53 protein-coding genes, 1 tRNA gene and 1 pseudogene (2 of these 55 running past the window's edge) are annotated in these 57,671 nt (G+C 32.1%); 36 read left to right on the forward strand and 19 right to left on the reverse strand.

The window, feature by feature from the left end:
* The 7 genes from trxA to AQ1689_RS04395 form a co-directional block, all read left to right on the forward strand.
* Positions 1 to 106, forward strand: the final stretch of a protein-coding gene (gene trxA, locus AQ1689_RS04365) for a thioredoxin (protein WP_101914021.1). The gene continues 254 nt to the left of window position 1, outside the view; only the last 106 of its 360 coding nucleotides appear in the window; its start codon lies off the left edge, out of view; it ends in the stop codon at positions 104 to 106.
* Positions 107 to 409: 303 nt separating this feature from the next.
* Positions 410 to 1,381 (forward strand): ribonucleotide-diphosphate reductase subunit beta, encoded by a 972-nt coding sequence (locus AQ1689_RS04370; protein ID WP_101914022.1) that lies wholly within the window; start codon positions 410 to 412, stop codon positions 1,379 to 1,381.
* Positions 1,382 to 1,556: 175 nt separating this feature from the next.
* Entirely contained in the window at positions 1,557 to 3,959 is a 2,403-nt protein-coding gene (locus tag AQ1689_RS04375) for a ribonucleoside-diphosphate reductase subunit alpha (RefSeq protein ID WP_101955302.1), read from the forward strand.
* A 705-nt stretch (positions 3,960 to 4,664) separates the two neighbouring features.
* The gene (locus tag AQ1689_RS04380) at positions 4,665 to 5,330 is read left to right on the forward strand and encodes a succinate dehydrogenase cytochrome b subunit (RefSeq protein ID WP_101914024.1); all 666 of its coding nucleotides are present in this window, start codon (positions 4,665 to 4,667) and stop codon (positions 5,328 to 5,330) included.
* A gap of 12 nt (positions 5,331 to 5,342) precedes the next feature.
* Positions 5,343 to 7,355: a fumarate reductase/succinate dehydrogenase flavoprotein subunit gene (locus AQ1689_RS04385; RefSeq protein ID WP_101955303.1), complete on the forward strand. Its 2,013-nt coding sequence runs from the start codon at positions 5,343 to 5,345 to the stop codon at positions 7,353 to 7,355.
* Between the two features lie 9 nt (positions 7,356 to 7,364).
* Positions 7,365 to 8,111, forward strand: a complete 747-nt coding sequence (locus tag AQ1689_RS04390) for a succinate dehydrogenase/fumarate reductase iron-sulfur subunit (protein ID WP_101914026.1) — start codon at positions 7,365 to 7,367, stop codon at positions 8,109 to 8,111.
* 97 nt (positions 8,112 to 8,208) lie between these two features.
* Positions 8,209 to 9,183 carry a M28 family peptidase gene (locus AQ1689_RS04395; RefSeq protein ID WP_101955304.1) on the forward strand — a complete coding sequence of 325 codons (975 nt, stop codon included), beginning with the start codon at positions 8,209 to 8,211 and terminating at the stop codon, positions 9,181 to 9,183.
* Positions 9,184 to 9,268: 85 nt separating this feature from the next.
* On the opposite strand, the gene AQ1689_RS13280 is transcribed toward AQ1689_RS04395, so the two are convergent.
* The 3 genes from AQ1689_RS13280 to AQ1689_RS04410 are packed head-to-tail and all read right to left on the reverse strand — an operon-like array spanning position 9,269 to position 11,864.
* The gene (locus AQ1689_RS13280) at positions 9,269 to 10,636 is read right to left on the reverse strand and encodes an endonuclease (RefSeq protein ID WP_180947528.1); all 1,368 of its coding nucleotides are present in this window, start codon (positions 10,634 to 10,636) and stop codon (positions 9,269 to 9,271) included.
* 34 nt (positions 10,637 to 10,670) lie between these two features.
* Entirely contained in the window at positions 10,671 to 11,279 is a 609-nt protein-coding gene (locus AQ1689_RS04405; protein WP_101914029.1) for a BaiN/RdsA family NAD(P)/FAD-dependent oxidoreductase, read from the reverse strand.
* Positions 11,280 to 11,864 (reverse strand): MarC family protein, encoded by a 585-nt coding sequence (locus tag AQ1689_RS04410; RefSeq protein WP_101914030.1) that lies wholly within the window; start codon positions 11,862 to 11,864, stop codon positions 11,280 to 11,282.
* A 110-nt stretch (positions 11,865 to 11,974) separates the two neighbouring features.
* On the opposite strand from AQ1689_RS04410, the gene AQ1689_RS04415 reads away from it, so the two are divergent.
* Entirely contained in the window at positions 11,975 to 12,571 is a 597-nt protein-coding gene (locus tag AQ1689_RS04415; protein ID WP_101914031.1) for a DUF3109 family protein, read from the forward strand.
* A gap of 99 nt (positions 12,572 to 12,670) precedes the next feature.
* Here the strand turns inward: AQ1689_RS04415 and AQ1689_RS04420 are convergent, their stop codons facing one another.
* The 7 genes from AQ1689_RS04420 to folB all read right to left on the reverse strand — a co-directional run bounded on the left by AQ1689_RS04420 (position 12,671) and on the right by folB (position 19,300).
* Positions 12,671 to 14,545 (reverse strand): M1 family metallopeptidase, encoded by a 1,875-nt coding sequence (locus tag AQ1689_RS04420; protein ID WP_101955306.1) that lies wholly within the window; start codon positions 14,543 to 14,545, stop codon positions 12,671 to 12,673.
* Between the two features lies 1 nt (position 14,546).
* Positions 14,547 to 14,969, reverse strand: a complete 423-nt coding sequence (locus AQ1689_RS04425; protein WP_180947529.1) for a hypothetical protein — start codon at positions 14,967 to 14,969, stop codon at positions 14,547 to 14,549.
* A gap of 59 nt (positions 14,970 to 15,028) precedes the next feature.
* Entirely contained in the window at positions 15,029 to 16,669 is a 1,641-nt protein-coding gene (locus AQ1689_RS04430; RefSeq protein ID WP_101914034.1) for a S8 family serine peptidase, read from the reverse strand.
* 10 nt (positions 16,670 to 16,679) lie between these two features.
* Complete coding sequence (locus AQ1689_RS04435; RefSeq protein ID WP_101914035.1) at positions 16,680 to 17,534, reverse strand: MBL fold metallo-hydrolase; 855 nt, start codon at positions 17,532 to 17,534, stop codon at positions 16,680 to 16,682.
* 99 nt (positions 17,535 to 17,633) lie between these two features.
* Positions 17,634 to 18,602, reverse strand: a complete 969-nt coding sequence (locus tag AQ1689_RS04440; protein ID WP_145993729.1) for a hypothetical protein — start codon at positions 18,600 to 18,602, stop codon at positions 17,634 to 17,636.
* 146 nt (positions 18,603 to 18,748) lie between these two features.
* A tRNA-Cys gene (locus tag AQ1689_RS04445) sits at positions 18,749 to 18,822 on the reverse strand.
* Positions 18,823 to 18,937: 115 nt separating this feature from the next.
* A complete protein-coding gene (gene folB, locus AQ1689_RS04450; RefSeq protein ID WP_058886156.1) occupies positions 18,938 to 19,300 on the reverse strand; it encodes a dihydroneopterin aldolase in 363 nt (120 codons plus the stop codon).
* Between the two features lie 151 nt (positions 19,301 to 19,451).
* Between folB and AQ1689_RS04455 the strand changes: the two genes are divergently transcribed.
* From AQ1689_RS04455 to atpG, 25 genes and pseudogenes are all read left to right on the forward strand, one after another.
* Entirely contained in the window at positions 19,452 to 20,339 is an 888-nt protein-coding gene (locus AQ1689_RS04455; protein ID WP_101955308.1) for a RimK family alpha-L-glutamate ligase, read from the forward strand.
* Positions 20,320 to 21,285 carry a succinylglutamate desuccinylase/aspartoacylase family protein gene (locus tag AQ1689_RS04460; RefSeq protein WP_101955309.1) on the forward strand — a complete coding sequence of 322 codons (966 nt, stop codon included), beginning with the start codon at positions 20,320 to 20,322 and terminating at the stop codon, positions 21,283 to 21,285. The genes AQ1689_RS04455 and AQ1689_RS04460 overlap by 20 nt, the downstream gene beginning before the upstream one ends.
* A 122-nt stretch (positions 21,286 to 21,407) precedes the next feature.
* Positions 21,408 to 22,754, forward strand: coding sequence for a DEAD/DEAH box helicase (locus AQ1689_RS04465; RefSeq protein WP_101914041.1), 1,347 nt, complete (start codon positions 21,408 to 21,410; stop codon positions 22,752 to 22,754).
* A 334-nt stretch (positions 22,755 to 23,088) separates the two neighbouring features.
* Positions 23,089 to 24,381 (forward strand): aminopeptidase P family protein, encoded by a 1,293-nt coding sequence (locus tag AQ1689_RS04470; protein ID WP_101914042.1) that lies wholly within the window; start codon positions 23,089 to 23,091, stop codon positions 24,379 to 24,381.
* A 141-nt stretch (positions 24,382 to 24,522) separates the two neighbouring features.
* Complete coding sequence (locus tag AQ1689_RS04475; RefSeq protein WP_101914043.1) at positions 24,523 to 25,146, forward strand: DUF6973 domain-containing protein; 624 nt, start codon at positions 24,523 to 24,525, stop codon at positions 25,144 to 25,146.
* 313 nt (positions 25,147 to 25,459) lie between these two features.
* Positions 25,460 to 27,160, forward strand: coding sequence for a glutamine--tRNA ligase/YqeY domain fusion protein (locus AQ1689_RS04480; protein ID WP_101955310.1), 1,701 nt, complete (start codon positions 25,460 to 25,462; stop codon positions 27,158 to 27,160).
* 176 nt (positions 27,161 to 27,336) lie between these two features.
* On the forward strand, positions 27,337 to 27,903 hold the full coding sequence (locus AQ1689_RS04485; RefSeq protein WP_101914045.1) for a hypothetical protein: 567 nt from the start codon (positions 27,337 to 27,339) through the stop codon (positions 27,901 to 27,903).
* A 291-nt stretch (positions 27,904 to 28,194) separates the two neighbouring features.
* A pseudogene (locus AQ1689_RS13430) lies at positions 28,195 to 29,514 on the forward strand (PSP1 domain-containing protein); the annotation flags it as partial.
* Positions 29,515 to 29,896: 382 nt separating this feature from the next.
* The gene (locus tag AQ1689_RS04495) at positions 29,897 to 30,385 is read left to right on the forward strand and encodes a gliding motility lipoprotein GldH (RefSeq protein ID WP_058886149.1); all 489 of its coding nucleotides are present in this window, start codon (positions 29,897 to 29,899) and stop codon (positions 30,383 to 30,385) included.
* The gene (locus AQ1689_RS04500) at positions 30,385 to 32,670 is read left to right on the forward strand and encodes a transglycosylase domain-containing protein (protein WP_101955311.1); all 2,286 of its coding nucleotides are present in this window, start codon (positions 30,385 to 30,387) and stop codon (positions 32,668 to 32,670) included. The genes AQ1689_RS04495 and AQ1689_RS04500 overlap by 1 nt, the downstream gene beginning before the upstream one ends.
* Positions 32,671 to 32,740: 70 nt before the next feature.
* Positions 32,741 to 33,442: a CoA transferase subunit A gene (locus AQ1689_RS04505; RefSeq protein WP_101914047.1), complete on the forward strand. Its 702-nt coding sequence runs from the start codon at positions 32,741 to 32,743 to the stop codon at positions 33,440 to 33,442.
* Between the two features lie 4 nt (positions 33,443 to 33,446).
* On the forward strand, positions 33,447 to 34,103 hold the full coding sequence (locus tag AQ1689_RS04510; protein WP_101955312.1) for a 3-oxoacid CoA-transferase subunit B: 657 nt from the start codon (positions 33,447 to 33,449) through the stop codon (positions 34,101 to 34,103).
* A 228-nt stretch (positions 34,104 to 34,331) separates the two neighbouring features.
* Positions 34,332 to 35,093 (forward strand): exodeoxyribonuclease III, encoded by a 762-nt coding sequence (locus AQ1689_RS04520; RefSeq protein WP_101955314.1) that lies wholly within the window; start codon positions 34,332 to 34,334, stop codon positions 35,091 to 35,093.
* Between the two features lie 19 nt (positions 35,094 to 35,112).
* On the forward strand, positions 35,113 to 36,675 hold the full coding sequence (locus AQ1689_RS04525) for a lytic transglycosylase domain-containing protein (RefSeq protein WP_101955315.1): 1,563 nt from the start codon (positions 35,113 to 35,115) through the stop codon (positions 36,673 to 36,675).
* Positions 36,676 to 36,746: 71 nt separating this feature from the next.
* Positions 36,747 to 37,739 carry a DUF4837 family protein gene (locus AQ1689_RS04530; RefSeq protein ID WP_101914052.1) on the forward strand — a complete coding sequence of 331 codons (993 nt, stop codon included), beginning with the start codon at positions 36,747 to 36,749 and terminating at the stop codon, positions 37,737 to 37,739.
* Between the two features lie 556 nt (positions 37,740 to 38,295).
* On the forward strand, positions 38,296 to 40,536 hold the full coding sequence (gene porW, locus AQ1689_RS04535) for a type IX secretion system periplasmic lipoprotein PorW/SprE (protein ID WP_101955316.1): 2,241 nt from the start codon (positions 38,296 to 38,298) through the stop codon (positions 40,534 to 40,536).
* A gap of 12 nt (positions 40,537 to 40,548) precedes the next feature.
* Positions 40,549 to 40,950, forward strand: a complete 402-nt coding sequence (locus AQ1689_RS04540) for a bactofilin family protein (RefSeq protein WP_101914054.1) — start codon at positions 40,549 to 40,551, stop codon at positions 40,948 to 40,950.
* Positions 40,925 to 41,140, forward strand: coding sequence for an AtpZ/AtpI family protein (locus AQ1689_RS04545; RefSeq protein ID WP_101914055.1), 216 nt, complete (start codon positions 40,925 to 40,927; stop codon positions 41,138 to 41,140). The genes AQ1689_RS04540 and AQ1689_RS04545 overlap by 26 nt, the downstream gene beginning before the upstream one ends.
* Before the next feature lie 15 nt (positions 41,141 to 41,155).
* Positions 41,156 to 41,536 (forward strand): DUF6168 family protein, encoded by a 381-nt coding sequence (locus AQ1689_RS04550; RefSeq protein ID WP_145993605.1) that lies wholly within the window; start codon positions 41,156 to 41,158, stop codon positions 41,534 to 41,536.
* Positions 41,537 to 41,675: 139 nt separating this feature from the next.
* Entirely contained in the window at positions 41,676 to 42,869 is a 1,194-nt protein-coding gene (atpB, locus tag AQ1689_RS04555; RefSeq protein WP_101914057.1) for a F0F1 ATP synthase subunit A, read from the forward strand.
* A gap of 42 nt (positions 42,870 to 42,911) precedes the next feature.
* Complete coding sequence (gene atpE, locus AQ1689_RS04560; RefSeq protein ID WP_058886136.1) at positions 42,912 to 43,103, forward strand: ATP synthase F0 subunit C; 192 nt, start codon at positions 42,912 to 42,914, stop codon at positions 43,101 to 43,103.
* An 89-nt stretch (positions 43,104 to 43,192) separates the two neighbouring features.
* Complete coding sequence (locus AQ1689_RS04565; RefSeq protein WP_058886135.1) at positions 43,193 to 43,690, forward strand: F0F1 ATP synthase subunit B; 498 nt, start codon at positions 43,193 to 43,195, stop codon at positions 43,688 to 43,690.
* Positions 43,691 to 43,697: 7 nt separating this feature from the next.
* Positions 43,698 to 44,234, forward strand: coding sequence for an ATP synthase F1 subunit delta (gene atpH, locus AQ1689_RS04570; RefSeq protein WP_317047041.1), 537 nt, complete (start codon positions 43,698 to 43,700; stop codon positions 44,232 to 44,234).
* A gap of 43 nt (positions 44,235 to 44,277) precedes the next feature.
* A complete protein-coding gene (gene atpA, locus AQ1689_RS04575) occupies positions 44,278 to 45,858 on the forward strand; it encodes a F0F1 ATP synthase subunit alpha (protein ID WP_101914058.1) in 1,581 nt (526 codons plus the stop codon).
* A gap of 70 nt (positions 45,859 to 45,928) precedes the next feature.
* Positions 45,929 to 46,789 (forward strand): ATP synthase F1 subunit gamma, encoded by an 861-nt coding sequence (gene atpG, locus AQ1689_RS04580; RefSeq protein ID WP_101914204.1) that lies wholly within the window; start codon positions 45,929 to 45,931, stop codon positions 46,787 to 46,789.
* 90 nt (positions 46,790 to 46,879) lie between these two features.
* Here the strand turns inward: atpG and AQ1689_RS04585 are convergent, their stop codons facing one another.
* Positions 46,880 to 48,706: a 1-deoxy-D-xylulose-5-phosphate synthase gene (locus AQ1689_RS04585; RefSeq protein ID WP_101955317.1), complete on the reverse strand. Its 1,827-nt coding sequence runs from the start codon at positions 48,704 to 48,706 to the stop codon at positions 46,880 to 46,882.
* Between the two features lie 39 nt (positions 48,707 to 48,745).
* Here AQ1689_RS04585 and rsmI point away from each other — a divergent pair, with 39 nt between their 5' ends.
* Positions 48,746 to 49,417, forward strand: coding sequence for a 16S rRNA (cytidine(1402)-2'-O)-methyltransferase (rsmI, locus tag AQ1689_RS04590; protein WP_058886131.1), 672 nt, complete (start codon positions 48,746 to 48,748; stop codon positions 49,415 to 49,417).
* Here the strand turns inward: rsmI and AQ1689_RS04595 are convergent, their stop codons facing one another.
* From AQ1689_RS04595 to AQ1689_RS04610, 4 genes are read right to left on the reverse strand one after another with little or no spacing between them, the layout of a single operon-like run.
* Entirely contained in the window at positions 49,418 to 50,110 is a 693-nt protein-coding gene (locus tag AQ1689_RS04595) for a hypothetical protein (protein ID WP_101955318.1), read from the reverse strand. It abuts the gene before it with no gap.
* Positions 50,111 to 50,112: 2 nt separating this feature from the next.
* Positions 50,113 to 50,778, reverse strand: a complete 666-nt coding sequence (locus AQ1689_RS04600; RefSeq protein WP_101955319.1) for a hypothetical protein — start codon at positions 50,776 to 50,778, stop codon at positions 50,113 to 50,115.
* Positions 50,769 to 51,377 carry a hypothetical protein gene (locus tag AQ1689_RS04605; protein ID WP_101955320.1) on the reverse strand — a complete coding sequence of 203 codons (609 nt, stop codon included), beginning with the start codon at positions 51,375 to 51,377 and terminating at the stop codon, positions 50,769 to 50,771. Before AQ1689_RS04605 ends, AQ1689_RS04600 begins: the two co-directional genes overlap by 10 nt.
* A 12-nt stretch (positions 51,378 to 51,389) precedes the next feature.
* On the reverse strand, positions 51,390 to 51,728 hold the full coding sequence (locus tag AQ1689_RS04610) for a PadR family transcriptional regulator (RefSeq protein WP_101906758.1): 339 nt from the start codon (positions 51,726 to 51,728) through the stop codon (positions 51,390 to 51,392).
* Between the two features lie 152 nt (positions 51,729 to 51,880).
* Here AQ1689_RS04610 and AQ1689_RS04615 point away from each other — a divergent pair, with 152 nt between their 5' ends.
* The gene (locus tag AQ1689_RS04615; protein WP_101955321.1) at positions 51,881 to 52,930 is read left to right on the forward strand and encodes a ferredoxin--NADP reductase; all 1,050 of its coding nucleotides are present in this window, start codon (positions 51,881 to 51,883) and stop codon (positions 52,928 to 52,930) included.
* 21 nt (positions 52,931 to 52,951) lie between these two features.
* A complete protein-coding gene (locus AQ1689_RS04620; protein ID WP_101955322.1) occupies positions 52,952 to 53,641 on the forward strand; it encodes a LysE family translocator in 690 nt (229 codons plus the stop codon).
* Positions 53,642 to 53,650: 9 nt separating this feature from the next.
* Here the strand turns inward: AQ1689_RS04620 and mgtE are convergent, their stop codons facing one another.
* The 4 genes from mgtE to AQ1689_RS04640 form a co-directional block, all read right to left on the reverse strand.
* Positions 53,651 to 55,000, reverse strand: a complete 1,350-nt coding sequence (mgtE, locus tag AQ1689_RS04625; protein ID WP_101914066.1) for a magnesium transporter — start codon at positions 54,998 to 55,000, stop codon at positions 53,651 to 53,653.
* 67 nt (positions 55,001 to 55,067) lie between these two features.
* Complete coding sequence (gene rsmA, locus AQ1689_RS04630) at positions 55,068 to 55,877, reverse strand: 16S rRNA (adenine(1518)-N(6)/adenine(1519)-N(6))-dimethyltransferase RsmA (RefSeq protein WP_101955323.1); 810 nt, start codon at positions 55,875 to 55,877, stop codon at positions 55,068 to 55,070.
* Between the two features lie 81 nt (positions 55,878 to 55,958).
* Positions 55,959 to 56,288, reverse strand: coding sequence for a DUF4286 family protein (locus AQ1689_RS04635; protein WP_058886122.1), 330 nt, complete (start codon positions 56,286 to 56,288; stop codon positions 55,959 to 55,961).
* A gap of 16 nt (positions 56,289 to 56,304) precedes the next feature.
* Positions 56,305 to 57,671: the 3' portion of a tetratricopeptide repeat protein gene (locus AQ1689_RS04640; RefSeq protein WP_101955324.1), read on the reverse strand. It continues 421 nt past the right edge of the window; the window shows 1,367 of its 1,788 coding nt (coding positions 422–1,788); the start codon falls outside the window, past its right edge; its stop codon occupies positions 56,305 to 56,307.

Here is a 57,671-nt window from a genome sequence, read left to right on the forward strand (position 1 = left end):
AATGTTATTTTGTCCTATAGGTGAAGCGCCTCAAAGAGCCAATGGTGCATTGCCAAAAAAACAGCTTGAAGAAATTATAAAAGATGTTTTAAAAGTAGATAAATAAACTTAAACCTGTTTTTTATAAAAATTTAAAAGTACTGTTTTTACAGTGCTTTTTTTTGAAAATAAAATGAAAATAGTGAACTGCATGATAATCACTACTCAAGCTATTTTTAAGTTATTAGTATATTGATTTACAGTGTATTGTGGTTTTGATAGGAAAGCTGTAATTTTACTTTATATTTCAATTTGTTGAAAACTTCAAGGGATTTGTGAATAAGTAAAGCTTTCTAATTTTAGTAAAATTACAGATATTTGTAGCCCCCCAATACCGCAACAACAACAACCTAAATTAGCACACAAAACAATGACAGCAATTGAACCAATTTTACAAGAAAATAAAGATAGATTTGTGATTTTTCCAATTCAACATGATGATTTATGGGACTGGTATAAAAAACAACAAGCATCAATTTGGACTGCTGAAGAAATAGATTTATCGGTAGATGTTATTGATTGGGAAACCAAATTAACAGAAGATGAGCGTTATTTTATTAAACATATTTTAGCTTTTTTTGCAGCTTCTGACGGAATTGTAAATGAAAATTTAGCTGAAAATTTTGTAAATGAAGTACAGTATTCTGAAGCAAAATTTTTCTACGGTTTTCAAATAATGATGGAAAATGTACATTCAGAAACCTATTCATTATTAATTGATACCTATGTAAAAAATGAAGTAGAAAAAGATCAATTATTCAAGGCGATAGAAGTTTTCCCAGCAATTAAAAAGAAAGCAGATTGGGCATTAAAATGGATTGAGTCTGATTCATTCGCAGAGCGATTAATTGCTTTTGCAGCAGTAGAAGGAATTTTCTTTTCAGGATCGTTTTGTTCTATCTTTTGGTTAAAAAAACGTGGTTTATTACCAGGATTGGCTTTTTCAAATGAATTAATTTCAAGAGATGAAGGAATGCACTGTGATTTTGCCGTTCATTTACACAATCATCATATTGTAAATAAAGTACCTAAAGCACGTATTCGTGAAATTATTTTAGATGCTTTAACTATTGAAAGAGAGTTTATTACAGAGTCATTACCCGTAAGTTTAATTGGGATGAATGCCAAATTAATGACACAATATTTAGAATACGTAACAGACCGATTATTATTAGAGTTTGGCTGCGATAAAGAATACAATTCTACAAATCCATTTGATTTCATGGAAATGATTTCATTAGAAGGAAAAACAAATTTCTTTGAAAAAAGAGTTTCTGAATATCAAAAAGCAGGTGTTTCTGGTGGAGGTACAGGAGATATTAGTTTTGATGCTGAATTTTAAATAAAACAGCCATCTTATTTTAAGTATATTATAGGGAAAATCACCCGTATTTTTTCTATAATATACTGTTTTTAAAACAAAAAAATTACTTTAAAACAGATAGCTTTAAAAATAATCTTACTAATAGTGAGGTTTTTTAGTGATGCTGTTTATCAAAATAAAACCAATAATATATATGTATGTATTAAAGAGAGACGGACGGAAAGAACCTGTGATGTTCGATAAAATTACCGAAAGGGTTCGAAGAGAGTGTTATGGGTTAAATGAAATTGTAGATCCTGTAAAAGTAGCAATGCGTGTAATTGAAGGATTATATGATGGCGTATCTTCTTCAGAATTAGATAATTTAGCAGCAGAAACAGCCGCAACAATGACTACGGCTCATCCTGATTACACAAAATTAGCAGCAAGAATTGCCGTATCAAATTTACATAAAAGTACCAAAAAATCGTTCTCTGAAACGATGACGGATTTATATAAATATGTAAATCCTCGTACCGATAAAAAAGCACCTTTATTAGCGGATGATGTATATGATATCATCCAAAAAAATGCTGATAAATTAGACTCTACCATTATTTATAGTCGTGATTTTAATTATGATTACTTTGGTTTTAAAACCTTAGAACGTTCTTATTTATTAAAATTAAATGGAATGATTGCTGAGCGTCCACAACACATGTTAATGCGTGTTTCTATTGGTATTCATAAAGATGATATCGAAGAAGCAATTGCAACCTATGAGTTAATGAGTAAAAAATATTTTACCCATGCAACGCCTACATTATTTAATGCAGGAACGCCAAAACCACAAATGTCTTCTTGTTTTTTATTACAAATGCAAGATGATAGTATCGAAGGAATTTACGATACTTTAAAGCAAACTGCAAAAATTTCGCAATCGGCAGGAGGTATCGGATTATCGTTACATAATATCCGTGCTACAGGAAGTTATATTGCTGGAACTAACGGAACATCGAACGGTATTGTACCGATGTTAAAAGTGTTTAACGACACGGCACGTTATGTAGATCAAGGAGGAGGAAAACGTAAAGGTTCTTTCGCTATGTATTTAGAGCCTTGGCATGCTGATATTTTTGATTTTTTAGATCTAAAGAAAAATCATGGTAAAGAAGAAATGAGAGCACGTGATTTATTTTACGCTATGTGGATTTCTGATTTATTTATGCAACGTGTACAGCAAGATGCTGATTGGACATTAATGTGTCCGCAAGAATGCCCAAATTTATTTGACACTTATGGTGATGAATTTGAGCGTTTATATACAGGTTATGAAGCTGCCGGGAAAGGTAGAAAAACCATAAAAGCACGTGAATTATGGGAGAAAATCTTAGAATCACAAATTGAAACAGGTACACCGTACATGTTATACAAAGATGCTGCAAACCGTAAATCGAATCAAAAGAATTTAGGAACAATTCGTTCTTCAAACTTATGTACCGAAATTATGGAATATACTGCCCAAGATGAGGTAGCAGTATGTAATTTAGCATCTATAGCAATACCAATGTTTGTTGTTGAAGATAAAAACGGAAAGAAGTTTTTTGATCATGACGAATTATATAAAGTAACTAAAAAAGTAATTAGAAACTTAGATACGGTTATTGACAGAAATTATTATCCTGTTGTAGAGGCTAAAAATTCGAACGAGCGTCATCGCCCAGTTGGTTTAGGAATTCAAGGACTTGCGGATGCTTTTATCATGTTACGCATGCCTTTTACTTCGGATGAAGCTAAAAAGTTAAATAAAGAAATCTTTGAAACTTTGTATTTTGCAGCTGTAACTTCATCAATGGAAATTGCAAAAGCTAAAGAGCCATATTCTACTTTTAAAGGTTCGCCGATGTCAAAAGGAGAATTTCAACAAGATATGTGGGGTACAACAGAAGCTGATTTAAGCGGTCGTTGGGATTGGGAAAATTTACGTAAAGAAGTTGTAGAACACGGTGTTCGTAACTCTTTATTAGTAGCGCCAATGCCAACTGCATCTACTTCTCAAATTTTAGGAAATAACGAAGCTTTTGAACCATATACGTCTAATATCTATACGCGTAGAGTATTATCTGGTGAATTTATTGTTGTTAACAAACATTTATTAGAAGACTTAGTAGCGCTTAATTTATGGGATAATTCAATGAAGGAAGATATTATGCGTGCAAACGGATCTATCCAACATATTGCGACTATTCCACAAGATTTAAAAGATTTATATCGAACGGTTTGGGAAATGAGTATGAAAGATATTATTGATATGGCTCGTGATAGAGGCTATTTTATCGATCAATCTCAATCGTTAAATTTATTTATGAAAGATCCTGATTATGCAAAATTAACTTCGATGCATTTTTATGCTCACAAAGTTGGTTTAAAAACAGGAATGTACTATTTACGTACTAAATCGGCAGTAAATGCCAAGCAGTTTACGTTAAATATTGAAAAGAAAGTAGACGTTGTTGAAGAAGAAGACAAGCCAATGAGTGCTGAAGAATATAAAGCAATGATAGACGCTTCTAAAAATGGAGCTCCTGATGATGATTGCTTAATGTGTGGTTCTTAAAATTAAGAGAAATTATAAAATTAAAAGGATATTAAAGAGAAGTCGAAAGGCTTCTCTTTTAAAGAAGTAGTAAACAATATTATTTTATGTAGTACAAAAAGGTTAGAGCCTTTAGACCTTTAAATTAAAGGAGGCATTAACTTTATACCTTTTAAAATGGGTAAAAATAAAAAAAACACTTCCCAGTGGTGGGTAGTGTTTAAGAATGAGATAAAACTTATTGTTAAAACAATAATAAGTTTTATTAGGTTATATTATTTCTAGTTTAATGGATATAACTCAACTCTAACCAAAGAGGTTAGTTTCAAATTGTATAACTTTTTAATCAAGAAAAGTCTGTTGTTCGAGCAACAGGCTTTTTGCATTTATAAAGTTACTGCAAAATTAATACTTATTTTTAATATAATAAATATAAAAACCATAAAAAAAGAGAAGTCGAAAGGCATCTCCTTTTTTGTCAATAAAGGTGAAAATAGTCGTAAAAAAGCAATTATTTAGTTGTTTTTTAGTTGGTTTTTTGATATGAAAATAGCTTTTAAGAGTTGTTTTAATAGTGTTTTGATGCGGTTTTTTTTAATTTAAAATAGAAAGTTTAAAACGTTATTTAAACTAATTCTAAATGTTAAATAAAAGAATTCGTAAAGCTTGTAAAAGATGCTAATACCCCTTAAATTTGTTAGAATATTATTTAAATAAACAAACAAAATAATGGGATTATTAAAATCTTCTATTGGAAGAAAATTTGCCATGGCACTTTCGGCTTTCTTCTTGATGTTCTTCTTGTTACAACACTTTGTAATAAACATCACCTCAATTTTTCCTGACCAAGGAGCAACTTTTAACATGTTATCTCATTTTATGGGAACCAACCCGTTAATTCAGTATGTAATGCAGCCGGTCTTAATTTTTGGTGTTGTTTTTCATTTTGTAATGGGTTTCGTCTTAGAATTAAAAAACAACAGTGCAACTAAAGTAAGTTATGCCAAAGATAACGGAGCAGCAAATTCTACTTGGATGAGTAGAAACATGATTTGGTCTGGAGCGGCAATTTTAGCATTCGTAGTATTACACTTTATTGATTTTTGGTTTCCAGAAATTAATCATAAGTATATTGCTATGTTGCCAGAAGACCCAACTCGTTATTTCCACGAATTGCAAGAAAAATTTGTAAACCCACTTAGAGTTGGTGCTTACGTAATTGCTTTTGTATTTTTAGCATTACACTTATTACACGGATTTTCTTCAGCATTCCAATCGGTTGGAGCAAATAACAAATACACTAAAGGATTGAAAACATTTTGTAAAGTGTATGCAATTGGTATTCCTGTTGGATTTATCATCGTTGCTTTATTTCATCACTTCAATCATTAATACGAAACTAGTATGGCTTTAGATTCAAAAACTCCAAAGGGTCCAATTAAAGATAAATGGACAGATTATAAAAATAAGATTGATTTAGTAAACCCTGCAAACAAACGTAATATTGATGTTATTGTTGTTGGTACAGGATTAGCTGGTGGATCTGCTGCTGCAACCTTAGCCGAATTAGGCTATAATGTAAAAGCATTTGCTTATCAAGATTCTCCACGTAGAGCGCATTCAATTGCAGCACAAGGAGGAATTAATGCAGCAAAAAATTATCAAGGTGATGGTGATTCTTTTTACCGATTATTTTACGATACCGTAAAAGGTGGAGATTACCGTTCACGTGAAGCAAACGTATATCGTTTGGCAGAAGTTTCTGCAAATATTATTGACCAGTGTGTGGCACAAGGAGTTCCTTTTGCACGTGATTATGGTGGTTTGTTAGACAACCGTTCATTTGGTGGAGTTTTAGTTTCTAGAACTTTTTACGCTAAAGGACAAACAGGACAGCAATTATTATTAGGAGCATATTCGGCTATGAACCGTCAAATTGCTCGTGGTAAGATTGAAATGTTCAATCGTCATGAAATGTTAGACGTTGTTAAAGTTGATGGAAAAGCCCGTGGAATTATTGCCCGTGATTTAATTACAGGTAAAATTGAACGTCATTCAGCACACGCCGTAGTTGTTGCTACAGGAGGTTACGGAAATGTATATTTCTTATCAACAAATGCGATGGGTTCTAATGCTACTGCAGCTTGGAAAATCCATAAAAAAGGAGCATTTTTTGCAAATCCTTGTTATACACAAATTCACCCTACTTGTATTCCTCGTTCAGGTGATTATCAATCGAAATTAACGTTGATGTCAGAATCATTACGTAATGACGGTCGTATTTGGGTTCCTAAAAACATGGAAGATGTAATGGCAATTAGAGAAGGTCGTAAAAAACCAACTCAATTATCAGAAGAAGAAAGAGATTATTATTTAGAAAGAAGATACCCTGCCTTTGGTAACTTAGTACCTCGTGATGTTGCTTCAAGAGCAGCAAAAGAACGTTGTGATGCTGGTTACGGAGTAAATGCAACTGGTGAAGCAGTGTATTTAGATTTTAAATCGGCAATTGCTCGTTACGGAAAAGAACAAGCAAAATTACAGCATGTAACAAATCCTTCAGAAGCAAAAATATACGAATTAGGAAAAGCTATCATAGAAGCAAAGTATGGTAACTTATTCCAAATGTATGAGAAAATTGTTGATGAAAACCCGTACGAAACACCAATGATGATTTATCCTGCAACACACTATACAATGGGTGGTGTTTGGGTTGATTATAACTTAATGACAACTGTTGATGGGCTGTACTGTATTGGAGAAGCAAATTTCTCTGACCATGGTGCAAACCGTTTAGGAGCTTCTGCATTAATGCAAGGTTTAGCCGATGGTTATTTCGTATTACCGTATACTATTGGAGATTATTTATCGAAAGATATTCGTACAGGAAAAATTTCAACAGAAACACCAGAATTTGTAGCTGCTGAAAAAGAAGTTACCGAGCGTGTAAACTTTTTTATCAACAATAAAGGAACACATTCTGTAGATTATTACCACAAGAAGTTAGGAAAAATAATGTGGGAAAAATGTGGAATGGCTCGTAATGAAAAAGATTTAAAATCAGCAATGGTTGAAATTAAAGCATTGCGTGAAGATTTCTGGAAAAACGTAACAGTTCCTGGTGATGCAAACGAAATGAATCCTGAATTAGAGAAAGCTGGTCGTGTGGCTGATTTCCTTGAATTAGGAGAATTATTCGCCAAAGATGCTTTAGATAGAAAAGAATCATGTGGTGGTCACTTTAGAGAAGAATCTGCAGAAATTGATGGTCCTCAAAAAGGAGAAGCAAAACGTAATGATAAAGATTACGCTTATGTTGCTGCTTGGGAATACAAAGGAGAACCTTCTGCTGCAGTTTTACACAAAGAAGAATTAGAGTTTAACGATATTGAATTAAAACAACGTTCATACAAATAAGAAGATATTATGAATTTAACACTTAAAGTTTGGCGTCAAAAAAACGCAAGTGATAAGGGAAAGATGGTCGATTACCAAGTAACCGAGATTTCTGAGCATATGTCTTTCTTAGAAATGATGGACGTACTTAACGAACAAATAATCAATAAAGGTGATGAGCCTATTGCATTTGACCATGATTGTCGTGAAGGAATTTGCGGTATGTGTTCTATGTATATTAACGGTGAAGCTCATGGTCCTGACAGAGGAGTAACGACTTGTCAGTTACACATGCGTATGTTTAAAGATGGCGATACTATTACAATCGAGCCATTTAGAGCAGCGGCTTTTCCTGTAATTAAAGATTTAGTCGTTGATAGAATGGCTTTTGAGCGTATTCAACAAGCAGGTGGATATATTTCTGTAAATACTTCAGGAAATACCCAAGATGCGAATTCAATTCCTATTCCTAAAAAAGATGCTGATGACGCAATGGATGCAGCAACTTGTATTGGATGTGGTGCTTGTGTTGCAACTTGTAAAAATTCATCGGCAATGTTATTTGTTGGGGCTAAAGTAAGTCAATTTGCTTTATTACCACAAGGGCAGGTTGAAGCTACTGATCGTGTATTAAACATGGTAGCTCAAATGGATGCGGAAGGTTTTGGAAACTGTACAAATACTGGTGCTTGTGAGGTGGAATGTCCTAAAGGGATTTCATTAGAAAACATCGCACGTATGAATACCGAATTTATGAAAGCAAGTTTAAAAGGATAGATTCTTTTTAGATATAGATTGAAAATCCCGAGTTTATACTCGGGATTTTTTTGTTTAATTTTACCAATAATTTACGAACGAATTTATCTAAACAATTATGAAAACATCACATTTTTTAAGCATCGCTATTTTAGTGGTTGCGGTTACTTCTTGTAAATCAGAAATAGAAGAAAATACGCCAACAGTTCCTGTTGTAGTAACAACACCTCCAACAATTCCAACTACAGAAATTCCTACATACGGGTTTACATCCGAAGTAATTTTAAATGATATTAAGGTTTTATCTTCGGATGATTTTGAAGGTAGAAAAACAGGAACTCTAGGGGCTACAAAAGCTAAAAATTACATAAAAGAACGTTTTAAAAGTTTAAATGTAACCCCGCTTACTGAAAATTTTGAACAAGCTTTTTCTTTTACTAACGGAACAAAAACCTATAAAGGAATTAATGTTTTAGGGCTTATTAAAGGAACAGCAAACACCGATAAATACATCGTTTTGTCGGGGCATTACGATCATTTAGGTGTTATTAACGGTAAAATATTTAATGGTGCTGATGACAACGCTTCAGGGGTTGCAGCATTACTAGGATTTGCAGAATATTTCAAAAAAAATCCACCGAAACACAACGTTATACTAGCTGCTTTTGATGGTGAAGAACTTGGCTTAAAAGGGGCATATCATTATGTAAAAAACCCTGTAATTTCTTTAGATAAAATAGTATTGAACTTAAATTTCGATATGATTTCGAGAAGTGACACTAAAGAATTATATGCTGTAGGAACACGTTATACTCCTGTGTTAAAACAAACAATAACATCATTAAATAAAGTTGGAGAAGTTGAATTACTTATAGGGCATGAAGGTTTAGATAGCTTAGAAAATTGGACAAATTCAAGCGATCACGCAGCATTTTATAAAAAGGAAATTCCGTTTATATATTTTGGAGTTCCTGACCATAAAGATTATCATAAAGCTACAGATACTTATGATAAAATAAATCAACAATTTACTTTAGAGGCTATTCAAACAGTCATCAGTGTTTTTGCAAAATTAGATGCTAAAGAATTGTAAAATAATTTCTAAATAGCTTTATTTTTAAGCTAAAAAAAAGCCTATTGATTTTAAATCAATAGGCTTTTTTAAAATTTTCAGATACTTACTTCCAAGTATTGCTAGCACTAGCTCCACCCCAAGTTAGGGTAACTAAATATGGGTTGTCAATAAAAGGATTTCTATTTCCTTGTACTTTTGCAATAGTGTTATTTCGTTGTTTTTCGAAATCAGAAACAGGATCTTCTTTGTTCCATTTTAAGAATAATTCTTTCGAACCAACTTTATCAAAAGTTTCGCCATATCTAGCGTTTAGGTAAAAAACCATTCTGGCAACATCTCCTTTCCACTGATCACCAGGATACCAAGCATTATTATCTTTCTTAGCAACACCACTTCCGTCAATAAATGGAAGGTTTGATCTTCTAGTGTTTACTTTATCATCACACGATCTTAAATGGTGTAAATCGGTTCTTGATATCGCATGATTTGCAGAAGCAAGTTTTGATTGTGGATATATATGCTCTGTATTGTAGGTTTGTGTTTGATGAGCATTAGAACCAGAAGTATATTCTCTTCTGTCTCTACTTTCACCAGTGTACATTAATACTACATTGGCTGTGTTGTTTAAATCTTCATCCGCATTGTATAAATATTTATGTCTGTCGGTATATTTTAAGATGTTTGAATGCGATCTTTTTAATAAATCTTTCAGCGCTTCATAATTACTTTGCGTATCGTTTACAAAAGAAACACCGCTATAATAAGCTGCTAATTCCGCAGGAATATTAAAAGCAATTGCCTTTATAACATGTACCGTAATTGTTGCGGTAGCACACGAATTTGTAGGGTCGTTATCACAAATAGTGTAGGTAAAGGTATCTTTCCCTAAAAAGTCAGCTAAAGGAGTATAGCTAATTGTTCCATCGGCATTTAAAACGACTGTTGCATTTGAAGCCTCTGTATTTATTGATTCAATTTTAGCACCATCAATTAGCACATCGTTATCAAGGTAACTACTAATTATAAGCGCTGAATTAATTCCTGTATTATAAATATCATCGACAGCCTGGGGAGTTCCTTTGTCAGAAACGCTAATGCTTACAGTTGCTGTTTCACAAATATCAGGGGTATCTTTGCTACAAATTGTGTAGGTAAAAGTATCTGTTCCTGAAAAGTTTTTAGCAGGAGTATAGGTGTAAAGTTCACGTTCTCTTTCTATGCTTCCGTTGTTTGTTGTTTTTGCATCAAAAGTAACAGTAATACTACCTCTAGATGAATATTCATCATTCGATAAAAAACTTGGTAATTCAATAACGGTGTTTTCAATAGCTTTAAAAGCATCGTCTTTTGCTACTATTTTATCCGCCTGAACAGGTATTGGTTCTGGTTTTATAATATCTTCTGTGTTTCCGCCACAGTTTATAAGAAATAAGGTTGCAAACCCTAATAATAATACTCTTTTCATCATCATGTTAATCGTTGTTAATAATTGTTAATGGTTGTTGTTAAATAATTTTATCGTGTACTTTTGTGGGCGTATGATCATTCCAAACTGTTAAAATATCAGTAGCTACACTAGCGCCGCTACCAGCTGCAATTGCAAACTGACTGCGCCAACCCGCTAAGGTTCCGCAAACATATAATCCTTGTTTTATTAAATGATTAAAATTACGAAGCTGTATGCGATCTTTCATCACATTTGCCCTGATATGTCGTTCAACATACTGCTCTAAACCTGCTATTTCAAAAGGTTTTGAATAATTTAAAGCGATGACCACTTTTTTGCTGAGGTATTCTTGTTTATTTGTACTAATTTTATATCCGTTTTCATCATCTAAAACAGCCAATACCTTTTCGTTTTCAATTTGAATTACGTTAGGATATTGCGCTTTTAACTGCGCTTTTCCTTCAATTAAAATATCTTTACCTAATTTTCCTTCAGGCAATCCTAATACGTTATTAAATAAAGCATCTTGTAAATGAGATGCTTTTTGATGTAGTAAAATTCCTATTTTTTTATCTTTTGCGTAGGCTTTTTTATGTGCTGATCCTAAAACCAATGCACACTGCATACCCGAAACGCCTCCTCCAATAACTAATACGTCAAAAATCATTTATGCTAATAATACTTTAATGTTTTCGGCAAATAATCGAACAGCAATTGCTAATAAAATTACTCCAAAAACCTTTCTAATAATTTTAATTCCGTTGTTTCCTATAAATTTTTCAATTTTTGGAGATGTTTTCAATACAACATAGATAACCAATACGTTTAATAAAACAGCAATAATTATATTTGATATATGAAATTCGGCACGTAAAGATAAAAGAGTTGTTAAACTTCCTGGCCCTGCAATTAATGGAAATGCAAGCGGAAAAACAGTCGCTGTTAAAGTTTCTTCGTCTTCATCATCTTTATATAAGGTAATTCCTAAAATCATTTCTAAGGCGATAAAAAATAAAATAAATGCCCCTGCAACAGCAAAAGAATGTACATCAACACCAATTAAGCCCAATAATTGTTTACCAACAAATAAAAATAAAATCATTATAAAACCAGCAATAACGGATGCTTTTTCTGATTGTATATGCCCTACTTTTTTACGCAGGTCAATAATAATAGGGATATTTCCAATAATATCAATTACCGCAAACAGTACCATAAAGGCAGTTAAAATTTCTTTGAAGTTAAAATTCATAATATTTTGTTTTTCAGGCGCAAAATTATATAAAGTAATGTTACAATCTAGTATTTTTGCAGCTAAATTTTATGTGAAGTTATTGTTAACTTCCAACTTAAACTATTTTTATGTTCCAATTAGGAAAAACGCTGGTATCCGAAAGTATTATAGATACTGACTTTGTTTGTAATATTGCTTCGTGTAAAGGTGCTTGTTGTATTGATGGAGATGCTGGTGCGCCATTAGAAGATGAAGAAACCAAGATTTTAGAAGATATTTATCCTCAAATTAAACCATTTCTTCGCCAAGAAGGAATTGATGCAATTGAAAAACAAGGTACGTGGGTTACTGGTGATTTTGGCGAAGCAGAAACGCCTTTAATCAACGGTGCCGATTGTGCGTATGTTATTTTTGATGATAAAAATACTGCTTTATGTGCTATTGAAGAAGCGTATAACCAAGGAATTGTAACTTGGAAAAAACCTGTTTCTTGTCATTTATACCCTGTTCGAATTAAGCAATACAGTGAATTTTCGGCAGTAAATTATGATAAATGGGATATTTGTGATGACGCTTGTTCTTTAGGAAAAGAATTACAAGTGCCTGTTTATAAGTTTGTAAAACAAGCCTTAGTTAGAAAATTTGGGCAAAACTGGTATGACGAATTAGAAGAAGTAGCCGAAAAAAGAATAAAGGAGCAAGAGAGTAAAAGAGTAAAAGAATAATAGAAAAAGAGAATAAGAGTGTAATTGTTTTTTAATAAAAAACGACGCTATTTCAGCGTCGTTTTTAGTTTTTATTGATTTTAAAATACTTTTATGCGGTTATTTTACGCTAAAGCTGTCATTATCTACATTAATATCCGCCATTAATTTTGAAGGATTAATTTCTACTGATTTTACTATTTTAGACGCAGTAAAACTATAGGTTGGATGTGCAAAAGTCCAATCTTCAATAACGGTTGCTGTTGTTGGCTTTTCGCCACGCATCATACGTAAAGGAATGTTAAAAGATTCTTTTGATCCATCAGTATAAACAACCAAAACATCAATAGGCATTGGCATTTTACCAATTCTCTCTAAGGTAATTTCTTTTCCTTTTACCGATTTTACACCATAATCAATCGTATGTGTGGTTTGTGTCCATTCGTTTAAAAACCAATCTAAATGAATTTCTGAAACTTTTTCAGCCGTTCTTTTAATATCGTTTGGTGCAGGATGTTTAAAAGAAAAATCAGTAAAATATTTCTTTAAAGTCTTTGCCGTATTTTCTTTTCCGATGATATATTCTAAATGCGTTAAGAAAATATTTCCTTTCGAATAACTTCCCATTCCGTACGCCATATTTGTATGAAAACGATCGGCATGTGTCGATAGCGATTCTTCTAACTTATTTTTTACTACATAATTGTAATATCTGTAAGAACCAGTATGTGGGTTTTCATCATTTTTACCAGAGATAACATTTTCTGCTTTATTTGAAATATAGGTCGTAAAACCTTCATCCATCCAAGAATGTTTCGTTTCATTAGATGCTAATAAAAACTGAAACCAAGTATGTGCTAATTCATGCGCTGTAACGCCAAATAAGCTTCCCCATTTACGTTTTCCTGTAATTAAAGTACTCATTGCGTACTCCATTCCACCATCACCACCTTGAATAACTGAATATTGTTTGTAAGGATATTGCCCAATATGCTTGCTGAAATACGTCATTAATTCCGCCGTTTTAGGCTGTAATTTTTTCCAGTTTTTTCTAAAATGACTAGGTAAATCATTTTTATATAAAAAATGCAAATCGATACCATTTTTCATGGTATAGATATCGTGGGTGTAGTTAGGATCGGCTGCCCAAGTAAAATCGTGCACATTTGGTGCGGTAAATTTCCAAGTTAATTTTTGAGTTGATGGAATTTTTAAAGCTGATTTTTTACTTTCATATCCATGCCCAACTTCCTGCGGATTTTGAAGATATCCAGTTCCTCCAACCGTATAATCTTTATCGATATGAAGTGTTACATTAAAATCACCCCAAACACCGTGAAATTCACGTCCTAAATACGGAGGTGTGTGCCATCCTTCGAAATCATATTCAGCCATTTTAGGGTACCATTGCGCCATTGATAATGCCACACCTTCTTCACTATTTCTTCCTGAACGACGGATTTGTGCAGGTACTTGTGCATCAAAAATCATATCAAAAGTTACGCTTTCACCAGGTAAAATTTCCTTGTTTAAAGTAACCTCTAAAATAGTTCCAACAGTTTGATGTTTTACTATTGTTCCGTTTTGTTTTAAAGAGTTTACTTTGATGTATCCAATTTCTGTAGGCGATAATTTACTAATTCTATTTCCGACTCTTTTATCAGGATCTTTAATATTTTGTGAACGCACATCCATTTGAGAATTTGGCTGAAAGGCATTAAAATACAAATGATAAAACACCTTATTTAACTTATCGGGCGAATTATTAGTGTACACTAATTGCTGAATTCCTTTATATTGAAAGGTTTTTACATCCATATCAATATCCATATTATAAGCAACATGTTGTTGCCAATAATTTTGACTTACAGGCGTATTTGCTGTTTTAGCGATGTTGTTTTTAATAGATTTTTTTACTTCATTATTTGTTGTTGAGCTTGTAGAGGCACAAGAAATCATCGACAATAATGAAAGTCCTAAGATTATTTTTTTCATATTAAATTGATTTAATACCTATTGCTGTTAGGGTCTTTTTTAAGCTTTTTAACTCGGTTTGATTTTTCAATTTTGAAAAACTTCTTGTTTTGCCATTTTTTAACTTTAAAGCAATACGTTCTATTCCTGAATTTTCTTTGATTTCTAATCCTTCAATTTCAGTAAGTTTATACGTTTTTTTCCAAGATTTTTTAAGGAGATAAAAAAGCACTGCAACAAGCGATCCGAAGCCAAGTAATGCCATAAAAATAAAGAGCATTTCATTTTTATCAAAAGAAATATAAAATAATTGAACACTCATATTAAGTACATTTACCAGCATTAAAATAATGATGAGCCACGAATTTGAAGGAACGTCATCTTTAATGGTTATCTGCTGTGTTTCTTTATTAAACGCTAACTGCATAGGTTGTTTTAATAACACAAAAAAGAGCATTAAAACTTTAAAAATCAATGCTCTTTTTGTTATTTATATTTTATTAATTATTTTTTTCCGTTCACCATTCTGTCAGCCATTTTAACAGCATTGTAAGCGTTTACAACACGTCCAGAAACTGATAAATCAGCAAAAGGAACTAAATCTCCTTGAGGATTTTGGCTAGTTTTAGAACCTGGTTTGGTAACTAATAAATCAATTTTAGTTCCAGAGTTCATTAAAATATGTTTTACTTGGCTAGCTGATAATTCAGGATAATAAGAACGAACTAATGCAGCAACACCAGCAGCAGCAGGCGATGCCATTGAAGTTCCACTAATTTTCTTATAAGTATTGTCAGGATATGTTGAATTTATTTGTACTCCAGGAGCAAAAACATCTACATTCTTTTTACCGTAGTTAGAAAAACTTGCAGGTAATTCTTTGTTATAATTAGAACTCATTGCTCCTAATGTTAATACATTATCAGAAACTTCGTTAATTAAATCAGGTGCATCATTTGGGAATGTTTTTTCAACATCGATGTTTTTTCCTGAATTTCCTGCGGCATTTACAATTAATACATCTTTTTTAGCGGCGTATTTTAAGGCATCGTAAACCCATTCTTTATTTGGAGAAAAATCTTTTCCAAAACTTGTGTTAATAACTTTTGCTCCGTTATCAACAGCGTAACGAATTCCTAAAGCAACATCTTTATCATACTCATCTCCGTCTGATACCGAACGAACAGCCATCATTTTTACATTATCAGCAACTCCATTGGTTCCAATATTGTTATTACGAGCAGCTCCAATAATACCGGTAACGTGTGTTCCGTGCGATTCTTTCTTTTCAGAATGACCAGTATTGGCATTACCATAACCAGGTTTGTCGTTAATATCGTAAGGATTATCACCTACAACTTTACGGTAATCAGCCTTTAAATTATCTTCAGCAATGGTTTTATCTGCGTTCTTTATTCCTTTTTCAAAGTATTCTTTAGTTTCTTTTAAGTCGGTAAAATAACTTAACATACGTGCTGCAAAACCTTTTGCACGGTTTAAACTTTCATCCGAAGAATTGATTGCTGCAATTTCTTGCTTTGTATAGGTTGATTTTCCAAAGTATTTGGTTAACGCTTTTTCTGATTCAACAGACATTTTTACAAATTCAGCAGAACGAACTTTTGATTTTTTTGCACCAGCTATTTTTTCGGCATGTTGTTTTTTTACCTCAGCTAAAGTAGTTGCATCTACTAAAGATGGATTCATTAAAATACGTTCGTACTCTAAGTGTTCTTTATAAGATTCACCTAAAAAGTTCCATCCGTTAATATCATCAATATAACCGTTTTTATCATCATCGATTCCATTTCCTGCAATTTCGTTGGTGTTTACCCAAGCTACAGAAGCTAAATCTTCATGTTTTAAATCACTTCCAGAATCAACAACTCCAACAATAACAGTTACATTTTTCTTTCCTTTTAAGAAATCGTACGCTTTGTTTACACTCATTCCAGGAATGCTGTCTGTTGCTAAATCTAAATGTAGCCAATTGTCTTTTTCATAGGCAGTTAATGCTGCTTTTTTTGCTGAAATATTAACAATATTATTGCTTCCTGTAGGCACTGCAACTTTACTTACCGATGAACAGGCTGTTAATATTGAAATTGCTACTGCCGAATAAAACATTGGTCTTAAAACTCTCATAATTTCTATCTTAATTAAATATATCTGTAAATTTATAACTCTCGTTTAAACGAACTCCTTTTTCGGTATGCTTAACGGTAATTAATTCGTTATGCGCATCGTGTTCTAAAAACAAATAAAAATTTTTATCTGCTGCTTCGTTTAAAAATATTCTTTTTTCTGCTATACTAAGCAAAGGTCGGGTATCGTAGCCCATTACATAAGGCAAGGGAATGTGCCCTGCTGTTGGTAATAAATCGGCCATAAAAACAACTGTTTTTCCTTGGTATTGAATTTTAGGAAGCATTTGTTTTTCGGTATGCCCATCCATAAATAAAACATCAAAACCTAGTTGGCTTTGAAAATTTTCAGGCTGTTTGTCAATAAAATTTAACTGCCCGTTTTGTTGAATTGGTTGTATGTTTTCTTTTAAAAAAGATGCTTTTTCACGTGCATTAGGTACGGTTGCCCATTGCCAATGCTCTTGATTACTCCATACTTTGGCATTTTTAAAAGCGGGCATATAGCCTGTTTTATCGTTATTCCATTGAATTACTCCGCCACAATGGTCAAAATGTAAATGTGTTAAAAAAACATCGGTAATATCATCTCTGTGAAAACCGTGTTTTGCTAAGGAAGTATCTAATGAAAAATCGCCAAAAAGGTAATAGTATCCGAAGAATTTATCGGATTGTTTGTTTCCAACGCCAGTATCAATTAAAGTTAACCTGTCGCCATCTTTAATAAGCATACAGCGCATACTTAACGAAATTAAGTTATTAGCGTCTGCAGGGTTTGTTTTTTGCCAAATAGTTTTAGGAACTACGCCAAACATAGCGCCGCCATCTAATTTAAAATTACCAGTTTCTATTGAAAAAATTTGCATAGCTACAAAGATGCAGAAATTTAACGAAACTTTTTGTTAATGAAAACAAAAAAGACGCACTAATTAGTGCGTCTTTTAGCTATTTTTTATAAAAACACCTTATTTTTTACCGTTAGTTGCTAATAAAAAACCAATGGTGAAATTTGCATCCCAGTCAAAAATTACGGAATGAACTTTAGTAACATCATTTATGGCTTTAAAAATATTTAAACCAGATTTTATTTTTTCATCCCTTCTTTTAATTACTTTTTGATAAAAATTAGTGTCTTTATTTAAAACCGTGTAACGTTCATTTCCTTTGCGTAAAGATTTTGCTAATTGATACGGAACACCTCCTATTATAAAACATTGAGAAGCTCTGTTAGAAGGAATTTTTTCTGCAACTTTATGCACCGCTTTATATACAATTGTATCAGCGACTCCTTGCTGAAAATACTTAGCGCCATAGGTTTCTTTACCGATCATTTTATCGGAATCTAAATACGATATTTTTGTGTTTCCTGAGCCTATATCTACTAAATAAGCTGTTTTTTCATACCTTTTAGGAATAACAGCATCTAAGGCATATTGACCTTCTTGCTCAGGTGTTACTACATTTACAACGTAGCCTATTCTTTTAAGTTCTTGTTTTATTAGTTTGGTAATATCTTGTTTGTTAGCCCCTGAACTCACTACAAAATGTATGTTGCTAGGCTTTACACCAAACTCTATAATTCGTTGTATATATTTCTTTAATTTTTTATTAACTTCTTCGGTATTGGTAATTCCTTCGGCAATTAAACTATTACCAAATTCTTTACTTTTCATCTCCCAGTTGTTGTTTTTATCAATAGCAACAATAAATGAATTAAAACCAGAGGCACCTAATTCTACCACTCCTTTTAAAGTTCCGTTAATTGGTTTGGTTGGTTTGTAATTAAAACTAGCCGTTTTCCTTTTTTCTTTTTTTGCCGATTTTTCAGCAATTTTACTAGTTAGTTTTACTTCTTTTTTTTCTTCTGATTTGCAAGAAACAAAGGCGTGTGAGATTGTTAATAAAACCATCCACAGCAAAGACATTTTTTTCATAAAATTTAAAATTTAATTGTTTTTATCTGGGGAGGGCAATTTTTTGTAAAAATACTTTTTTTATTTTTTTGAAACAACAATTTTATATGAAGTAATTCTTAAGAAATAAAAAAAACCTTATAAATCAAAAGATTTATAAGGTTTTGTGGAGGTGTCTAGCGGATTCGAACCGCTGTACATGGTTTTGCAAACCATTGCCTAGCCACTCGGCCAAGACACCTTTTTAATATTTAAGACTGCAAATTTACATTTTTTTTTTAAAACATTCCTTTTTTTATGGAAATTTTTATAAAAATGTTATTAACATTCTGTCAACATCTTAAAAATGTTTTGTGTTAATTAGTGCGAACATCCTTTAAAACAATAACTACTTCGGCTACATTTCCTCCAATTGGCGGATTAATTTTTGCTACGCTAACTTCGGCTTTATCAACAAGTTGTATTTCATCAAAAATTCTGTTTAAAATACGCTGTGCAACATGTTCTAATAATTCCGAACGAATTGCCATTTCTTGCTTTACAATATGATTTAAATGTACATAATCTACTGTGTCGGCAAGTTTATCTGTTGCTGATGATTTTTGCAAATTAGCTGTTACTTCAATATCAACTCGGTATTCTGAGCCAATTTTTGCTTCTTCTTCTAAACATCCGTGGTTGGTAAATAATCGAATGTTGTTAACACGTATAATTCCCATAATATTTTTTTAAGTATATTTTAAAGTATATTTTTTGAAAAAATTAGTACAAAAATACGTTTTTTACTTTACTTAAAAATATAGCTGTTTTTCACTCAAAAAAAACAGTAAATTTGTTTTAACTGAACCACCAATCAATATTTATGTATTTATGACAATTTTTATTCTTTCTGTAAGCGATCAAATTTATTCTACCCAAAGAATATATAAAGAAGCTACCCGTCGTGGGCATAATGTGCGTATTATTAATCATTTAAAATGTACGGTAAAACTTGCAAATGGCAAAGTCGAAATACACTATAACGGCGAAAATATTATTGATATTCCTGATGTAATTATCCCTCGAATTGGCGCTTCTGCTACACGTCATGGCGCTGCTATAGTCAAACAGTTTGAACTAAGTGGTGTTTATAGTACAGTAACTTCAATGGGTATTTTACAAGCTCAAAATAAGGTGCGTACTTTGCAAATTATGAATCAGAACAATATTGCGATTCCCAATACTATATTTTCTGTAAACCCCGATACTATTGATGAACAAATTAATTTATTAGGCGGCGCACCCATTATTATCAAATTACAAGAAGGCACACATGGTTCAGGTGTTATTTTGGCAGAAAGTAATCAATCAGCAAAATCAATTATTGATACGATGTACGCTACTAATGCCAATATTTTGTTACAAGAATTTATCGCCGAGAGTAATAGTGAAGATATCCGTGCTTTTGTGGTTAATAACAAGGTTGTTTCAGCAATGAAAAGAAAAGGTGCTGCAGGTGATTTCCGTTCTAATATTCATCAAGGAGGAAGCGGATTTAAAATTTCTTTATCCGAAGAAGAAAAAGAAATAGCCATAAAAGCAAGCCAATATTTAAACTTACCCGTTGCAGGAGTTGATTTAATTCGTTCTAAAAGAGGTGCTTTATTAATTGAAGTAAATACCGCCCCTGGCTTGCAAGGAATCGAAAATTATACAAATCAGAATATTGCCAAAATGATTATTAAATTTTTAGAAGACGATGTTTACACAAAACTTTAAAAATGACGTTGTAGAAATTCGAGGGCATAAAATTGGACTCGGAAAATCAGAACTTATTAAAATTCCTATTGATAGACTGCCAACGGGTACGCTTATCGAAATTCCCGTATATGTTTTTAATGGATCACAAGCAGGACCTACTATTTTATTACAAGGTGGTTTGCATGGCGACGAGGTAAATAGTGTTGAATTGGTTCGTAGAATGCTGATTGATAAAAACTATAAAATTCAGCGAGGTTGCGTTATTGTAGTGCCTTTATTAAATGTTTTTGGCTTTTTGAGTCTGTCTCGAAATATGCATGGAAAAGATGTAAACAGAAGTTTTCCAGGAAGTAAAAAAGGCTCTTTAGCGAGTAGAATGGCGTATTATTTAATGCAAGAAATTACTAAAAATGTTGATTTTGCCATCGATTTTCATACAGGAGGCGCACAAAGAAGTAATTTTCCGCAAATACGATATACGCCTGATGATGAAGATGCTTTTCAATTAGCGAAACTATTTAATGCTCCTTTATTATTTGGTTCAAAACAGATTCCTAAATCGTTTAGAAATCAATGTTATAAAAATAATATTCCTGTAATTGTGTATGAAGGAGGTGAGGCATTGCGTTTAGATGAACATGCAATTCAAGAAGGAATAAACGGAACGCTTCGAGTGTTAAAACATTTTAAGATGATTTCTGAAAATATTGAAATTCCTAAAAACACAAGCGTTATCATCAGTAAAAAAAGAATGTGGATTCGTGCTAAAGTTGCTGGGTTATTTAATCCGACAGTAAAAAATGGTGCTTTTGTTTTAAAAGGACAAGTTTTAGGGCATATTATGGATACTTACGGAGCAACAAATTTTGCTGTAAAAGCTTCTGCGGATGGCTATATTATCGCCAAAAATAATTTCCCGATTGTAAATATGGGTGATGCCTTATTTCACTTCGGAAATGCTTAATAATTTATCAAAAAGAAGCCGAAATATTACTAAAATTATTAAAAACACACCTATAAATAAATAGCAGTATCTTTGCAGCTTCATAGAGGTGCTTATTTTAGAGTATTTCTAAAAAAACATATATGACATTTAAATCTTTAGGATTATCCGATGCTTTATTAAAAGCCATCGACGAAAAAGGATACGATACCCCATCACCAATTCAAGCAAAAGCAATACCACCTATTTTAGAAGGGAAAGATGTATTAGCTTCAGCACAAACAGGAACAGGAAAAACAGCAGGTTTTACATTACCAGTTTTACAACGTTTAGCAGACTCTAAACACCCTAAATACAGACCTGTAAGAGCATTAGTACTTACACCAACAAGAGAGCTTGCTGCCCAGGTTCATGACAATGTAAGAGAATATAGTAAGTATTTAGACATCAGATCTGCCGTAGTTTTTGGAGGTGTAAAAGCTGCCAGTCAAATAAAAACATTACGTCAAGGAGTCGATATTTTAGTTGCCACTCCTGGTAGATTGTTAGATTTACACGATCAAAAAGCAGTATCATTTAACAGAATAGAAGTACTTATTTTAGATGAAGCTGATAGAATGTTAGACATGGGTTTTGTTAGAGATATTAACAAAATCATTAGTTTTATGCCTGCAAAACGTCAAAACTTGATGTTTTCTGCAACATTTTCAACAGAAATTAAAAGATTAGCTTCAGGAATTTTAAGAAATCCTGTTTCAGTAGAAGCAGAACCTGAAAATTCAACGGCAGAGAAAGTTTCTCAAAAAGTATATGCGGTAGATAAAGGTAAAAAAACTGAAGTGGTTATCAACTTAATTCAAGAAGGTAACTGGAGTCAGGTTTTAATTTTTACAAGAACTAAACACGGTGCGAATAAATTAACTGAAAAATTAATAAAATCAGGAATTTCAGCAGCGGCAATTCATGGAAATAAAAGTCAAGGAGCTCGTACAAAAGCATTGGCAAATTTCAAGAATAATACCAACAGAGTTTTAGTAGCTACTGATATTGCAGCCCGTGGAATTGATATTCCTTTATTGCCACACGTTATCAACTTCGAATTACCAAATGTACCAGAAGATTATGTACATAGAATTGGTAGAACAGGTAGAGCAGGTGCAAAAGGTGAAGCGCTTTCATTAGTTTGTAGTGAAGAAACGGAGTATCAAAAGGAAATAGAAAAAATATTAAAGCAGAAATTAAAAACCGAAATTATTCCTGGGTACGAACCTAGAGATACTGCCGGTGCTAAAAGAGCTGCAACACAAAAGAAGGGTTCTACACCTAAGAAAAAAGGCGTAGGCGCTAGTCATAGAGGTGGTAGTACTGCTGCAAAACCAAAAAGACAGCGTCCTAGCAATAATTCAAGAAGCAACAATTCGGGAAGTTCTTCTAGAGGTGGTTCTTCTAGTAATTCTGAAGGTTCATCAAAAAGAAATACAAGAAGATAATTTTTTTAATTTCTTATAGAATACTAAAACCTCCAAAGTTTGATTATCAAATTTTGGAGGTTTTCTATTTTTATATCACTTACAACATTTTTTATTAAAATTATTAGAAGCTATTTCCCGCTTTCCGCACTCGCTTTTTTTTGAAGAAAAATCAAAAAAAGAGCTCAAACAAAGCTTCAATCGGGGCTAGGAATTTCAACTATTTTCAAGCGATAGAACAAAACAACTTACAGCTTGTTAAAAAAAGTTAAAAATCATAAAAAAACACCATACTACAATAACTTTAATCCTATCTTTTAGCTACTTTTGAACAAGAATTTTAATTGTTAGCATTATGAAATACGACCCAATAGACAGTAGCTTATTTATAGAAAACCGCAAAAATTTTATGGCAAAAATGAAGCCAAATAGTATTGCTGTTTTTAATTCAAACGATGTATATCCAGTAAGTGCCGATAGTGCGCTTCCTTTTGAACAACATCGTGATATTTTCTTTTTAAGTGGTGTTGACCAAGAAGAAAGTGTTTTACTTTTATTTCCTAATTGCCCAAAAGAACATTTACGTGAAGTATTATTTTTACGTGAAACAAACGAACATATTGCTGTTTGGGAAGGTGCAAAATTAACCAAAGAAAAAGCCCTAGTAACAAGCGGAATCAAAAGCGTTTATTGGTTACAAGATTTAGAAAAAGTACTTGCCGAAATGATGGCACTTGCCGAAAACGTGTATATAAACACCAACGAACATTATCGTGCATCGGTAGAAACAGAAACTCGTGAAGCGCGTTTTACAAAATGGTTATTAGCAAAATATCCTGCACATTCTGTAGCTAAAAGTAATCCTATTTTACAACATTTACGCTCTTTAAAAAATCCTATTGAATTAGCTTTAATTCAAAAAGCCTGCGATATTACCGAAAAAGGATTCAGACGTGTCTTAGATTTTATCAAACCTGGGGTTTGGGAATATGAAATTGAAGCTGAATATATTCATGAATTTATCAGAAACCGTTCTAAAAGATTTGCCTACACACCAATTATAGCTTCAGGAAATAATGCCAACGTATTGCATTATATTGAAAATAATCAACAATGTAAAGCGGGCGATTTAATTTTGATGGATGTTGGTGCGCAATATGCCAATTACGCTTCCGATATGACTAGAACCGTGCCTGTTTCTGGTCGTTTTTCTGAACGTCAAAAAGCAGTGTATAATGCGGTAAACCATGTAAAAAATGAAGCTACCAAATTATTAGTCCCTGGAACTATTTGGGCTGATTATCATAAAGAAGTGGGTAAAATAATGACTTCAGAATTGTTAGATTTAAAATTAATCGACAAGGCTGATGTTCAAAACGAAGACCCAAACTGGCCTGCATATAAAAAATATTTTATGCACGGAACTTCGCATCACATGGGCTTAGATACCCACGATTACGGATTGTTACATCAGCCAATGCAAGCAAATATGGTATTTACCGTTGAGCCTGGAATTTATATTCCTGAAGAAGGTTTTGGTATTCGTTTAGAAGACGATGTGGTAATTCAACAAAATGGTACACCATTTAATTTAATGCGTAACATTCCTATTGATGCTGATGAAATTGAAAGTATTATGAATAAATAATAATTTTATTTAAAAGACTATTCTGAAAATAAAGCTTAAAAATTATCAAGAAAATTGTACAAGAATTACAAGGGGCTAAAACCCCTTGTTTTTTTGCTTGAAAACTAAAAAAAATAAAATTATTGCTAAAAATAAAATGTTATGATTAAAAAAAATGTACTACTTATTTTACTATTTACCAGTTGCTTGTCTTTTTCACAATCTAACTGGAAAAAATTTAAAAAATTATCTTCTGCAAAAAAAATATGGATTATTTTTCATCCATTTAAAGCTAAAAAAGCACAACAGATTTCTAAAAAAGCGTACAGAGTTGCCGATTCTATTAAAAAATCGCCAGTATTAGATGGCGATGGTTCAGGCGGGCAAGTTGATGCCTTTCGTCATGCCTTTTGGATGGCTAGTTTGCGTCAAGAAATAGGAAAAAATGCCGCTCGTTCTTTAGGAAAAGCACACGAAAGAGAAAATTATCAAACTTATAAAAAACGAAAACTAGAAGACGGTGTTATTCCTGATAAAATAGCAACAACGATGGATTTATTTAATAATAATATTGGATTATCGCTTACTAAAAAAGGCGTTATAACACCTAAGAAAGCATTAATTTATAAAGTGATAAACGCGGTTAAAGCAGGGAGATTAAAAATTATTAAAAAAGATGCCAACGGAAATTTTTTAACCTGTAATAATACCCCTATTTCTGAAAAATCATTAAAAGGAAAGTGGGAAAATAATAAGTGTTTGGTAAATTCGAATCATATAAAATAGGGTTTAAAAACAAGTAACACAAACAATATAATTTGTTAACATATACTTACGTTTTAAGGCTAAAAACAGTTTTATATTTGCAGTGTTGTTGTTTTTAAAACATATCCCCCCGTGTGTTAAATACTGAACTCGTAGACTTGTGTGTTGCGAGTTTTTTTATGCCTTTTTTATAAAGTGAACTGTTAAACGAACTGTTTTAAATGTGATTTTTACAGGTGGATAAAAATATTTAAATTAAATGATAGGCTTTTTTTTTATATAGAAATCCCTTCCACAATTTTTGCGTAATTTTGTACTTCAATTTCAACAGAAGATGTCAGAAGAAAAGAAATCGCTTAATTTTTTAGAACAAATTATTGAAGAGGATTTGGCAAACGGAATGCCAAAAGAAAACTTACGTTTTCGTTTTCCTCCAGAACCTAATGGATATTTACATATCGGACATACAAAGGCTATCGGAATTAGTTTCGGTTTAGGGCAAAAATACAATGCTCCTGTAAACTTGCGTTTTGACGATACAAACCCTGCTAAAGAAGAGCAAGAATATGTAGATGCTATTAAAAAAGATGTTACTTGGTTAGGGTATCAATGGGAAAACGAATTGTATTCATCTGATTATTTTCAACAATTATACGACTGGGCTGTTTTATTGATAAAAGACGGAAAAGCGTATGTTGATAGTCAATCTTCTGAAGAAATGCGTGCTCAAAAAGGAACGCCAACTCAAGTAGGAACGAATAGTCCTTATAGAAGTAGAACTGCGGATGAAAATTTAGATTTATTTAGCCGAATGAAAGCGGGTGAATTTGATGAAGGAACACATGTTTTACGTGCAAAAATTGACATGGAATCGCCAAATATGTTATTGCGTGATCCGTTAATGTATCGTGTTTTGAAAAAAGCACATCACCGTACAGCAAATGATTGGGTTATTTACCCGATGTACGATTGGACACACGGAGAAAGTGATTATTTAGAGCAAATATCGCACTCATTATGTTCTTTAGAATTCAAACCTCATAGAGATTTATACAATTGGTTCCGTGATAATGTATATGAATACAGTAAGTCAGAATTTCCAAACCCACCAAAACAACGTGAGTTTTCTCGTTTAAACTTAAGCTATACTATTATGAGTAAGCGTAAGTTATTAACTTTGGTAGAAAATGGCATTGTAAACGGATGGGATGACCCAAGAATGCCTACAATTTCTGGATTAAGAAGACGTGGATATACGCCAGCTTCAATCCGTAATTTCATAGAAACTGTGGGAGTTTCTAAAAGAGAAAATGTCATTGATGTTTCTTTATTGGAGTTTAAAGTTCGTGAAGATTTAAACAAAAAAGCCAACAGAGTTATGGGGGTTTTAGATCCTGTAAAAGTAATTATTGATAATTATCCTGAAGGTAGAGAAGAAATTCTTATTGCTGAAAACAATCCTGAGGATGAAAATTCAGGTACAAGAATTGTTCCTTTTTCAAGAGAAATTTATATCGAAAGAGAAGATTTTAGAGAAGAAGCGAATAGAAAATTCTTCCGATTAAAAATAGGAAAAGAAGTGCGTTTAAAAAATGCGTATTTTATAACGGCAACAAGTTGTGAAAAAGATGAAAACGGCAAAATTACCGTAATTCACTGTACCTATGATCCGTTAACAAAATCAGGAAGTGATACTGAAGAAAGCAAGCGAAAAGTAAAAGGAACGTTACATTGGGTTTCTATAAAACATGCCGTAAAAGCGGAGGTTAGAGTGTACGATAGATTATTTTCTGATGAAGCACCAGATTCACATAAAGATAAAGATTTTATGGAATTTGTAAATCCTAATTCTTTAGAAAAAATTACTGCTTTTGTAGAACCAAGTTTGCAAACTGCTAAAATTGGTGAGCAATTTCAATTTCAACGTTTAGGATATTTTAATGTTGATGATGATTCGACTTCAGAAAATTTAGTATTCAACAAAACAGTTGGATTAAAAGATAATTGGGCAAACGCAAATAAAAAAACTGATTAAATAATCATACTTTTTAGCTTTATTTAAGTTGAAAAAATAAGATTACAAAAACCCTCCATTTTTATATAAAAATGGAGGGTTTTATATGTTGTAAATTATTGATTAATAGTTATTTGTTTTGTTTGTAGAACACACTGTTATTTACTTATATTTGTTTAAAATAAATTAAAATAAGCATGAAAAAATTTATATACCTGTTTTTATTAACAGTATCGTTTACCGCTTTTGCACAAACATCAGAAGAAAAAATTACACCAGCTAAAAATGAATTTAAAATAGACGCTTTCGACTTGGCTTTTATGAGAGCATTTGACGTTAGTTATGAGCGTGTAGATAATCAGAATATGGGGTATGGAGTTTCTTTGTTATTAAATTTTCAAGATGATGACCTTTATTACGAAAAATTTGCTGTAACACCTTTTTTTAGAATGTATTTTTTTAATAAACAGGATTATGGAGCAAGAGGTTTTTTTGCAGAAGTGTATGCAAAGTTTGCTTCAGGAGAAAACCCAGAAGATTATTATGAGCCTGTTTATGATAACAATAATTACTCATCAACCTATAAAGAATATTATCATGATTTTTTTGATGTCTCTTTCGGGATGGGATTGGGTTGGAAATGGGTAAATAAAAATGGTTTTAGTGTAGAAGCTTCTTTAGGAGGAGGAAGATACTTGGGGTTTGACAATCATTCGCCTGAATTTTCTGGTAGAGGAGGTGTTTCATTCGGATACCGTTTTTAATTTGATAAAAAAGTTTCCTAAAATATCATTTATTACATTTTTAGTATTAAAATTTAAAAAGTACCTATAATTAACAGCAAGTTAAGCATAGGTACTTTTTAAATTTATATATTTTGATCTCCTATTTTTTATGCTAAAAATCAATTTTCCGTTTTCGATAGAATATGTATCTTTACTGATTAAGAAAAGTTAGAAACTTAAAATTTATCTAACGGAGAATCAATAATAAAAAAGTATTTTTTGATACTGAATATTTCAGATTTAAAAAATGCTTCTAAACTATATAATTTTATGAGTTGTAACAGTTGTTCAACTAGCAAAGACGGGGTTCCAGGTGGTTGTAAAAGTAATGGAAATTGCGCTAGCGGTACCTGTGGAAGTGGCAATAAATTAGCCGTTTTTGACTGGTTATCGAATATGACTTTACCTACCGGTGAAGCTCCTTTTAATATTTATGAAGTTCGATTTAAAAACGGACGTAAACATTTTTTTAAAAACACCGAAAAATTAACCCTTTCTATGGGTGATATTGTTGCCGTTGAAGGATCGTCTGGTCATGATATTGGTATTATCGCATTAGCAGGAGAACTTGTAAAAGTTCAAATGAAAAAACGAAAAGTTAGTCAAGAGAGTGAAGAGGTAAGAAAAATATATAGAAAAGCATCACAAAAAGATATTGATATTTGGCAAACAGCCAGAGATAGAGAGCAAGAAACGCAACGAAAAGGACGGGAAATTATTAGTCGTTTAGCACTAAAAATGAAACTTTCTGATGTAGAATATCAAGGAGATGGTACCAAAGCAACGTTTTATTATACTGCCGATGAACGTGTAGATTTTCGTCAGTTAATTAGAGATTTAGCAGGTACTTTTTCTATCCGTGTAGAAATGAAACAAGTGGGTATGCGTCAAGAAGCAGCTCGTTTAGGAGGGGTTGGTTCATGTGGTAGAGAATTATGTTGTTCTACTTGGTTAACCGATTTTAGAAAGGTAAATACCGCAGCGGCAAGATATCAGCAATTGTCATTAAACCCGTTAAAATTAGCAGGGCAATGTGGTAAATTAAAGTGTTGTTTAAATTTTGAATTAGATACTTATTTAGACGCTTTACAAAGTTTTCCTAAGCAAGATAAAATACTAAAAACCGAAAAAGGGGATGCTGTTTTTGTAAAAATGGATATCTTCAAAAAAATAGTTTGGTACACGTATAAAGAAGAAAGTTTTAAGTGGTTTAGATTGTCATTAGAACAGGTTCACGAAATTATTGCCTTGAATGAAAATAATGAACTCGCTTTACCGTTAGATGAGTATGAGTTAGAAATTACTGTACAGCCAATTGTTGATTTTGAAAATGTAGTTGGGCAAGATAGTTTAACTCGTTTTGACGCTCCTAAGAAATCACGCAATAATGCTAGGGTAAAATCAAGAAAACCAGTGGTAAAAAAAGAAGGGAATTTAACGGCTAAAACACCACCAAATAAACGCCCTCAAAGAACTCCAAGAGCTGCTGCTAATAAAAGAGAAGGTAATTTACCTGTTAAAAACCAGCCAAATAAAAGACCTCCAAGAGCTGCTGCTAATAAAAAAGAAGGTAATTTACCTGTTAAAAACCAGCCAAACAAAAGACCTCCAAGAGCTCCTGTAAACAAAAGAGAAACAAATCAAGCTGTTAAAACACCACCAAATAAACGCCCTCAAAGAGCTCCGGTAGATAAAAGAGAAGCAACTAAGCCTGCGGAAGGGCAACCAAAAAGACGCCCTCAAAGAAGACCAGCAAATAAAAGAGAAGGTGATTTATCTGTAGAAAATCAGCAAGCAGAAGGACAACCAAAAAGACGTCCTCAAAGAAGACCAGCAAATAAAAGAGTGGTAAAAAAGAATGTTGTTGAAAAAAAGGAGGAAGCTAACAAACCAATAGCAAAAGAAACACCTAAGGCAAGCAAGCCTAAAAAATCAACAGTGCCGACTGAAAATAAAAAGAACGATATAAAAAATGAAAAACAATAGCCTAGTTATCTTTTTTTTAGCTGTTTTTGCAATCATATCTTGTGATTCAAAAAGTGTTTATGATACCTATAGTACGTTATCTGAGGGTTCGTGGAATAAAAACAATGCAGTTGTGTTTACTTTTGATGTAAAAGATTCAATACACAAAAAAAACTTGTTTATAAACCTTCGAAATAATGAAGACTATGCGTACAGTAATTTGTTTTTAATAACACAATTACGCTTTGCTGACGGGCAGGTATTGGTTGATACTTTAGAGTATGATATGACAGATACTAGCGGGAAATTTTTAGGAAAAGGCTTTTCAGGAGTTAAAGAAAATAAATTATTTTATAAAGAAAATATAACATTTCCCACTACAGGGACACATACTTTTAAAGTTACACAAGCTATGAGGAAAAATGGTAAAATAGAAGGTATTAAAGAGCTTAAAGGAATTACACAAGTAGGATTTAGAATTGAAAAAACACAATAATGACAGAGCAAAATACAACTAGTTTTAGTGGATATATCAAATGGTTTTGGGGTATATTATTAGGTGGATTCCTCTTTGTAGGGCTATTATTTTTATTAGCTTCATGGGGTACTTTTGGAGCGTTACCTTCCTTTGAAGAGTTAGAAAACCCTAAAAGTGATTTAGCAACAGAAGTTATTTCTTCGGATGGAAAAACATTAGGAAAATACTATGTAAAAGCCAATAGAACACCAATTGAGTATAAAGATTTACCTGAAATTTTAATAAAAGCTTTAGTCGCTACTGAAGATGAACGTTTTTACGAACATTCAGGGATTGATTTTTACGGTACCGCAAGAGCTATTTCAAATTTTGGTAGAAAAGGAGGTGCAAGTACTATTACACAGCAATTAGCTAAAAACCTTTTTAATAAAGGAGGTTCGAGTAATATTTTTAAGCGTCTTTCTCAAAAATTAAAAGAGTGGGTAGTTGCAATAAAATTAGAGCGTCAATACACCAAAGAAGAAATTGCTACCATGTATTTAAATACACAAGGTTTTCTTTTTAATGCAACAGGTATTCGTTCTGCTACACGTATTTATTTTGGTAAAGAGCCTAAAGAATTAGACATACAAGAAGCGGCTATTTTAGTAGCAATGTTAAAAAATCCGAGGCAGTATAATCCATATAGAGAGCGCTCTAAAAAGAAATCGTTACAGCGTAGAAATGTGGTTTTTGCTCAAATGGCAAAAAATGAGGTTATCAGCCAAAAAGAAAAAGATTCGCTACAAAAATTACCTTTAAAAATCAATTTTACACCAGAGAGTCATAGTGATGGATTGGCAACTTATTTTAGAGAAAATTTAAAACAACGTCTTAAAAAATGGGCAAAAGCAAATCCAAAAGATAACGGTGAGTTTTACAATATTTATAAAGATGGTTTAAAAATACACGTAACTATTGATTCTCGTATGCAGCGTTATGCAGAAGAAGCGAGTAGCGAACATATGGCTAATTTGCAATCATTTTTCTTTAAAGAACAAAAGGAAAATAAAAATGCTCCTTTTTACGATTTAGAAAAATCTCAAGTTTTAAATATTTTAAAACGAGGAAAACGAAGTTCAACACGTTACAGGCGTATGAAAGCGGCAGGGAAAAGTGAAAAAGAAATTGAAAAATCGTTTAATACAGATACCGATATGCGTGTGTTTTCGTGGAAAGGAGACAGAGATACGGTAATGACTCCCTACGATTCTATTCGTTATTATAAACACTTTTTACGTTCTGGTTTGGTTTCTATTGAACCACAAACAGGGCATATTAAAGCGTGGGTTGGTGGTATTAGTCATAAGTATTTTAAATATGATGCTGTAGAGCAACAAAAACGTCAAGTAGGTTCTACTTTTAAACCTTTTGTATATGCAACAGCGATTAATCAATTAAAAATGTCACCTTGTGATAAATTACCAAATATTTTATATACGATTCCCAAGGAAAAATACGGAATGCCAAAAGATTGGACTCCTGCAAATGCCAGTAATAAATACGGAGGTGAATTAACCTTAAAACAAGCTTTAGCACGTTCTGTAAATGTAATAACGGCTCGATTAATAGATAAAGTATCACCCATAAATGTAGCACGTTTGGCAAAATCAGCAGGAATAACTTCTAAAATTGATGCAAACCCAGCAATTGCTTTAGGTGCAGTTGATTTATCATTAATAGAAATGGTAAGTGCATATTCAACCTTTGCAAATAAAGGATTGCGTGTTAGCCCAATGATGATTACCAGAATTGAAGATAAAAACGGAACTGTTTTAGAAGAATTTGTACCTAAAACAAAGGAGGTTTTAAGTGAAGAATCAGCTTATGTGGTATTAGATTTATTAAAAGGTGTTACACAATCAGGTTCAGGTGCAAGATTGCGCTCTGGTTGGACAAGAAGAAAAGATGCTACAACAGGTTTTCCATATAAATTTACCAATCCGATAGCGGGTAAAACAGGAACTACACAAAATCAATCTGATGGTTGGTTTATGGGAGTTGTACCAAATTTAGCAACAGGTGTTTGGACAGGTGGTGAAGATAGAGCAACCCATTTTAAAGGAATAGCTTTAGGACAAGGAGCAACCATGTCATTACCAACTTGGGGGTTATATATGCAAAAATGTTATGCAGATAAATCATTAAATATCAGTGAAAAAGATTTTGAAAAACCTTCAGGCGAATTAACCATTACTATTAATTGTAGTGAGGTAAAAAAGAGTGATGATAAACAAGATGAAGAAGGAGATACTGATTTTTAAGAAATTTTTTTCAAGAAATATAGTATTTATATAAACGTCAAGAATTCTATTAACATAATAAAAAACTAAAATGATACACAAAAAAGTAAATAGCGTAGAAGAAGCCCTTATCGGGGTAAAAGATTCGATGACCTTTATGTTGGGAGGTTTTGGTTTATGTGGAATACCAGAAAATGCCATTGCAGAGTTAGTAAAATTAAATGTTAGAGAGGTAACATGTATTTCTAATAATGCAGGTGTTGATAATTTTGGCTTGGGTTTATTACTTCAAAATAAGCAAATAAAAAAAATGATTTCTTCGTATGTAGGAGAAAATGACGAATTTGAACGTCAAATGTTATCAGGTGAGTTGGAAGTTGAATTAACGCCTCAAGGAACTTTAGCAGAAAAATGTAGAGCTGCACAAGCAGGTTTTCCTGCTTTTTACACACCTGCAGGTTACGGAACAGAAGTAGCTAAAGGAAAAGAAACTCGTGAATTTGATGGTAAAATGTATGTGTTAGAACCTGCTTTTAAAGCCGATTTTGCCTTTGTAAAAGCATGGAAAGGTGATACGGCAGGAAATTTAATCTTTAAAGGAACAGCTCGTAATTTTAATCCGAATATGTGTGGTGCTGCAACAATTACCGTTGCTGAGGTAGAAGAATTAGTTCCTGCAGGAACACTAGACCCTAATCAAATACATATTCCTGGTATTTTTGTACAGCGTATTTTTCAAGGAGAAAAATATGAAAAGAGAATTGAGCAACGAACTGTAACTCCTAAACTGTAAAAAAATGGCTTTATCAAAAGAACAAATAGCACAGCGAATAGCTAAAGAATTACAAGATAAATGGTACGTTAATTTAGGAATAGGAATTCCTACGTTAGTAGCTAATTATATTCCTAAAGGAATTGAAGTTGAGTTTCAATCAGAAAACGGATTGCTAGGAATGGGCGGATTTCCTATCGAAGGAACCGAAGATGCCGATTTAATAAACGCAGGAAAACAAACCGTAACCGTTTTAGATGGCGGTTCTATTTTTGATTCGGCAATGAGCTTTGCTATGATCCGAGGAAAACACGTACAATTAACTGTTTTAGGTGCGATGGAAGTTGCGCAAAATGGCGATATTGCCAATTGGAAAATTCCTGGGAAAATGGTAAAAGGAATGGGCGGAGCAATGGATTTAGTAGCATCGGCAGAAAATATTATTGTCGCTATGATGCACACTAATAAACGTGGTGCATCTAAAATATTAAAAAAATGTTCTCTGCCTTTAACAGGTGTTGGTTGCGTTACAAAAGTAGTAACGAATTTAGCCGTTTTAGAGGTGAAAAATAATGCATTTTATTTATTAGAAAGAGCGCCTGGTGTTTCTGTGGAAGAAATTCAAGCAGCAACCCAAGGAACTTTAATCGTAAATGGAGAAATCCCTGAGATGGCTATTTAAGATGAAGTATTTTAAAAAGTTTTATTTAGTTATTTATCCATTATTAATAGTGTTTTTTATTTTTATGCTAGATAAAATATTTCTTATTCAAGAATCTTGGATAAGAATAGGTGTCGCAATTGCTTTAGCCTATATTTTATCACCAAGAAAAAAAATAATTAGAACACAATCAGGTGATAGAAAACAATTAACATGGATTTTTCTTAAAAACCCTATATTTTTAGAGTAATGAAAATAATATCATACAACGTAAACGGAATTAGAGCCGCTTTAAAAAAAGGATTTATCGATTGGTTACAAACCGAAAATCCTGATGTAATTTGTATTCAAGAAACCAAAGCTCATAAAGAACAGTTAGATGTAACGGATTTTGAAAATGCAGGATATCCGTATCATTATTGGTTTTCGGCACAAAAAAAAGGCTATTCATCCGTAGCAATTTTTTGTAAAGAAAAACCAAATCATATTGAATACGGAACAGGAATTGAAAGCATGGATTTTGAAGGAAGAAACCTTCGGGTAGATTTTGATGCCGTGTCTGTAATGAGTTTATATCTTCCGTCAGGAACAAATTCTGAACGCTTGAATTTTAAATTGAATTATATGGATGAATTTCAAGAATACATCAATAATTTAAAGAAAGAAATTCCGAATTTAGTAATTTGTGGTGATTATAATATTTGTCATGAAGCAATTGATATTCACAATCCGAAAATGAAAGGAGTTTCAGGTTTTTTACCTGAAGAAAGAGCGTGGTTTACAGAGTTTATCAAAACAGGTTTTACAGATAGTTTCCGTTATTTAAATGAAGATAAACAAGCATATTCTTGGTGGAGTTATCGAGCAAATTCGAGAGCAAACAACAAGGGTTGGCGTTTAGATTATGCGATGGTTGCTGAACCTTTGAAAGATAAGATAGCAAGAGCCTACATTTTACCAGAAGCAAAACATTCTGATCATTGTCCGATTGTTGTTGAATTAAACTTATAAATTTTAAAAAAGAAGTAACATGAAAAACGTATTAATACTACTTTTTTTTACGGTATCAATTTTTGCACAACAACCTGTTGATAGTGTTTTTACCCCAAAAGAACAGTTGGCGATAGCTATTGATTCAAGCTTTGTGGCAACTGACGCTAATTTTGTGGCAACAGATTCTATTGTAAAAGATAGTGTCAAAAGAAAAAAGATTTACGCCTGTTTTTCAGATACGGATTTAAAAAAAGTAGATAGTTTACTGATTGAAAAAAAATTCAATGCATCATCATTTGATACGATTCAATATGTAATTAATGACAAAGATATTATTGGCAATACAACAGCAATGCTTTCTACCGATTTATTAAAAAAACGCTTGCATGATTTGAATTTAAAAACACCATTTCATTTAGCTTATAGTCCATCTTTAGAAAAAGTAATTAATAGTTATTTAAAATATCGAACAAAATATTATCCTGCTTTAATGGCAAAGGCACAGTATTATTTTCCGATGTTTGAACAGTATTTAGATCAGTTTGATGTTCCGTTAGAAATGAAATATTTAGCCATTGTAGAGTCGGCTTTACGTCCTGCGGCTCGCTCAAGAGTTGGCGCAACAGGACTTTGGCAATTTATGTATGGCACAGGAGTTCAGTTTGATTTAAAAGTAAATTCGTATGTTGATGAGCGTCAAAACCCTGTAAAAGCAACTATTGCGGCGTGTAAATATTTAAGTCATTTACATAAAATTTTTGGTGATTGGGATTTAGCTTTGGCAGCTTATAATTCAGGTCCTGGAAATGTTTCAAAAGCAATAAAGCGATCAGGAGGATATAGAAATTATTGGAATATCCGCCCGTATTTGCCTCGTGAAACGGCAAGTTATGTTCCTGCTTTTTATGCAACGATGTATATTTTTGAATATGCTGAAGCACATAATATTTATCCTGAGCCACCAACTATTTTTCATTTTGAAACCGATACGATTCAAGTAAAAAGAACAGTTACTTTTGATCAAATTGCTGCAAAAACAAATATTGATACCGAATTATTATCATTTTTAAATCCGTCATATAAATTAGCGGTGATTCCGTATGCCGAAAATAAAAATTACGCAGTTCGATTGCCTAAAAAACATGTAATTGATTTTTTAGAGAAAGAACAAGATATTTATGTGTTGGCAAATACAGAAGATGGTAAAAGAGAAAAGCCGTTGCCGAAATATTTTGAACAAGATAAACAAACGCGTTACAAAGTGCGTAACGGCGATTATTTAGGGAAAATAGCGACTAAATTTGGTGTAAAAGTAAGTCAAATTAAGCGTTGGAATGGTATGCGTTCTCATCGATTAAAAATAGGGCAGCGTTTAAAAATTTATCCAAAGAAATTAACGGCTCATAAAAAAGTAATTCGAAATAAAAATAAACTTCCAAAAGGGCCGCATAAAGTGTATGTGGTAGAAAGTGGTGATTCGTTATGGACTATTTCAAAAAAATATCCGTCAGTTTCTATTGATCAAATTAAAAAATGGAACAATATTTGGAGTGTTAAAAGTTTGAAACCAGGAATGAAACTCAAAATTTTTAAGAGTTAATTTATTCTTTTAATTTTTAAAAAAAAACACACCAAACACCAGCTGTTCAAAAGTTATAAAAACAACGAATTATGAAAAAAATAATAGGCTTACTTTTTTTAGTGATTTTTGCCACATCATGTAATACTACTACAGGAAAAGATGGCTACACTTTGCCAACATCTAACGGTAACACCAACAAAATAATGGTGGTTGTAAAAGCGCTAGATTGGGAAGGGAAAATTGGAAATAAAATACGTACTATTTTTGGTGAGCATCAAGTGGGCTTGCCACAGCCAGAAACCTTGTTGTCGGTTAGTCAAATAGATCCTAGTGGTTTTGGTAGCTTTATGCGACATTCAAAAGCAGTTTTAATGATTAAACAAGGCGAAAAAGAAAGTATTACTGTTGAAAAAAATAGGTATGCAAAACCTCAAATTATCATACATGCTACGGCTAAAGATAAAGCGGGTGTTTTAAATATGTTAGATAAAAGAGGTAAGGAAATTATCAATTTATTTAAAGATGAAGATGTAAAATTCACGCAAAAAATATTCAAAAAAGAACGTATTGATGAAACGGGTTTTAAAACCGTTAAAAATATCGGATTTACCATTGATATTCCTAAACGTTTTAGATTGGTAGAAGATTCGGGTGATTTTATTTGGTTTCGTCAGCACTTAAGAAGTGGTATTGCTCGTGGCGATGGAACGAACAATGTATTAATTTATACAATTCCTTTAGGTGATGAAAATAAAGTTGCCGATAATATAACCGCAGTACGTGATACGATTGGTAAAAAACACATTCCTGGAAGTAAAAAAGGCATGTATATGATTACCGAACAAGCTTACACGCCTTTTACTTTTGATGCTATAATCGATGGTAAAAAAGCGTACGAAACTCGTGGGAAATGGGAGGTTAAAAATGATTTTATGGCAGGGCCGTTTATTAATTACACCATTATTGATAAAAAAAATAATCGCTTGGTTATTTTTGAAGGATTTACTTATGCTCCTTCTGTAAATAAACGTGATTTTCTGTTTGAATTAGAGGCAATTGCAAAATCAATGAAAATAAAATAGTTATTGTTTAAATAATAATATTCAAAAAGCATCAATTTTAAATTGATGCTTTTTTTATGTTTTTTATAAAAAGAGAAGAGCTTATTTAAATTTTATCTAAAAGATTTTGTAACGTAAAAATAAGAAATCGCATCCGCCAAACTGAATTAAGTTCAGTTTCTCATCCTGATTTGCCGTAGTTCTCCTGTTGATGTGATGCTGAAATAAATTCAGCAGGACGGAAATTTAGTTTTTAAACAGGTTCTAAATTTTGTTTGAAGTAGTATTTTTACTTTTTAGTACAAATGCCTAGCCCCGATTTTAGCAATTGTTTGAGCTCCTTTTTTGATTTTTTTTCAAAAAAGAGCGAGTGCGGAAAGCGGGAAATTGCTTCTAATTATTTTTAAAATAGCACTATTTGACACAAAATAACGGTTTAATTACAAACCGTGTTTTAGAACTTGATGATGTTTAAATTTAATAAGGAGGCTGAAAATTATCTTTTTATTGCTATTTTTACGCTTTTACGTGCAATAAAATTACTTATATTTTTGTTGTAGAGTAAAAGCATAATGATATGAATAAACTATCCAAAATTTTAGTTTTTAACCTTCTTTTAGCTACAGTATATTCTTGTAGTGTGAAAAAAGATGCTTTTTTAAATCGAAATTTTCATGCGCTTACCACAAAGTATAATGTGCTTTTTAATGGTGAACAGGCTTATTTAAAAGGGCTAGAAGAGGTTAGTGCCAAGCATAAAGATAATTTTTGGAAACCTTTACAAATAGAGCCGATTACTTTTGAAGCGGATCAAATTATATTGCCTGTTTTACAACCTGGTTCAGGGTTTGATATGAGTGATGTTGATCAGGAAGAAGAAGTTTTAACAATGTTTGATAAAGCGGAAGAGAAAGCAGTAAAAGCCATTCAAAAGCATTCGATGAATATTAATGGTTATGAAAAAAATAGGCAGATTGATGATGCGTATTTATTATTAGGAAAATCACGGTATTATACACAGCGTTTTGTGCCCGCAATTGAAGCGTTTAATTATATTATTGCGAATTATCCAAATGCGAGTTTAATTAATGAGACAAAAGTGTGGCGGGCTAAAACAAATATTCGTTTAGATAATGAGAAATTAGCCATAGAATCGCTAAAATTTTTATTAGAATTAGAAAAAAATGAAGCCGAACTTCCTGATGTAATAAAAGAGCAAGCGCACACCGCAATGGCAATGGCGTATCAAAAAACAGATACCATTCAAAAGGTAATTGAACATTTAACGGCGGCTTCAAAAATATTTAAAAATAAAGAACAAGCGGGGCGTAATATGTTCGTTTTAGGGCAAATTTATAGTGAATTAAATTATAAAGATTCTGCACGTGCTGTGTTTAAAAAATTATCAGAAACTAGAAAGGCTCCGTATAAATATCGTATTCGTGCAAGTATTGAAATGGCTAAAAATACGCCAAACGATTCAGCATCGATTGTTGTTTTATCAAAATTGAAAAAATTAATCAGAAATTCAGATAATCGAAAGTTTTTGAATGCGCTTTATTATCAGGCGGGTGTTTTAGAGTTAGGGCGAAATAAAACCGATAATGCTATTGATTATTTTAAAAAATCGATAAAAGCGAAACATAATAACGACTATCAAAAAACATATGCTTACGAGCGTTTAGGGGCTATCGCTTTTGATAAACAAAAATATGTGTTAGCGGGTGCATATTATGACAGCGTTTTAACGGTAACCTCTAAAGAGTTTATAAATGAAAAACGCATTAGAAGAATCCGAAGAAAAAATAAAGGGTTAACAAGGCTACGAGAATATGAAAATCTTGTTACTACAAATGATAGTATTTTAAAATTAGTAGCAATGCCAATTGCCGAACGTACTTCTTTTTTTGAGAAGTATATCGAAAAAATTAAAAAAGAAGATCAAGATAATAAGCAACTCTTATTAAATGCTCAGAATTTTGGAAGTTCTTTTGGAACAAGTAGCGGAATTAATACCCCTAGCAATAAAGGGAAGTGGTATTTTTATAATACGCAGGTATTGGCTTTTGGAAAAGCAAATTTTCAGAAAGTTTGGGGAACACGTCCTTTAGAAGATAATTGGCGATTGTCGGATAAATCTACTAGTAATATTCAAGAAGATGAAGCTGTTTTAACGGAGTCGAAAGTTAATTTGCGTTACGAATTATCAACCTATTTAAACGAAATTCCTTCGGATAAAAAAATAATTACAAGCTTAATAGAGAGTCGTAATGATGCGTTGTATCAGTTAGGTTTAATTTATAAAGAGCAGTTTAAAAATAACAATCTTGCTATCAAAAATTTAGCCCGTGCGCAAAAAGAACAACTTAAAAAACAAGATACTAGCTTAGAATTGCCAATAAGTTATCATTTATATCAACTATATAGGCTAGAAAATAATGTAGCTAAAGCAGGGTATTATAAAAATATAATTTTAACAAAATATGCGCCAACAACATTTGCTGAAATTATAAGAAATCCAACAAAAAAAGTAATAGCAAGCAAAAAAGAAGATGTGCTTTTAAACAGGTATAAAGAAATATACTACTTGTATAAAGAAAATAAATTTGAACAAGTTATAAAACAAATAGAAACGGTATCTTTAACAGTTAAAGAATCAATCTTAATACCTAAGTTTTTGTTTTTAAAAGCATTGGCTATTGGTAAACAAAAAAATAAAGAGGCATATATTAAAGCGTTAGAGTTTATAGCAATTCGGTATGCTGATAAGCCCGAAGGTGTTAAAGCAATAGAAATATTAGATAAATTAAAAAAATAAATCCCCTAAAAGATGTTTAGTAAAGAGAGTAAAAAAACAAGCGAAGTTAAAGTTTCAGAAAGAAATGTTATTGGTAAAAATACACAAATAAAAGGTGATATTATTTCGGAAGGAGACTTTAGAATTGATGGAACTTTAGAAGGAACAATTAAAACCAACGGAAGGGTTATTATTGGTGAAGCAGGTTTTATTAAAGGAAAAATAGAGTGTACAAATGCTGATATTGAAGGGAAGTTTTCAGGTGAATTAGTCGTTTCAAACACCTTAACGGTAAAAACAGCAGCAACTATTAACGGTGATGTTATTATCGGTAAGCTTTCAGTAGAGCCAGGTGCTTCATTTAATGCAACTTGTGCAATGAAAGGATCGGTAAAAGAATTAAATAGCAATGGAAAAAAAGAAAAAACCGCTTAGTAAGTACCTTCGCTTTACCAGTATTGCTTTTCAAATGGGATTGACTATTTATTTAGGAAATAAACTTGGCGAATGGTTAGACTTAAGGTACGCGAATGAAAATGAATTATATACCAAGGTGTGTACTTTGGTCGCTGTTTTTGGAGCGATGTTTTCGGTAATATCTCAAGTTTCAAAATTATCTAAATAAATATTTAAGTAAAAAATGATTAAACGTATTTTGTATTTTATCGCCCTTATAATGTTATTATTTGCGGTGGGTTATAGTTCTCATAATGCTATTTTAAATATGCGTGGCGATGTCATATCATACTCCTTGTTTTCGGTGTACCTATTTCATGTAGTGGCTACAAGTATTATATATGCGTTATTTGAACTTCTTGCAAGTCAACTGCCAAATGAAGCAGGGTATGGCTATTTAGCATCGATGCTTTTAAAGATCGGTTTTTTTGTGCTAATATTTCAAAAGGATGTATTTACAGGCGTGCAGCTCAGTCAACCAGAAAAGGTTTCTTTAGTGATCCCTTTATTTTTATTTTTGATAACTGAAGCAATGGGTGTTTTTAAGTTGTTAAACAGTAAGTAGTTCGCTTTTTTATGCCCACTTTTAAGAGCGTGTTAAATTTGTATTAAAACTAAGACAGAAAACGGTTTGTAGTTTTGATTACAATATGTACCTTTGCACGGAAATTTACAGACCTTAAACCTATATTCAAATTTAAGATATGATGATAGCAAAAAAATCTATCAAGTTTTTAACAATACTTGCATTAGTTTTTACATCATTTTCAGTATTCGCTGAAGGTGGAACTACTACTTTACAAGAAGGTGAGCATACAACTTCACCTAAAAGTGAACACACTGTATTGCAGGAAAATGAGCACATTATAGAACAAGATGGTGGCCGTGTAAACACAAAGGCTGAAATTGAAGCTTATAAAAAGCATCACTTAGCAGATTCGCACGATTTTAATTTATTTTCGTACACCAATGATCAAAATGAAAGAAAACACGTAGGCGTTCCTTTACCTACAATTGTTTGGACAAGTAAAGGTTTAAGAACTTTTATGTCGTCAGCTTTTCATCATAATGATGATGGTCATGTAGTTGTGCCAGCAGATGGAGTACAGTTAACTAAAATACACAGTAAAATATATGAGTTAAATGAAGGAGAAACAGCTGTTTCTTTTGATGAGGCTCACCATGCTACAAATGCTCATAAAGTATTGGATTTTTCTATAACAAAAAGTGTTGTAGGAATGCTTTTAGTAGGTTTGTTAATGATTTTTGGCTTTAGAGGATTAGCTAAAGGATACAAAAAAGGCGCAATACCAACTGGTTTTGCAAGAGTTTTAGAGCCTTTAGTATTATATGTTAGAGATGAAATAGCAAGACCAAATATTGGTGAAAAGCATTACCGTAAATTTATGGGATTCTTATTAACTGTTTTCTTTTTTATCTGGGTTTCAAATTTATTAGGGTTAACTCCTTTAGGATTTAATATTACAGGACAATTAGCTGTAACAGTTTGTTTGGCTCTTTTTACCTTTTTTATCGTACAGTTTTCAGCGAATAAAGACTATTGGAAACATATTTTTTGGATGCCAGGAGTTCCTGTAGCCATGAAATTTATTTTAGCACCTATTGAGTTTTTAGGTATTTTAACCAAGCCTTTTTCATTATTTGTACGTTTATTTGCTAATATTACAGCAGGTCATTCAGTAGTAATGGGTATTGCCGCTTTAATGATTGTATTAAAAGCGAAGTTTGGAACAGCAGGTGCTACAGGTGTATCTGTATTTTTAACGTTGTTTTTAACGTTAATTGAAGTGTTGGTAGCTTTCTTACAAGCCTATATCTTTACAATGTTATCTTCATTGTTTATTGGTATGGCAGTGGAAGAACATGAGCACCATTAATAAAATGAAATTTTTTGTTTAATTTAATATAAATCAATTATTATGACAGGTCTTACTTTAATAGGAGCAGGTTTAATCGTAATCGGAGCAGGATTAGGATTAGGGAAAATCGGTAGTAGCGCAATGGAAGCTATCGCACGTCAACCTGAAGCTGCTGGAAAAATCCAAACAGCAATGATTATTATTGGAGCATTATTAGAAGGTTTAGCATTCGGTGCTTTACTTTTAGGATAATCTTCCAGAAATTAAAAAGAAACACTTTCTGCAACGATTGGTTGCAGAAGTGTTTTATTAAACAATAAAAAAATACAAAATAAATTAGTATGGGAATTTTTAATGATTTTTCAATAGGATTATTTGTCATGCAGGCTTTTATCTTATTAATCTTAATTTTTTTAATGGTAAAATTTGCTTGGAAGCCTATTTTAACTGCCTTAAATGACAGAGAAGAAGGTATTCAAAATGCATTAGATCAGGCTGAAAATGCTCGTAAAGAAATGCAAAATTTACAAGCTGATAACGATAGATTATTAAAAGAAGCACGTGCAGAAAGAGATGCAATGATGCAAGAAGCTCGTGATATTAAAGACAATATTGTAGCAGAAGCAAAAGAAGAAGCACAAGCGCAAACTTCTAGCATGATTGAAAATGCGAAAGCAACAATAAAACAAGAGCAACAAGCTGCTATTTCTGAATTAAAGAAAACAGTAACTGATTTATCTTTAGATATCGCTCAGCAGTTAGTCAGAAAAGAATTAACTTCACCAGCAGATCATTTAAAGCTAGTAGAAGGAATGTTAGAAGAGATTACTTTAAACTAATCAATCGATGAAAGGAGCTAGACCAGCATTACGTTACGCAAAAGCAATATTAAATTTAGCTAAAGAAACTAATAAAGATTCTTTAGTAAACGATAATATGAAATTCATCGCAAGTACTATTGCAGAAAGTAGCGATTTAAACAGAATGCTTAAAAGCCCTGTAGTTAAAGCCACTGATAAACAAAAGGTTTTAGTTGCACTTTTTGGTGATAAAGTAGATGCTATCATAAAAGGTTTATTCAATTTATTAGAAGAGAATAAACGTATGATAATGTTAGAAGCTATTGCAAAGCAATACGCTATTCTTTACGATACCTATAAAGGGATACAGGTTGCTAAAGTTACTACCGCAGTAGTTTTAACAAAAGAGTTAGAAGATAAAATACAAGCGAAAATTGTTTCTTTAACAGGAAATAGCGCAAGTATAGAAAATATAGTAAATCCGAATATTTTAGGAGGATTTATTTTACGTGTTGGAGATGTGCAGTATGATGCAAGTATTTCTAATCAATTCAAAGAGTTAAGAAGAGAATTTGACAATTAGTCAGTATATTCCACAAATTTAATTATACATCCAAAGCAATAAGATGGCAGGAATTAAACCAGCTGAAGTTTCAGCAATTTTAAAGGAACAATTAACAAACTTCGAGTCTAAAGCTTCATTAAATGAAGTAGGTACCGTATTACAAGTAGGTGATGGTATTGCTCGTGTTTATGGTTTGTCTAATGTACAATATGGTGAATTAGTAGAATTCGATAACGGATTAGAAGGTATCGTATTAAACTTAGAAGAAGATAATGCAGGTGTTGTATTATTAGGTGCTTCTACATCAGTAAGAGAAGGTTCTGTTGTAAAACGTACAGAACGTATTGCTTCTTTAAGAGCTGGAGAAGGTATTGTAGGACGTGTTGTAAATACATTAGGACAGCCAATTGATGGTAAAGGACCTATTGAAGGTAAAACATACGAAATGCCTTTAGAGCGTAGAGCTCCTGGAGTTATTTATCGTGAGCCTGTAACCGAACCAATGCAAACTGGTATTAAAGCTATTGACGCTATGATTCCTGTAGGACGTGGTCAACGTGAGTTAATTATTGGTGACCGTCAAACTGGTAAATCTACCGTTGCTCTTGATACTATTTTAAATCAAAAAGAATTTTACGATGCTGGGAAACCAGTATACTGTATATATGTTGCTATTGGTCAAAAAGCATCTACTGTAGCAGCAATTGCTAACATGTTAGAAGACAAAGGCGCAATGGCTTATACTACAATTGTAGCAGCAAATGCATCTGATCCTGCAGCAATGCAAGTGTATGCACCTTTCGCAGGAGCAGCAATTGGAGAATTTTTTAGAGATACCGGAAGACCAGCTTTAATTGTTTATGATGATTTATCTAAACAAGCAGTTGCATACCGTGAAATTTCTTTATTATTAAGAAGACCACCGGGACGTGAGGCATATCCTGGAGATGTATTTTACTTACACTCTCGTTTATTAGAACGTGCTGCAAAGCTTATCAACGATGATAAAATTGCAAGTGAAATGAATGATTTACCTGATTCTTTAAGAGGAGTTGTAAAAGGTGGAGGTTCTTTAACTGCATTACCAATTATTGAAACACAAGCAGGAGATGTATCAGCATATATCCCTACAAACGTAATTTCGATTACCGATGGGCAAATTTTCTTAGATGGAGATTTATTTAACTCTGGTGTTCGTCCAGCAATTAACGTAGGTATTTCAGTATCTCGTGTTGGTGGTAACGCTCAGATTAAATCTATGAAAAAAGTATCTGGTACTTTAAAATTAGATCAAGCACAATATCGTGAATTAGAAGCATTCGCTAAGTTTGGTTCTGATTTAGATGCAGCTACTTTAAATGTAATTTCAAAAGGACAACGTAATGTTGAAATTTTAAAGCAAGCACAAAACGATCCTTATACCGTAGAAAATCAGATTGCAATCATTTATGCAGGTTCTAAAAACTTGTTAAAAGATGTACCTGTTAAAAAGGTAAAAGAATTTGAAAAAGATTATATTCAGTATTTAAATGCAAAGCATAAAGCTATTTTAAATACCTTAAAAGCAGGGAAATTAACTGAAGAAGTAATTGATACTTTAACAGCAGCTGCAAAAGAAATTTCAGCTAAATTTAAGGCTTAATAAATAATTTTAATATTGAATATTTCGAGGTATTCGGAATATTCAATATTAAATGCTAACTACTATTTGTATGGCAAATTTAAAAGAGATACGTAACAGAATTACTTCGATAAAATCAACAATGCAGATTACCTCTGCCATGAAAATGGTATCGGCTGCAAAGTTAAAGAAAGCACAAGATGCAATTACGGCAATGCGCCCATATTCGTCTAAGCTTACTGAATTATTACAAAGCTTAAGCGCTACTTTAGATAGTGATGCTAGCGGTGTATATTCAACACAAAAAGAAGTAAAAAATGTATTACTAGTTGTAATTACCTCAAACAGAGGTTTGTGTGGTGGTTTTAACTCTTCTATTGTTAAAAGAACAATAAAAGCTATTGATGAAAAATACAGTAATGTTGCTGTTGATTTATTAACAATAGGTAAAAAAGGAGATGATATTTTAGCAAAACAGCATACGGTTATTGAAAACAGAAATGATATTTTTGATGATTTAACGTATGATAATGTTGCTGAAGTTGCACAGAAAATAATGGATTTATACGTAGCTGGTTCTTACCAAAAAGTAGAGCTTATTTACAATCAATTTAAAAATGCAGCAACTCAAATACCACAATTAGAGCAATTCTTACCAATTGAGCCAGTAGAAAGTGATGAAAATGTAACATTAGATTATGTTTTTGAACCTTCTAAAGAAGAGATTGTTTTAGAATTGATTCCTAAGTCATTAAAAACACAATTATACAAAGCAATTCGTGATTCATTTGCATCAGAACACGGAGCTCGTATGACTGCAATGCACAAGGCAACTGATAATGCAACTGAATTACGTGATGAGTTATTATTAACGTATAACAAAGCTCGTCAGGCAGCTATTACTAACGAAATTTTAGAAATTGTTGGTGGTGCAGAAGCATTAAATAACTAAAAAATTATAGTTTTTATCAATTTAATTGATGAAAAATTAATTTATATAAAAAAAGCGAATCCATTTGGATTCGCTTTTTTTTAATGAAGTTTAAACAGATTCTAATAATTCTTCAATTTTTTCTTGAATACTTTTTGTATCAATATTTAATAAAACTTGTAATTCTTCCACCGTTCCGTGGTCAATAAATTCATCTGGAATCCCTAAAATATCAATACTGCCTTGGTAGTTTTCTTCGGATGCATATTCTAAAATAGCAGAACCAAAACCACCGCTTACGGTTCCGTCTTCTAGGGTGATAATGCTATCAAAATCAGTAAAAATAGCAGCTAATAATTTTTTATCCAAAGGTTTTACAAAACGCATATCATAATGCGCTACACTATTGCTATTTTCTAGTTGATTTATGGCTTCAAAAACAGTATCGGCAATTGTTCCTACCGATAATATTGCGACTTTATTTTTTAATTTTTCAAATGATTTTTTAGATGATTTTTCAAGGTGATTATTTAATTTTTTAAGGCAAACAGCTTTTCCTATTTGAATTTCTTCAAAAGGAAGTTGCCATTTTTCTAATTGACCTGTACCTCTTGGATATCGAATTGCAATAGGATTTTTTAAACCTAATTGCGCCGTAAACATAATATTTCGAAGTTCAATTTCGTTACGAGGTGCAAAAATGATCATATTTGGAATTAAGCGTAAATATGCCAAATCGAAAACTCCGTGATGCGTTGCACCGTCTTGCCCAACCAAACCTGCTCTGTCGATACAGAAAATAACAGGTAAATTTTGCAAGGCAACATCATGAATTATCTGGTCGAAAGAACGCTGTAAAAAGGTAGAATAAATAGCGCAAAATGGCATAATATTTTGAGTTGCCATTCCTGCGGATAAAGTAACGGCATGCTGTTCGGCAATACCAACATCAAAAGTACGCTCAGGAAATTCGGCTAACATTTCATTTAAAGAACTTCCTGAAAGCATTGCAGGTGTAATACCTACAATTTTTTTATTTTGATGCGCTAATTCAATTAATGTTTTTCCAAAAACATCTTGAAATTTAGTAAATTTACTTTTCTTTTTAGGCAATACATCGCCTGAAATTTTATCAAATTTTCCTGGAGCATGATATTTTACTTGGTCTTGCTCTGCCTGTCGCAAACCTTTTCCTTTGGTGGTAATTATATGTAAAAATTTTGGTCCTTTAACTTCTTTCAAACGGTTTAATTCTGATAAAAGTTCTTCAAAATTATGCCCATCAATAGGGCCTGAATATTCAAAGTTTAAGGCTTCAAAAATATTATGTTGCTCAATATCCGACCTTGTCGATTTTATCCGTGTTAAATATCCTTTTAAAGCACCAACTGAAGGATCAATTCCAATAGCATTATCATTTAAAATAACTAATAAATTAGCATCGGTATCGCCTGCATGATTCAAGGCTTCAAAAGCCATTCCGCTCGCAATAGAAGCATCGCCAATAATAGCAATATGATGTTTATTACTTCCTTGTATTTTAGAGGCAATTGCCATTCCTAAAGCCGCTGAAATAGAAGTAGAAGAGTGCCCAACGCCAAAAGTATCGTAAGCACTTTCGCTACGTTTTGGGAAACCTGAAATACCGCCTAATTGTCGGTTGCTATGAAAAACGTCTTTTCTGCCTGTTAAAATTTTATGCCCATAGGCTTGATGCCCAACATCCCAAACAAATTGGTCGGTTGGTGTATCGAATACATAATGCAAGGCAATGGTGAGTTCAACAACACCTAAACTTGCGCCTAAATGACCTTCTTTTGTGGCGACAACATCAATAATAAATTCACGTAATTCTGTGGCTAATAATGGCAGTTTATCAGCAGATAATTTCCTTATATCCGAAGGAAAATTAATATTTTTTAACAGCTTTTTTGGCATAGCGCAAATGTACTAAAAACTTTGTTGTAGCTTTGCCGTATGAGTAAATTGTATTTGGTACCAACCCCTATCGGGAATTTAGAAGATATTACGCTAAGAGCGCTTAGAATATTAAAAGAAGTCGATTTTATTTTGGCGGAAGACACGCGTACTAGTGGAAAATTGTTAAAACATTTTGAAATTGGAACACAAATGTACAGCCATCATATGCACAACGAGCATAAATCGGTTGATGGTGTTTTAAATCGCTTAAAAAATGGTGAAACCTGTGCCTTAATTTCTGATGCTGGAACTCCAGCTATTTCTGATCCTGGTTTTTTATTAACCAGAGCTTGTGTACAACAAAATATTGAGGTAGAATGTTTGCCTGGTGCAACTGCTTTTGTACCTGCTTTGGTAAATTCTGGTTTGCCAAATGATAAATTTGTTTTCGAAGGATTTTTACCTGTTAAAAAAGGAAGGCAAACCCGTTTAACGCTTTTATCCGAAGAAAATAGAACCATGATTTTTTACGAAAGCCCGCATAAATTATTAAAAACATTAGCCCATTTTGGCGAATATTTTGGACAAGACAGGCAAATATCAGTTTCTAGAGAATTGACAAAATTATTTGAAGAAACCAAGCGAGGAACAGTAGCAGAAGTGTTATCATATTATACTTTAAAACCCGCCAAAGGCGAAATTGTGATTGTTGTTGATGGTAAAAAATAATTAAACAAGTTGGTATTCGGGGTAGTGGTTTTTCATTATTTCTTCGGATGTATTTGGGATTAAAATTAACGTAATATATCCTGATAAAACTAAAAGTGTTGAAAATATTGATAAACCTATTACCCAATAGCTATTATCGAGTTTTTCACCCATAGAAATGATATTAGAGATATTTGAAAATAAAACGATAAAGTTACTAGCGGCTAATTTGTAAATAAAATTTTCGAGCAACCATTTTTTGTTGGTTTTGGCTATTTTTTGTTTCTGTTGACTAAATAACAGTCGGCATTTTATCAGTAAAAACAGAAAGAAAACAACATAAAAACTAATATAGCTATACGCACCAAAAACAGGTATTTTATACATATTATAAAAGCTTAAAAAGATAGAAAATGTTATGATTATTTTAGGGAGTGTAAACCATTGTTTTAATAAATTCCATAAAATTATACGGTATTTTTTAGCAACCTGTTTTTGTTTTTCTTCTAAAATATCCATAAAACCAAATACGCCAAATTTTTTGAATGAAATGTCACGTGCTTTTTCAAAAGTTACTGTAGGTTTTTCGATGTAAATTTGTTCGATATCGTTTGCTAAATGATCGACTAATTCGGTTTGTACATCGTAAAACTCCACAAAATGTTGCTGTGTAAATTTGTAAAGTTGGGCTATATTTTGATTGGTTAATTGCATGATTATTCTACGAGATATTTATACTTGGTTTGTATCGTTTTTTGTTTAGAAATAAAACTTTGATGTATTATATAAATAACTATAATTACAATTAAGTGTATATAGGAAAAATAAAAACTGAAAATAGGTCTTTGGTTAAAATTTATAATACTAGCTGTGTGTACAATGCTTAAAGTTAAAAAAATAGTGATTGAATTATAAGCATTTACTATTTTAATTAACTGATGTTTTTTCATAAAAGAAATAGTGTTGTAAGCGAAATACGCCATTTCAATGAAAAGGCATGTAAACAAAAAATACTCCGATATTTCGGGTTTATAGTTTATCAAATACAAAGCAATTACTAAAAACAAACCAACAGTTAAACAATGAATAGGTTTAGATAATTGAAATATAGAATTTTTAGCGATACTCAAATAATCAGCCAAAAATTTGCGCTTTATTATCGAATTATATTCAAGTAAAAGAGCTGTTTTTCTACTCAACATATATTTAATAAAAGGAGTTTGAAGACGGCTATTTTCAAAAAAAGCATCAGTATTTTCAATGTTATTTTCAATTTCAGAAGCAATATGATCAACCATTTCAAAGCGAATATCAATATATTCAACGCCAATTCCTTCTAGAAAATTGTTAATTCTACGAGTTTGTTCTTGAGTTAATTGCATTTTATCATAATTTTTTGATGTTCTTTATAAAGCTTATAGCCTAAAAAGCTATTACAGAATATTAAAAAAACATAAAAAGAGGATATTTCAGGTAAAAGAAACGCGATAAAAAGTAGCAGTAAACTTGGGATTATAAATTTTTCAAAGAGAAATAAAAAGGTGGTTTTTAATTTTCTCATCTTAAAATAAAAATATCCGTTAATAATTGCTAAACCAACACCAATTGTTAAAAAAAAGAATGAATTATCCGATAAAAAAGAAGAAATAGTTGATTTTTCACCAATCAAAAAAGCTTGTAAAAAAACTGCTATAAAAGAAAAGATAAGCCAATATTTCCCTAAATTTACTGCTTTGTTAATTACAATTTTTGGTCTATTGTATAAAATACCTATTAGAAAACTACTGGTAAATTCTAAATCTTTATGCCATTTTCCTGTACTTTGCTTAAAAGCATCTTCAAAAGGAATTCCTTGTTCCAAAAGAGATTCTATATCAGAAATAATATGATCTAAAACTTCGAACCGAACATCGATATAATCTAGTTTTTTGTAGCTAAGAAAATTTTCTACACACTGTATTTGTTCTTGAGTTAATTCCATAGTAATATGATTTTATTCTAAACTAAATTTAGGGTTTACCAATTGTTGCATCGTTTTTAAAAAATCTTGCATTTCAGCTAGTTTGTTAACGGTTTCTTTACTACCGCTTTCGGTTAATTTATAATATTTACGCAAGCGATTACCAACTTTTGCCACTTCTACATCTAACAATCCTTCGGCTTCTAATTTGTGTAAAGCAGGGTATAAAGCGCCTTCGGTAATTTTTAATTCGCCCTTGGTAAGCTCCTTTACTTTTTGCGTAATTTCATAGCCATACATTTTTTCATTTTGAGCTAAAAGCTTTAAAATGATGGTTTGTAAAGAGCCTTTATATAATTTCTGATTTCCCATTTTTGTAAACAATAAATAAACTTCAAACTGTTTTAAAGTGATACAAATATACATAATTTTCTTATGTATAAGTTTCTTAGGTATTATTTTATACAAACTCTCACAAATCATTTACTTAGTATTGCTTATTTTTGTATATCTAAACTCGATAAATGTCTACATTTCATAAATTAAATATTGAAAAAATAATCAAAGAAACTGCCGATGCTGTTTCTATATTATTCACCGTTCCTGCCGAATTAAAAGAAGCATATACTTTTATCGCAGGGCAATATGTTACTATAAAAGCAAGCATAAACGGGCAAGAAATAAGAAGAGCATATTCTATTTGTGCTTCGCCAAAAAGCAATCAAATTAAAGTAGCGGTAAAAGCAGTGGAAAAAGGTCTTTTTTCAACCTATGCAACGACCCAACTAAAAGAAAATACGGTTTTAGAAGTTTCTGAGCCTGAAGGAAAGTTTATTTTAGAGCCTAAAGCTGCTAAAAATTACCTAGCCTTTGCCGCAGGAAGTGGAATTACTCCTGTTTTATCAATGATAAAAGCGGTGTTAGAAAAAGAAGTTTCATCAACTTTTACTTTGGTTTTTGGAAATAAAAAAGCCGAAAGCACTATTTTTTATGATGAATTAAATGGGTTATCTGAGGCATATCCGAAGCAGTTTAACCTGCATTATATTTTTAGTAAAGAAGCAGTAGGTAACAGCAAATTTGGACGAATAGATAAAAGCCATGTTAATTACTTTGTAAAAAATATTCATAAAGCTATTTCTTTTGATGCTACCTATATCTGTGGGCCCGAAGAAATGATTAATTTGGTGTCAGAAACCCTGCAAGAGGCTAATTTTGATAAAGAAAATATCCATTTTGAGTTGTTTACAGCAAGTGCTTCAGCAACTGAAATACCAGCGGCTTCTTCTGATGGAAAATCGGAAATTACGGTGTTGTTAGACGATGAAGAAACGACTTTTTCAATGGATAAAACCGACACACTTTTAGCTGCTTCTTTGCGCAACAAATTAGATGCACCCTATTCTTGTCAGGGGGGTGTTTGTAGCAGTTGTATCGCAAAAGTTACTCAAGGAAAAGCAGTGATGTCTAAAAATTCTATTTTGTCGGATGATGAATTAGAAGATGGTTTTGTTTTAACCTGTGTAGCACATCCTTGTACACCAAAATTGGTACTTGATTTTGATGATATTTAGAGCTAAACACAGCGTATAAAAATGGATTTTTACAATTTTAAAAACGCTTTATTTATAGGTTTTATCATGTCGTTTATGATAGGGCCTGTATTTTTTATGCTTATAAAAACAAGTATTTTAAAAGGAGCAAGAGCAGCAATTGCATTTAATATCGGTGTTATTTTAGGTGATATCGCTTTTATGCTAATTGCCTATTACGGAAGCAGAAGTTTACTAGAAAAAATTAAAGACGACCCTCGTTTATTTATGGTTGGCGGTCTTATTTTAATCGTGTATGGTTTTATTACTTATTTTGATAAAAACAATAAAAAAGATGCCCAAATAACGGAGGTCAAAATTATAGAAAGTACTAATTATTTAAAATTATTAGCAAAAGGTTTTGCTTTAAACTGTATAAATGTTGGTGTTTTAGCAACTTGGCTAGGAGTAGTTTTAGTTGTTGGACCCACATTAAATATGGATCCGACCGCTATCTTTTGGTATTTTGCTACCATACTTTTTGGCTATGCTACCACCGATTTAGGTAAAATATTATTAGCAAAGCAATTAAAAAATAAATTAACGCCTTTAGTTATTTATCGAATAAAAAAAGGAATGGGTGTTTTATTGATTGTTTTTGGTGTATTGATTATGTTAAAAAGTTTCATACCTAAAGAAGAAATTGATGCTTTATTTAATAAAGTTACACCAGAACAAACTACTAAAAATTAGTTAGAATAATTAAAAACCGATAATCATTTTAGCAATTCCGAAGTAAATTAAAATCCCAAAAATATCATTACTTGTGGTAATAAATGGTCCTGTAGCAATTGCAGGATCAATACCACGTTTATCTAAAAATAATGGTATAAAAGTTCCTATTAAACCAGCGACAATTATCACTACAAAAAGCGATATAGAAATCGCCGTTGCTACTTTTATATCTTGTTCTTTAATAAAGATAAAAAAGAACAATAAAATAGCCAAAGCCAAGCCATTTACCATGGCTAAAGAAACTTCTTTTAATAGCCTGTTGCTAATACTTCCTTTTACATCATCATTGGCTAAACCTTGCACTATAATTGCCGATGATTGTACGCCAACATTTCCTGCCATTGCTGCGATTAAGGGTGTAAACATAAATAAAATGGCGTTGTCAACCATGGCATCTTCAAAAAATCCCATAATACTTGCGGCACCAACACCTCCTAATAATCCGAGGAAAAGCCAAGGCAAACGCGCACGAGTTAGCTCCCAAATAGTATCATCAGCTTCAACATCTTGGGTAATACCTGCGGCTAATTGATAATCTTTATCGGCCTCTTCTTTAATTACATCAACAATGTCATCAATGGTAATTCGCCCTACTAAAACACCTAATTCATCAACCACCGGGATGGCTTCTAAATCATATTTTCGCATAATATTGGCTACATCTTCGGCTTTATCTGTAACGCTTACAAAATCTACCTTTGGTATATAAACCTCAGCAATGGTAGCCTTTGTGGCGGTCATTAGTAAATCTTTTAAAGACAAGCGTCCTTTTAATTTTCCAGCATCGTCAATTACATAAATTGAGTGTACACGAGTAACTTCTTCTGCTTGAATGCGCATTTCTTTTTCACAACGGGTAATTGTCCAATTTTCATTAACTTTTACCAGTTCTTTAGCCATTAAACCACCTGCAGAATTTTCAGAATAACGTAATAATTCTACAATTTCTTTGGCATGTTCTTGGTCTTCAATTTCTTGCATTACCGCTTTTTTCCTTTTATCGGAAAGTTCGGAAATTACATCGGCAGCATCATCGGTATCTAGTTCATCAATTTCTTCCGCAATTTCTTTTGCGGTTAGTTGTTGTAATATTTTTTCACGAACATCATCATCAACATCCATCAGTACTTCTGAGGTTGTTTCGCTGTCTAATAAACGGATAATATATACGGCTTCTTCAAAGGGTAATTCGTCTAATATTTCGGCAATATCAGCATGGTGCATTTCTTTAAAAAGCTCATTAAGCGCATCGTTTTTTTTACTTTCGATGTATTGCAATACGTTATTAAGCAGTTCTTGGGTTATTTCAAATGCCATCTTTTGCTATTTTACTTGATAATCGAGCGTTAAATATGTCTAGTCTAATTCTTTTATGATCTTATGTTTAATTATCTAAATTGTCTTTTGCTATTTTATCGGTTAATTCGATAAAACGTGCTACAGATAATTGTTCAGGACGCATGGTAAAAATAGGATCTTGTTTTAAATCATCAGAAATATTGAATGATTTTAAACTAGAACGCAGCATTTTTCGTCGTTGATTAAACGCTGTTTTTACCACTCTAAAAAATAATTTTTCATCAACAGGTAAGCTATAATCTTTTTTCCTAGTTAATCTGATAACACCAGAATCTACTTTTGGCGGCGGATTGAAAACACTAGGAGGAACGGTAAATAAGTATTCTACATCAAAGAAAGCCTGTGTTAATACAGACATAATTCCATAGACTTTACTTCCCTCTTTTTCAGCGATTCTTTTGGCTACTTCTTTTTGAAACATTCCTGCAAATTCAGGTACAAAGTCTCTGTATTCAATAGCTTTGAATACAATTTGAGTAGAAATATTATATGGAAAGTTACCAATAATAGCCACTTGTTTTTCTTTAAAAACGTCTTTTAAATTTTTCTTTAAAAAATCGCCTTCTAAAATTTCAAATTTTTTAGCAGTGGTGTCTAACTTAATATGTTCTAACGGAAAAGTATCTTTTAAATAGGCAACCGAATCATAATCGATTTCCATTACCGTGGTTTTGGTTTCACGTTCTAATAAATACTTTGTTAAAACGCCCATTCCAGGACCAATTTCTAATATATTATCGTAGCCTTTTCCAATTAATGCATCGGCTATTTTTTTAGCGATATCTTCATCAGTTAAAAAATGTTGTCCTAGGTGTTTTTTTGCTCTTACTGTCATGGTCTTAAATTAAGATAAAAAAGGGTTAGAAACAAGCATCAAAAAGAGCGCTTGCATTTAATAAATGAGGTTGCCGTATTTTTAATTACTAGCTACCGTAGGAAAAAATTCATTAATTACTTGTAATTCGGTACGAAAAGCTAACATTTTATCGCCAAATTTCTTAAAACTAGCCGCGCGAAGTTCATCTGCATGATTGTTATAATAAGCGTCTAAATTTTCACGTGTTTTTGCAGTATATTGAACAGAATAGGTTGTTCCTCCCATTTCTTCTTCTACTAAAACTTGGGTTAATTTTGCGCTTAAAAAGTGTCCTGTATTTAAAACTTCAGGAATATGATTTTCAATCCAAACTAACCATTCTTGGTGTACACTTTGGTCAATATTTATGGTAACATTATAGATATACATACTTAATTTTCTTAAATTATAATTGATCTGTTCTTAGTTGTCTAAACTGCTTTCGAGCGTCTATTAAATAGATGCTAGAAGCGTGGTCAAAAATAATCTTTTGATAGTGTTTTTTTGCCTTTTCAGGGTTATTTAATTTCGTGCGATATAATTCAGCCATTTGATAATACACATCATCGATATAAATGCCATTTTTATCTAAAGCAATTATTTTGGTATAATTTAAAATAGCCGCTTCATATTTTTGCTGTTTGATAAAAAGTCCCGCCTGTTTAAACAAGGCTTCGTCTTGAATAGGTTGCCCTTTGTAGTTTGTAATAAGATTTGTTAAAATACTAATTGCTTGTTTATCTTTATTTTGAAATGCTAATAAATCGGCTTTTGCATATTCTTTTAAGCCTGTAGAAACGCTGTCTTTTGGCTGATTATCAGTAATTGTTAAAAATAAATTTGCTGCATCGTTGGCAATTAATTGTGTTGCCGAACCTTTTAAAATTTTTAATTGTGCTTTTGCCCAGGTAAAATCGTTTTTAAAATAGGAAGTTTGCGCTACTTTAAAACGTGCTTCTTGCCCCAAAAAATGATTTTTAAATTGAGTTTGTACTTGCGAAAAGTAAATTAAAGCCTTGTTAAAATTATTGGTGTACACTAAAACTTCGCCAAGTTTGAGTTTTACAGCGGCTTTTTCAAATTTAGAATTGGCAAAAGTTAACACTTTTTGCAGAACTTCAATTGCTTTTTCAGGAGTGTTTTCTGTAAAGGTTAAATAATTAGCATAGGCTATTTGAAGTTCAAAGGTATTTTTATTGATGCCGTATTGACTAAAAATAGCTTGAAATTTTTCAGGAATATCGGGTTGTTTTGTACGAATTGCTATTTTTAAATTATTATTGATTGCCTTAAATTTATCGGTCGGATAATTTGTTTTTTCAATGATAAAGTCAAAGCAGTTTTTTGCAGTTTCATAGTCTTTGTTTTCTAACGAAATTTTACCTAATTGATGTATTTCACTTAAATAATCAGGGTTTCTAGCTACTAAGGCTTTTTGTTGAATTAGGGCTTTAGAATACTGTTTTTGTGTAATAAACAACCAAGAAAGTAAGTCGTTCCAACAATTTTTTGGATTGCTTACCGCTTTTCGTAACAAGGCTTTTTTGAATAATATATTGTTTTCATTTTCAGGGTTTTCATCAATGTATTTACTGGTATAACGCTTTACATTATTCAAGTATTTTTCATCTTTATCGACTAAACTAACGTAGGAATCGAACATTTTTTTAAAATTCCCTTTTTCGCCATAAAGTTGGGCAAGTTGAAAGCCATAATTTGCTTTCGGATTATTTGTTATAATTTTTGTGTAGGCTTCAATGGCAAAATCTAACT

This window comes from Tenacibaculum finnmarkense (genome assembly GCF_900239185.1).
GTDB lineage: Bacteria > Bacteroidota > Bacteroidia > Flavobacteriales > Flavobacteriaceae > Polaribacter > Polaribacter finnmarkensis.

What these genes read in the sequence shown, in the direction of transcription:
- AQ1689_RS04370 (WP_101914022.1), top strand. Translation starts at nt 410, where the DNA reads ATGACAGCAATTGAACCAATTTTACAAGAAAATAAAGATAGATTTGTG.
- AQ1689_RS04375 (WP_101955302.1), top strand. Translation starts at nt 1,557, where the DNA reads ATGTATGTATTAAAGAGAGACGGACGGAAAGAACCTGTGATGTTCGAT.
- AQ1689_RS04385 (WP_101955303.1), top strand. Translation starts at nt 5,343, where the DNA reads ATGGCTTTAGATTCAAAAACTCCAAAGGGTCCAATTAAAGATAAATGG.
- AQ1689_RS04390 (WP_101914026.1), top strand. Translation starts at nt 7,365, where the DNA reads ATGAATTTAACACTTAAAGTTTGGCGTCAAAAAAACGCAAGTGATAAG.
- AQ1689_RS04395 (WP_101955304.1), top strand. Translation starts at nt 8,209, where the DNA reads ATGAAAACATCACATTTTTTAAGCATCGCTATTTTAGTGGTTGCGGTT.
- AQ1689_RS13280 (WP_180947528.1), bottom strand. Translation starts at nt 10,636, where the DNA reads ATGATGATGAAAAGAGTATTATTATTAGGGTTTGCAACCTTATTTCTT.
- AQ1689_RS04405 (WP_101914029.1), bottom strand. Translation starts at nt 11,279, where the DNA reads ATGATTTTTGACGTATTAGTTATTGGAGGAGGCGTTTCGGGTATGCAG.
- AQ1689_RS04410 (WP_101914030.1), bottom strand. Translation starts at nt 11,864, where the DNA reads ATGAATTTTAACTTCAAAGAAATTTTAACTGCCTTTATGGTACTGTTT.
- AQ1689_RS04415 (WP_101914031.1), top strand. Translation starts at nt 11,975, where the DNA reads ATGTTCCAATTAGGAAAAACGCTGGTATCCGAAAGTATTATAGATACT.
- AQ1689_RS04420 (WP_101955306.1), bottom strand. Translation starts at nt 14,545, where the DNA reads ATGAAAAAAATAATCTTAGGACTTTCATTATTGTCGATGATTTCTTGT.
- AQ1689_RS04430 (WP_101914034.1), bottom strand. Translation starts at nt 16,669, where the DNA reads ATGAGAGTTTTAAGACCAATGTTTTATTCGGCAGTAGCAATTTCAATA.
- AQ1689_RS04435 (WP_101914035.1), bottom strand. Translation starts at nt 17,534, where the DNA reads ATGCAAATTTTTTCAATAGAAACTGGTAATTTTAAATTAGATGGCGGC.
- AQ1689_RS04440 (WP_145993729.1), bottom strand. Translation starts at nt 18,602, where the DNA reads ATGAAAAAAATGTCTTTGCTGTGGATGGTTTTATTAACAATCTCACAC.
- folB (WP_058886156.1), bottom strand. Translation starts at nt 19,300, where the DNA reads ATGGGAATTATACGTGTTAACAACATTCGATTATTTACCAACCACGGA.
- AQ1689_RS04455 (WP_101955308.1), top strand. Translation starts at nt 19,452, where the DNA reads ATGACAATTTTTATTCTTTCTGTAAGCGATCAAATTTATTCTACCCAA.
- AQ1689_RS04460 (WP_101955309.1), top strand. Translation starts at nt 20,320, where the DNA reads ATGTTTACACAAAACTTTAAAAATGACGTTGTAGAAATTCGAGGGCAT.
- AQ1689_RS04465 (WP_101914041.1), top strand. Translation starts at nt 21,408, where the DNA reads ATGACATTTAAATCTTTAGGATTATCCGATGCTTTATTAAAAGCCATC.
- AQ1689_RS04470 (WP_101914042.1), top strand. Translation starts at nt 23,089, where the DNA reads ATGAAATACGACCCAATAGACAGTAGCTTATTTATAGAAAACCGCAAA.
- AQ1689_RS04475 (WP_101914043.1), top strand. Translation starts at nt 24,523, where the DNA reads ATGATTAAAAAAAATGTACTACTTATTTTACTATTTACCAGTTGCTTG.
- AQ1689_RS04480 (WP_101955310.1), top strand. Translation starts at nt 25,460, where the DNA reads ATGTCAGAAGAAAAGAAATCGCTTAATTTTTTAGAACAAATTATTGAA.
- AQ1689_RS04485 (WP_101914045.1), top strand. Translation starts at nt 27,337, where the DNA reads ATGAAAAAATTTATATACCTGTTTTTATTAACAGTATCGTTTACCGCT.
- AQ1689_RS04495 (WP_058886149.1), top strand. Translation starts at nt 29,897, where the DNA reads ATGAAAAACAATAGCCTAGTTATCTTTTTTTTAGCTGTTTTTGCAATC.
- AQ1689_RS04500 (WP_101955311.1), top strand. Translation starts at nt 30,385, where the DNA reads ATGACAGAGCAAAATACAACTAGTTTTAGTGGATATATCAAATGGTTT.
- AQ1689_RS04505 (WP_101914047.1), top strand. Translation starts at nt 32,741, where the DNA reads ATGATACACAAAAAAGTAAATAGCGTAGAAGAAGCCCTTATCGGGGTA.
- AQ1689_RS04510 (WP_101955312.1), top strand. Translation starts at nt 33,447, where the DNA reads ATGGCTTTATCAAAAGAACAAATAGCACAGCGAATAGCTAAAGAATTA.
- AQ1689_RS04520 (WP_101955314.1), top strand. Translation starts at nt 34,332, where the DNA reads ATGAAAATAATATCATACAACGTAAACGGAATTAGAGCCGCTTTAAAA.
- AQ1689_RS04525 (WP_101955315.1), top strand. Translation starts at nt 35,113, where the DNA reads ATGAAAAACGTATTAATACTACTTTTTTTTACGGTATCAATTTTTGCA.
- AQ1689_RS04530 (WP_101914052.1), top strand. Translation starts at nt 36,747, where the DNA reads ATGAAAAAAATAATAGGCTTACTTTTTTTAGTGATTTTTGCCACATCA.
- porW (WP_101955316.1), top strand. Translation starts at nt 38,296, where the DNA reads ATGAATAAACTATCCAAAATTTTAGTTTTTAACCTTCTTTTAGCTACA.
- AQ1689_RS04540 (WP_101914054.1), top strand. Translation starts at nt 40,549, where the DNA reads ATGTTTAGTAAAGAGAGTAAAAAAACAAGCGAAGTTAAAGTTTCAGAA.
- AQ1689_RS04545 (WP_101914055.1), top strand. Translation starts at nt 40,925, where the DNA reads ATGGAAAAAAAGAAAAAACCGCTTAGTAAGTACCTTCGCTTTACCAGT.
- AQ1689_RS04550 (WP_145993605.1), top strand. Translation starts at nt 41,156, where the DNA reads ATGATTAAACGTATTTTGTATTTTATCGCCCTTATAATGTTATTATTT.
- atpB (WP_101914057.1), top strand. Translation starts at nt 41,676, where the DNA reads ATGATGATAGCAAAAAAATCTATCAAGTTTTTAACAATACTTGCATTA.
- atpE (WP_058886136.1), top strand. Translation starts at nt 42,912, where the DNA reads ATGACAGGTCTTACTTTAATAGGAGCAGGTTTAATCGTAATCGGAGCA.
- AQ1689_RS04565 (WP_058886135.1), top strand. Translation starts at nt 43,193, where the DNA reads ATGGGAATTTTTAATGATTTTTCAATAGGATTATTTGTCATGCAGGCT.
- atpH (WP_317047041.1), top strand. Translation starts at nt 43,698, where the DNA reads ATGAAAGGAGCTAGACCAGCATTACGTTACGCAAAAGCAATATTAAAT.
- atpA (WP_101914058.1), top strand. Translation starts at nt 44,278, where the DNA reads ATGGCAGGAATTAAACCAGCTGAAGTTTCAGCAATTTTAAAGGAACAA.
- atpG (WP_101914204.1), top strand. Translation starts at nt 45,929, where the DNA reads ATGGCAAATTTAAAAGAGATACGTAACAGAATTACTTCGATAAAATCA.
- AQ1689_RS04585 (WP_101955317.1), bottom strand. Translation starts at nt 48,706, where the DNA reads ATGCCAAAAAAGCTGTTAAAAAATATTAATTTTCCTTCGGATATAAGG.
- rsmI (WP_058886131.1), top strand. Translation starts at nt 48,746, where the DNA reads ATGAGTAAATTGTATTTGGTACCAACCCCTATCGGGAATTTAGAAGAT.
- AQ1689_RS04595 (WP_101955318.1), bottom strand. Translation starts at nt 50,110, where the DNA reads ATGCAATTAACCAATCAAAATATAGCCCAACTTTACAAATTTACACAG.
- AQ1689_RS04600 (WP_101955319.1), bottom strand. Translation starts at nt 50,778, where the DNA reads ATGCAATTAACTCAAGAACAAACTCGTAGAATTAACAATTTTCTAGAA.
- AQ1689_RS04605 (WP_101955320.1), bottom strand. Translation starts at nt 51,377, where the DNA reads ATGGAATTAACTCAAGAACAAATACAGTGTGTAGAAAATTTTCTTAGC.
- AQ1689_RS04610 (WP_101906758.1), bottom strand. Translation starts at nt 51,728, where the DNA reads ATGGGAAATCAGAAATTATATAAAGGCTCTTTACAAACCATCATTTTA.
- AQ1689_RS04615 (WP_101955321.1), top strand. Translation starts at nt 51,881, where the DNA reads ATGTCTACATTTCATAAATTAAATATTGAAAAAATAATCAAAGAAACT.
- AQ1689_RS04620 (WP_101955322.1), top strand. Translation starts at nt 52,952, where the DNA reads ATGGATTTTTACAATTTTAAAAACGCTTTATTTATAGGTTTTATCATG.
- mgtE (WP_101914066.1), bottom strand. Translation starts at nt 55,000, where the DNA reads ATGGCATTTGAAATAACCCAAGAACTGCTTAATAACGTATTGCAATAC.
- rsmA (WP_101955323.1), bottom strand. Translation starts at nt 55,877, where the DNA reads ATGACAGTAAGAGCAAAAAAACACCTAGGACAACATTTTTTAACTGAT.
- AQ1689_RS04635 (WP_058886122.1), bottom strand. Translation starts at nt 56,288, where the DNA reads ATGTATATCTATAATGTTACCATAAATATTGACCAAAGTGTACACCAA.